Origin of the sequence: Mariniradius saccharolyticus AK6 (assembly GCF_000330725.2) — a bacterium.
GTDB classification, from domain to species: Bacteria; Bacteroidota; Bacteroidia; order Cytophagales; family Cyclobacteriaceae; genus Mariniradius; species Mariniradius saccharolyticus.
In genome coordinates this window covers 1-57671 of the sequence record NZ_AMZY02000004.1, presented here as the reverse complement: position 1 = coordinate 57671, position 57671 = coordinate 1, and the positions used below count along the sequence as shown (strand labels likewise).

Below are 57671 nucleotides of genomic sequence, written 5' to 3'. Positions count from 1 at the left end.
AATGAAGCAAATTTCAGCTACAATTTACTTTGTATTGATTTCCTTTTTTTCCTTCGCCCAATCCGTAACGTTCCTTAATCAATATCAACACCAGATATGGGACACGCAGAAATATCCTCCCACCTATTTTAGGATCGACAAAGTGGATAGTGCTAACCTCATCCAAAAGGTCTTTACTCTAGACAGTTTGTTGGTCCAAGAATCAGTCTCTCGGAAAAACGATGTTGGTAATTGGATTTTGGCGTCGGAGTCAAAATTTTTCGAGAACGGAGAAAAGGAATACGAATACACATTCGAACAAACTAATGGCGAAAAAAAGACGCTGTATTACCACGAAAATGGAGTCTTGTATTCATCAATCCTTAAAAATGGCGAAACCATAATTTCAGAAAGTTACTTTGACGAAGAAGGGACGCCGAGGGAAAAGCCGGTTGATGAGGATCCTTCGCCGCACGGCGGCCTAGAGGGGTGGTTTGGATATTTGTCTGACAACCTGAAGTACCCAAGGGAAGCACGCAGGAATGGTTTTGAAGGTGTCCTGATAATAGCTTTTGTTGTCAATGAGGAGGGAAAATTAGAAGAACTGAACGCAGTTAATCCTGAAGAGATACACCCATTGCTGTTGGAAGAGGGACTCCGTGTGGTGCAAGACTATCCATTTTTGTGGACACCCGGCAAACGGGATGGTAAGAATGTAAGGGTATTGATGAAGCTTCCATTGAAGTTCAGTCTTAGTGGAAGATAAACCTCTTACCCCTTTTTCTTAAACAAAGAATCCACAAACTCTTTCCGGTTAAAGAGCTGCAAGTCGGTCATTTTTTCACCAACACCAATATACTTGACGGGGATTTTGAATTGATCGGAAATACCGATGACTACGCCGCCCTTGGCCGTGCCGTCGAGTTTGGTGATGGCAAGTGCACTGACTTCAGTGGCGCGTGTGAATTCCTTGGCTTGGATAAAGGCATTTTGGCCCGTAGAGCCATCAAGCACAAGCAAAATCTCGTGTGGGGCATCGGGGATGAATTTCTGCATCACCTTTTTGATTTTGGTCAGCTCGTTCATCAGGTTGACCTTGGTGTGTAGTCTGCCTGCTGTATCCACGATCACGACATCAGCCTTGCTGTCCACGCCTTGTTTGACCGCATCAAAGGCAACCGAGGCCGGGTCTGTATTCATGCCGTGGGAGACCACGGGTACACCGACGCGTTGGCCCCAAAGGATCAATTGATCCACGGCTGCGGCCCTGAAAGTATCCGCTGCACCCAAGACGACGGATTTGCCTGCGAGCTTGAATTGGTGCGCCAACTTGCCGATGGTGGTGGTTTTTCCCACACCGTTGACACCGACGACCATGATCACATACGGTTTTTTATCCGCAGGCAGGTCAAAATCGGATGTATCGGAACTTCTATTTTCTTCCAACAAGAAGGCGATCTCTTCCCTCAAAATCACATCCAATTCGGCGGCGTTGAGGTATTTGTCACGGGCGACACGTTCTTCTATCCTGCGAATGACCTTGATGGTGGTATCTACTCCTACGTCCGCGGTGATGAGAATTTCTTCCAATTCGTCCAAGACCTCCTCGTCGACCTTGGATTTGCCCATGACGGCTTTGCTGAGTTTTGAAAAAATATTCTCAGAGGTTTTTTGAAGACCTTGGTCGAGACTTTCTTTTTTGTCTTTCGAAAAGAAACCGAAGATTCCCATGTGTTTCAAGGATTGTTTAAAAGTCCAATATAACAAAAAAGCCCCTTCAAAGACATTGTCTGAAGGGACTCTTGACCGTAGCCAATGGCTTTGGGTTTTTATTTTTTCAATGTTTCCTGAACCATTGTGGAAGGAACCATCTCTTCTCTGAAGGTGTAAGCACCGGTTTTTTCAGACTTTACAGCCTTGATCACTTTGGCGTATGTGACACCACCTTCTTTTTTCAGGGTCGCAACAACTTTCTTTGCCATTTTTTGAAGGGTTTATGTACGGATGCCGTACCGTAGGATATTACTTGATTTCTTTGTGAACCGTCACTTTCTTCATGATCGGATTGAATTTCTTCAATTCCAACCTTGTAGTGGTGTTTTTACGGTTTTTGGTAGTGATGTACCTGGAAGTTCCAGGAAGACCGGAAGCTTTGTGCTCGGTGCATTCCATGATCACTTGAACTCTGTTACCTTTCTTAGCCATCGCTGTATGTATTTAAATGGTAAACTTCCTGTTGATTACTTGATGACAAACATTCCCTTGGCCTGAGCTTCCTTCAACACAGCGCTGATGCCTTTTTTGTTGATGGTTTTCAAAGCCGAAGTACAAACCTTCAACGTGATCCAAGCATCTTCTTCAGGGATGTAGAATTTCTTCTTGTGCAAGTTTGGATAAAACTTACGCTTGGTCTTGTTGTTTGCGTGAGATACGTTGTTACCCGTTCTTGGCGTTTTCCCGGTGATGTCACAAACTTTTGCCATGATATATGAGCGTGTTTTGAGAGACGATTTTTGAATTGAGTTTGCAAATATCGGAGTTTTGTGGGAATTACCAACAAGCGACTCTGAAAAAATTTGGCAAATTCCTGCATTTCATCCGATTCCGTTTCAGGATTGCCTAGTGAAATGTAGCCACGAAGTCCTTTCGGGATTTTTTGTATTGGCCACGGCAAAAAACGACAGATAAAGACGCGCCTGCTATTTTTCCCGATAGGGACAATGTCTGCAGCCGCTGCCGCAGCAATATCCCCGCCTGAGATGGTACTTTTCGGTAAAAACCATCAATCCTTTTTCGTTGAAGTAGTAGTCTCCCGGGCGGAGGGTTTGTGGCTTTTCGGGCTTCTTTTTGGGATGCATAATGAGACTCAATCGGGCATTCACTATATTTGCCTGCGAAAATGCGAGGTCGGTGGCGCTCGGTAACGGACCCAAAAATACCAAATTTATGATGGAAACAATCAATTCTAGCAAGCAGGCCATAGCCTTGGAAGACAAATATGGCGCACACAACTACCATCCACTTCCAGTAGTGCTTAGCCGTGGGGAAGGGGTATACCTGTGGGATGTCGAGGGCAAGCGCTACTTCGATTTTCTATCTGCCTACTCTGCCGTCAACCAAGGACACTGCCATCCCCGCATCAAAGATGCACTCATTGAGCAGGCCGGCACACTGACGCTGACTTCGAGGGCCTTTTATAACGACGTCTTGGGCCCATTTGAAAAATACATCACGGAGTACTTTGGCTTTGACAAGGTGCTCCCCATGAATACCGGCGCAGAAGGCGTGGAGACCGCCATCAAAATAGCCCGCAAATGGGGCTATGAAAAGAAAGGCGTGGCCGAGGGCCAAGCCAAAATCATCGTGGCCGAGCAAAACTTTCATGGCAGGACGTCGACGATCATTTCCTTTTCTTCCGATACCAACGCACGGAAAAATTTCGGTCCCTACATGCAGGGATTTGTGCGCATACCATATGATAACGTAGAAGCGCTGCAAGCTGCTTTGGAAGATGAAAATGTAGTCGCTTTTCTCGTAGAGCCAATTCAGGGAGAAGCAGGAGTATATACCCCTGCAGAAGACTACCTGCGTCGGGTAGCCGAATCATGTCGCTCCAAAAATGTCCTGTTCATCGCCGATGAGATCCAAACAGGCATCGCCAGGACCGGGTCTCTTTTGGCCGTCTGTGGCAACTGTACTTGCTCGGGCCATTGCGAGCGCCAAAGCACCTACACCAAACCGGACATCTTGATCCTTGGCAAAGCCATTTCCGGCGGCTTCTATCCCGTATCAGCAGTCTTGGCAGACAACCACATCATGGAAGTCATCAAGCCCGGTACGCATGGGTCCACCTTTGGAGGCAACCCGCTCGGTGCCAAAGTCGCCATGACGGCACTCGAAGTGGTAAGGGACGAAAAACTCGCCCAAAACGCCCGCAAGCTCGGCAAAATCTTCCGTCAGCGCATGCAGGTATTGGTGGACAAATACAGCATCCTCAAGCTGGTGCGTGGCAAGGGACTCCTCAACGCAGTCGTGGTCAATGACTCACCTGACAGCAGCACCGCATGGGATATGTGTATGGGCCTTGCCGAAAACGGCCTTTTGGCCAAACCAACCCACGGCAATATCATCCGCTTTGCCCCGCCCTTGGTGATGACCGAAGAGCAGCTCCACGAATGCTGTGATATCATCGAGAAAGTGGTCAGGGAGTTTGAAGGGAAAAAATGATCCAATCAAACTCTTCTATTTCATTCAATGACCCTCTTGGCACAACATAGCCGGGAGGGATTTTTATTTCTATTTTTGCGAGCGATTTCAAACCTATTGTCCTCATGAACAAAGCCGTGATTTTCGATATGGATGGGGTGATTTGCCATACCAATCCGTACCATTCGATTGCCTTCAAGGAGTTTTTTGCCAAGCGTGAGCTGTTTCCGACGGAGGCGGAATTTGCGCTGCATATGTACGGGAAGAGCAATTCCTACATCTTAAGCCATTTCTTGGGCAGAAAGATCGAAGGGCAGGAACTGCTCGAGCTTGAAGATGAGAAGGAAAGTCTTTTTCGGGAGATTTATCGGGAAAAGGTCGATCCAATCGCAGGATTCATGCAGTTTTTCCAGTCGCTCAAGCAGCAAGGATTGCCCACCGGTGTGGCAACATCGGCACCTTTTGCCAATTTGGAGTTGATCGCGGGGACTTTGGGCATTATGCACCAAATGCAATCCATCCTGCCTCTGAACATGTCAGCCATCACAAGCCACACCCAGAGGTATACCTCAAGTCTGCCGCAAAGCTCCAAGTGGAGCCCGAGTTTTGCGTGGTGTTTGAGGATTCCTTTTCAGGGGTCACGGCAGCCAAAAACGCGGGGATGAAGGTAGTCGGCGTCCTCTCTTCGCATACCAAGGAACAGTTGCCACCCTGTGAAGCCTACATCGTGGACTTTTTTGAGATTAATCCAAAATTTCTTACTGAATTAATGTTGCAAAATTGAAATTAATCAGATTCGTTCCTACAGCGTATTTGTTTGGAATTACATTTTTAAAAATAATCTAACTGAAATTTGGTATTTAGTTCTGGGGGGGTATCTTGGTCAAAAATAATCTATTCAAAAGGAGATGGCTATGAAAAAAAACTTTGTTAAAACCTCTATTGCTGTATTGGTATTGACAGCAATGACTTGTTTAGCGCCTTTCGCTACAAAGACTCATGCTACCGTTGGGTGCACGTTTTTATGTATAAATAGTAGATTTCAAGACTGTGTGCTTGTTTATCAAGATGCGGTCGTCGTTTGCATCAACGGACGGGAAAGACCCCCGATTAATCCATGAGAAAATCCAAGATTTGTTTTTTCAAGATGGGTCTCAAGGCCCTATGCCTCTTTACGAGCATTCTTTCTGTGATGTCTTGCGACCCAAAGCCAAGAGGTGGGAACGGAGAGTCTGGCGAAGGTGCTGTTGAAGAACGATACCTGACATCTAAACGGCTCTACGTGCCGGATATGCTTTTTCCGATGGATATTTCCGTTTCAGACAAGCATGGGTGGATATTGATCACCGAAAGGCAATCTCCAAAATGGGTTTCAGTTTTTGATTTTGAGGGGAATCTGATTCATAAGTTCGCGGATGATGGCGAAGGTGCAGCGGAGCAGCTTTCAAGTAAAAAGCTTCAGTGGAAGGAGGAAAACAGGGAAGTCATTCTCTTTGATTTTCACAAGAATTCATTCTTCACCTATAGTGTTGAAAATGAAAAAATGCCGCCAATAGAGCTTGTAGGTTCCACAAAGGTTAATGTGAGTAGGCTAAAGAGTCCCGTCTTTCTTCCGTCTGGAGGGATAATTGACTTCAATACTGATGGCGCTGCCGGTAAACTAATCAATAAATTCGATTCGAATGGAAAACTGATCGCATCTGCCATTGACTATCCAAAGTCGGATTATCCCATGGAGGATTTTCTCTACCCGGAAGCATTTTCGGGTTATATCAATTATTTTCCCTCTAATGGAAATGTATTGGTTAATCTCTTTTTTTCTGATAGGTTGTATCGTTTGGATACTAATCTGACTTTATTGGCCAGTTATACCGGTCCTGATAATTTCCTGCCCGCATTTAAGGGCAAAGATGTAGCAGGCGGGGGGAAGTTGGTTTCACATGATTTTGAGCGCTCCCGTTTCGGGTTCCTTTCTTTGTCGACTATTTATAAGAATACTTTTTTGATAGGTTACCATGGAGGGATGGCGACAGAGGGTGAGCTGATACAAAGGATTATCCAGTTCGATAGTGCCTTGAGACCAATCAAGATATTCAACTTAGATGCACCGGTCAGTAAATTCGCGATTTCTGAAACCGGGTCACGTATTTATGCAATTTTGGATGAATCAGAGGGTTATTTGGTGTATTTTGACATCGAATAAGGGAATTTTCTACGCTGCAGTATAAAATGTGTTTTTGAATGTTTATGATGGCTTCAAAATAGGTTTTTTCCGTTTTTCAATTTATCCATTATCCGCAAGTATCGACACACTTACACCTAAAGCTTTTAAGATTTATGTTCTGAAATCGTCCACGCTTGAATTTTTTTGATATTCGTGGTATTAGTTCTCATCCGGCTTCAGTTAACAATTCCTTAAGTATTTTTTAACATTGGAAATGTTGTTAACACTGGCTTAACATACTGAAATCACCTGTTTTGCCGCAAATTGCTCTCATTTTGAGATTCAGTATTCCTAAATATCACGGAGAAAGACTCGTTTTCATTTTTGTGTTAACAGAAACATAACATCTGCGTCATCATAAAGACATATGAGGGTGCCACTTTTGCAACGCTGTACAATACATTTCTCATTTCTTAACTTATTTTCCCTATGCGAATATTCTTCGCGGGAGCCATCGTTCTATGGACTTTGGCCTTGGGGGACGTTTTTGCAAGGGGCGTCCTGCAAGATTCCGTGACAGAGGTTTCCAAGGAAGCCGTGCCTGTCAAAAAGCAGTGGTTTGAGGCGATTCAATTGCGGGGTTATGCCCAATTGCGGTACAATGGCCTTTTCGAGACCAACCCAAACCTTCAATGTGCGCAGTGCGACCGCTCCTGGGGCGGCGATGGGGGAGGATTCTTCTTCCGTCGGATCCGGATGATCTTTTTTGGGCAAATCCACGAGCGCGTGTACATGTACATCCAGCCGGATTTTGCGTCGGGGGGCAATAATTTCGCCCAAATACGTGACGCATACTTTGACATTGGGCTCGATGAAAAGCAGGAGTTCAGGATTAGGATTGGGCAATCAAAGGTCCCTTTTGGTTTTGAAAACCTGCAATCTTCCCAAAACAGGATTCCCCTTGACCGTGCCGACGGTCTCAATTCGGCGGTATTCAATGAGCGTGACATTGGGGCCTTCCTTTACTATGCGCCAACTGAAATCCGAAAGAGGTTCAGCTCCTTGGTCTCCTCGGGATTGAAGGGTTCCGGAGATTATGGTGTGTTTGGCTTTGGCCTGTACAATGGGCAAACTGCAAATTTGCCGGAAAGGAACAAGAACCTTCACATGGTGGCGCGGGTTTCCTATCCTTGGGAATTGCCGTCCGGACAATTTATTGAGGCTTCATTCCAGGGCTACACGGGCCGATATGTCATCACACGTAATCCGCAAACGGACTTTGACCAGACTGAATTCGATGATTTCCGCTATGGCCCAAGTTTCATCTTGTACCCGCAGCCGTTTGGTATACAGGCCGAGTATAACTGGGGTCGTGGTCCGGAGTTTGACCCATCAACCAACGACGTGGTCGATGCGCCGACGGAAGGTGGATATATCCTCGCTTCTTATATGTACCGTAGGGGTGAACAGGTAATGACACCATTTATGAGGTACCACTATTTCAAGGGCGGGAAGAAGTTTGAGATGGACGCCATGCGGCATCGGGTCAACGAGTTTGAGGTTGGTGTAGAGTGGCAAATCATCAGAGCTTTGGAAATCACAGCTATGTACACGATATCAGATCGAACTTTCGAAAACAGTCTTAAACCTGAAAATCGCCAGAAAGGGAGTCTGCTCCGATTGCAGGCGCAGGTGAATTTCTAATGTTAAGTTTAGTCTATAATAATTGAAAGCAGGCCTCTTTCGGGGCCTGTTTTTTTTGATCTTTTTACTTGGAGAATATTAAAGTAGATATTGTCTCTGCCAGCAGGAGACTTTCAATGTGAATTTTGACAGGGGTGGTTTTTTGGGGTATAGTGGTGTTGTGGTACCTTTGTCCAAGTCAAATCCAAATTCCCATGAACAGAAGACCGAGAAGAAACCGCAAATCCCAAGTTATCCGCGAAATGGTGGAGGAAACCAGGTTGTCGACCAAGGATTTTATTTTTCCCTTGTTTTTGATCGAAGGTTCCCGCCAAAGATCGGAAGTCGCTTCCATGCCGGGGATTTATAGGAATTCTTTGGACTTGATGTTGAAAGAAATCGAGGAATGCCTCCATCTCGGGATCAAGGCATTTGACATTTTTCCTGCTTATCCAGACAGCAAAAAGGACAAATTCGCCACAGAGAGCTACAATCCGGATACATTTTACCTGAAAGCGATTCGTGAGGTAAAGGCTCGGTTTCCGGAGGCGGTGGTGATGACAGATGTGGCGATGGATCCCTATAGTTCCGACGGACACGATGGTCTCGTCGAAAATGGAAAAATCCTCAACGACGAGACATTGGAGATTTTGGGCAAAATGGCACTCGCCCAAGCCCAAGCCGGGGCCGATATCCTCGGTCCCTCCGATATGATGGACGGTAGGGTCGGGCACATCAGGCAGATTTTGGACCGGAATGGATTCAAAGATGTGTCCATCATGTCCTATACGGCCAAATATGCCTCAGCATTTTACGGACCTTTCCGGGATGCATTGGACTCGGCCCCCAAGATGGGGGACAAGAAAACATACCAAATGGATCCCGCCAACTACAAGGAAGCGCTGATAGAGGCAGAGTTGGACACCCTAGAAGGTGCGGATTTCCTGATGGTCAAGCCTGCCTTGGCGTATTTGGATGTGATTAGACTGCTAAAGGATCACAGTAACCTCCCAATTGCAGCTTATAATGTCAGTGGAGAGTATGCGATGATCAAAGCAGCGGGTGAAAAAGGATGGATCGATCCACAAAGAGCCATGCTGGAGTCGCTTTTGAGTATCAAAAGAGCAGGTGCAAGCGTGATTTTGAGCTATTTTGCGAAGGAATACGCCGAGATCGTAAAGAAATAGATGTCTTGAGTGTCATTTTAAACCAAGAAATTCACTTATGGCATACATTGAATGAAAAATGGTTATTGAATAGATCAAAAAATTTAAAGTGGTAGTAAAAATGTGATTTTATGGTTTCATCGATACCCATCCATAAAAAAAATTTAACTTTTTGATAAAAATTTTTTGGTATTTTTTCCCGAAGCCTACTATAAGAAATATTCAATTTCCGATTTTTAGTCTGAGTTCGACTTTGGATTAAAATTCGTTTTTGTTTGCGTCACAAAAATCCACTCCCAATTGGCGGAATCGATTGAGAAGGTTTTGCTTTTCTTTTTATCAGAATAAAATTCCGTTTTTAACACAGAATCGAGAATTTATTAAATATTAAAAAAATCAAATTTTTTTGGCAAAAATTATACATAAAATTTAATAATCAGGCTTTTTGATAAGTATGTTGGCAATAGATGATTTTAAATTTTGATAAAAATGTATTTAGATTAGCATCAAGCTATCGATCAAACCTATATAAAATTTTATAAAAATGTGTTTTACTAAATTTCAAACCTATGAAGTGGATCAATGTAACCCTAGCTCATGTGAGTGAGGACCCCGGAGTCGTCGATTTGACGGCGGAGATTACGCAAAACCTCCTGACGACCAACAATGTCTGGATGATGCTGTGTACCGCAATGGTATTTATAATGCACCTTGGTTTTGCGGGAGTTGAGACTGGCTTTGGTCAGGCCAAGAATACCGTGAACATCTTATTCAAAAACACGGTGACCCCTATAATTGGAATTGCTACCTATGCGCTGATTGGCTTTTTTCTGATGTATCCCGGATTTGAGAGTCCAGGATGGCTTGCTTTCAACCTTTCAGGATGGAGCATGTTCTGGTTCAGTCCAGGGGATGCTGATGTATCTGCGGCCTATGCGAGTGGTGGGTACACATATTGGACAGACTTTTTGTTCCAAGCGATGTTTGCGGCGACATGTGCGACTATAGTTTCTGGCGCGATTGCCGAGCGGGTCAAATTGTCGGCCTATTTGGTATTTACAGTGTTTTTTGTTGGTCTGGTTTATCCCCTTATTGGAAGTTGGCAATGGGGGGGTGGAGCGTTGAAAGCCATGGGCTTTTATGATTTCGCAGGCTCCACGCTGGTCCATTCTGTAGGTGGATGGGGCGCTCTGGCTGGCGTCATCCTCGTCGGGCCAAGGATCGGAAAGTATATCGATGGCAAGGCTGTCTCAAAACCTGGAGCAAGTATTCCGCTGGCCGTGATCGGAACGTTTCTGCTTTGGTTTGGCTGGTTTGGATTCAATGGCGGATCGGTTCTATCAGCAAATCCAGCTTTAGTATCCTCAGTTTTGGTGATTACGAGCCTAGGTGCTACAGCAGGAGGACTTGGCGGATTCCTGGCGGCATATTTCGCTTTCAAACGTCTGGATTTGGGCATGTTACTCAATGGTATCCTTGCAGGACTTGTTGGGATCACTGCAGGTGCAGATGTATTCACTCCGGCCGCGGCACTTCTTATTGGATTTATTGCCGGTATATTGGTGGTAATTTCCGCTGTGATGCTTGACAAATTCAAGCTGGATGACGTTGTCGGCGCTGTTTCTGTTCACCTTACCTGCGGGATTTGGGGGACATTGGCCGTCGGTATTTTCTCAACCAATCCAGACCACAGCTTCCTGACTCAATTGATAGGCGTTGCGATTTGCGGCGCGGTGGCATTCGGGGCTGCGTTCCTGATTTTTTATATCCTGAAAGTTACAGTCGGTATCAGGGTTTCCGAAGCGCACGAGCGCTCCGGATTGGATTCCCATGAGCACGGTATCAGGGGCTATACCATCGTATTTGACGAATAAAAAATCAAGCTACCAACAACTACAACTACTTACAAAGCAAGAACCCTGCCCAAGGAAAAAAACGCGACTCTCTTTCGATTGGGTCAGGGTTCTCTTCAGTCAAACTATGTTTAACCGATAATCAAAACTAAAATGAAAAATTTTCACCTGCTAATAATATGTCTATTATTACTATTTACAATGCCAGTGATCGCCCAGGAAGAGGGTGAAGAAGAAGAGAAAGAGAAAGAGTCAAAATTGACCTTTGCCGGTTCTGCGGATGTCTATTTTAGACGCAACTTCAATGGTCCCACAAAAGGTGAATTTGCACAGGCTCCAGCAACTTCCTTTGGTAATCTCCCCGGAATTGCACTTGGGATGTTCAATTTGATTACCACCTATGAAGGAAAAAACGTTGGCGTAGTCGCTGACTTGGTCTATGGTCCTCGCGGTGAGGATGCCGTTTTTCGTTCCCCGATGAATACCGGGGGCATGGCGGGAAGCTCACAGATAGTCAACCAATTGTATGTGTATTGGAATGTTTCGAAAGCAGTCACCCTGACGTTTGGTAATTTCAATACCTACCTTGGCTACGAGGTGATTTCACCCGTTGGTAATTTCAATTATTCTACATCCTACATGTTTTCCTATGGGCCATTCTCCCACACGGGCCTAAAGGCTGATTTTGCTTTGAGTGAAAAATTTTCTTTCATGGCCGCAGTCATGAACCCTACCGATATGACTGAATTCAACCAATTTGATAGCTATACTTTTGGAGCACAATTGGGGTACACAGGAGACAATGGTAGCACCTATTTGAACTTTTTGTATGGAGACCAAGATGGAAAATTTGATACCGATATTCCTGCCAACACCGGTGCGACATCTGCCGGAACCACATTCCAGGTCGATTTGACAACCGGATATGACTTGACCGAATCACTTTACCTCGGCTTGAACGCTACCTACAATACCGTTGCGCCGGGAGAAGTCTATAACGGGTCCACAATTATCGATGCTACGGGTGACAACTCTGGATTTTATGGAGTTGCGGGTTATCTGCAGGCGGCACTTTCCGAGAAACTCAAATTGGGCGCTAGGGGCGAGTATTTCTCAGTATTCAATACCGGTATAGACGGGGCAATCGGCTTGGACTCCAACGGAGATGGCAACGTTTTCGCATTGACAGTTTCAGTCAATTGGAAAGTGAGCGATAACCTTATGTTGATTCCGGAAATCAGGACAGATAACATGAAGGAGAACTTCTTTCTAAACAACCAGTTGGCGGCATCAAAGAACCTTTCCTCATTCCTTTTGGCTGCGGTATTCTCTTTTTAAGCTGAAATTCAAAAAATTTTTCGAAAAACCTGCTTCCTTTCATTGGAAAGCAGGTTTTTTGATTTTTGGCGAGGCACCTGAATTTTCGGTCTAAAAAGAAGCTGATTTCTCTTTTTTCCATGATTTTTTGGCAAATATTGGGATTGAAAACACCCGTTTTTTCTATAACAAATTTTTATAATCAATATTAAATTTTATTTGAGTATCATTTCAGCAAATAAAAGTCTGTTTTTGGGTAAACTTTTTTCTAGTTTCGCGTGTATATTACTGAAACTGAAAAATCCCAAATCGATCTGAATATGAAAAAGTTATGGATGATAGGTACGGCAATATTGCTCTCGGTAGGTGCAGCAAATGCCCAGGAATGGAATGAGTTGAAAGGTCCAGCGGCTAAGAATTACAAGCCTTGGAAATCACAAGCAAAAAATGTAACTGCCGATGTTCGGTCAGAAAGATCAGAGGCTCAAGGTCCCGAATTCAAAAACCAAAAGCCTTGGAATCAAACTGACGCAACAACGCCAATAGACACCACTTTGGACACGTCAAAAAAGGTGACAGGTCCAAAGGCTAAGAATAAGAAGCCTTGGAAGAATAATTAAGGCTTTGAAACCTTAAGTAAAGCACGCCAAAATGGCGTCTTTTTTTTTGCCGTTTCGCTTGAGGATACTTTTTCGCATTCTTCAACAATTCTCGGCGCTGATGATAAACATAAAGTTTTGCCGCTCGGCATTTGCGTCTTTTGCTTTGGCAATCAATTCATGAAATCTATTCCCAAACCAACTATTCTACTTCCATGAAAACCAACCGGATTTTGTTGCTCCTTTTTGTATTCATTGCTTCCTGTACGGAGATTCCTGAAAACCCCACCGATGGTAGCCTGAGACTGGAATTGGTCTCATCCTTCAGGTACTTGGAGTATCGTATCGCTGCAGAAGCCACCTTTCAGGTGAGGGGCGGTTTTATTCCCGTGGGTTCTGAGTTGCTGAAAGGTCCCCTTGTCAATAACAAGGTGATCGATAACCTGCTGCCAGGCACCTATGTAATCGAGTATTTTGTGGGGGAAAACACCACCCCGACATTCAAGGTTTTTCAGATCATAGCCGGGAAGGAGACTGTGATCTCGCTGTAGGTGGGTACGGCATTGGAATAGACAGTTCAGGGGAGCTCTAGACCGTATCGTCATTATGATAAGTATCCATAATGGAATCCCAGATGGGAATGGGGTCAATCGCTAGGTATTCACAATTTAAAATATTAGTGATAATTTGCCTAAAAAATGCGTAATATGAAACCTAGAATTGTCAGTTTGTTCTTCATTATTGCTCTGATGTCGTCCTGTGTGGATTGGGATGATCAGCCTTTGACGGGGTCGGTATTTTTTACTGTAACAAATACTTCCCAGAATTTCGATTGGGCTATCGCGCCGGTTGACGCGGTATCTATTCCGGAACCTTGGATAAGAGAAGGGAACGTTGGTACTTCATTTACTGTCTCTGAGCTTTTGGGAGGAAATTATGTGATTGTGACTTCAAGAGGCAACCGAAAAGTTTTTCAGGTGATTCCCGGTAGGCAGGTGGAGGTTTTGCTCGATTAGATTCCATGCTGGTGGATGGGCACTATAGTTCTTCCTCCCGCTCCAGCATCAAGATCGAGTGTTGGGGGACGATGTAGTATTTCTCGCCTTCATAGATTACCTCATAGGATCCATTTAGCAGGAAAATTGCAAGATCTCCCTCTTTGGCCTGAAGGGGTATGTATTTAATGTTGTCATCCCGGTCCTTCCAGGGCTCATCATCTTCGACAGGGGTAGGAATCGGATATCCAGGGCCTGTCTTGATGATATAGCCTTGTTGTACCCGTTCCTTTTCTTGGACTCCAGGCGGCAGGTATAGTCCGGAAGAGGTCTTCTCGTCGGCTTTCCTCAATTTGATCAAAACACGGTCGCCAACGATGATCAGCTTTTTGAGTTTGTTGTCTGGGGTCAGTTGCATAAATCTAGAGCATTAAAACCAAGATTCAAGAACAGAGACTGTCTTGACTCTTGAATCTTGGTTCTAAAAAAAGAGACATCCATATCATATATAGATGTCTTCTTTTTCTTGGTTTAGTAATGATTATTTTTTGTCCTCGGAGACTTCTTCGTAGTCCACATCGGATACACCGTCACCGGCATTGCTAGGGCCTTGCTGTGGTCCTGACTGTGCACCGCCTGCCGCGCCTGCACCTTGGCTGGCGTTATACATTTCCTGGGAAGCGGATTCCCAAGCTTTGTTTAGGTTGGCCATTGCTCCGTCAATACCTGCGATGTCCTTGGACGCATGTGCGTTTTTCAAAGATTCCAAGGCTGCGCTGATGTTGGCCTTGTTGCCATCGGAAAGCTTATCGCCAAATTCCTTCAACTGTTTTTCGGTTTGGAAAATCAAGCTATCGGCTTGGTTGAGCTTTTCGATTTTTTCTTTTTCGGCTTTGTCTGATGCTGCATTGGCTTCAGCTTCGCGCTTCATCCTCTCGATATCCTCTTGTGACAAGCCGGAGGAAGCTTCGATCTTGATCTTTTGCTCCTTTCCAGTGCCTTTGTCTTTGGCAGATACGTTGAGGATACCGTTAGCGTCGATGTCGAACGTAACCTCGATTTGTGGTACACCCCTTGGCGCAGGTGGAATGTCGCTCAGTTGGAACCTGCCGATCGAACGGTTGTCTTTCGCCAATGGCCTTTCTCCTTGCAATACGTGGATATCTACCGCAGGCTGATTGTCTGATGCCGTGGAGAACACTTCAGATTTCCTGGAAGGAATGGTCGTGTTGGCCTCGATCAGTTTGGTGAAAACACCACCCATGGTTTCGATACCCAGGGAGAGCGGCGTCACGTCTAGCAACAACACGTCCTTCACTTCACCAGTCAAGACACCACCTTGGATTGCGGCGCCGATCGCCACCACCTCATCAGGGTTGACTCCCTTGGAAGGTTTTTTTCCGAAGAATTTCTCAACTTCCTCCTGAATCCTTGGAATCCTTGTAGAACCACCGACCAAGATTACCTCATCGATGTCTGCTGCTGTCATACCAGCATCAGAAAGGGCCTTTTTGCAGGGCTCCATTGATCTTCTGATAAGCGATTCGGCCAACTGCTCAAATTTCGCCCTGCTCAAGGTTCTCACCAAGTGCTTTGGCCCTGTTTGGGTCGCTGTAATGTAAGGAAGGTTGATTTCTGTAGAGGCAGAGCTTGACAATTCAATTTTTGCTTTTTCAGCTGCCTCTTTCAGTCTTTGAAGTGCCATTGGGTCTTTTCTCAAGTCCATTTGTTCTTCGGCCTGGAACTCCTGGGCAAGCCAGTTGATGATTACCTGGTCAAAGTCGTCTCCGCCCAAGTGTACGTCACCGTTGGTGGATTTCACTTCAAATACCCCGTCACCTAATTCGAGAATGGAAATATCGAAAGTACCGCCACCAAGGTCATACACAGCGATCTTCATGTCCTTGTTTTTCTTATCCATGCCGTAGGCAAGGGCAGCGGCTGTAGGTTCGTTGATGATCCTTTTCACATCCAAACCTGCAATTTGTCCAGCTTCTTTGGTCGCCTGACGCTCCGCATCGTTGAAATAGGCGGGCACGGTGATGACGGCTTCGGTTACGGTTTGTCCCAAGAAATCCTCTGCAGTGCTTTTCATTTTCTGAAGGATCATTGCCGAAATCTCCTGTGGAGTGTAGGACCTGTCGCCGATTTTGATCGCAACGGTGTCGTTTGGTCCCGGTTCAACTTTGTAAGAGGCATGTTTTTTCTCTTCAGAGACTTCGGAGAATTTTTTGCCCATAAATCTTTTCACGGAGGAAATGGTGTTGGATGGGTTGGTGATAGCCTGACGCTTGGCTGGGTCACCTACTTTTCGTTCTCCATTTCCATTGTCAAGAAAAGCCACGATGGATGGCGTGGTCCTTCTTCCTTCTGAGTTTTGGATCACCACCGGTTCGTTACCTTCCATAACAGCAACGCAGGAGTTGGTAGTACCCAAGTCAATGCCTATGATTTTTCCCATGATATTATATTTTTCTAGTTATTGATTACGTGATTGACACAATCCCCATGAGTCAACTCACGTGCCAATGGGCATTACCAGGACTTTTGTGTCAGAATGACAGGATTTGTGACACTTTATTGGGTGTATTTGGAGGCAAAATGGGAAACTTTTGTCTCGAAATGGCAGAGTAGGCGAAACACGAAAGTTACCGAGGGCTGATGGCAAATTCTAAAAAATGAGGTTCCAGAGATTCAGTTTAGGTTTGATTCGAATTTTCATTTTGCGGGACAAAAAAAAATGACAGACTACTATTCAAAAAAAAAAGGCCGGTAGATCACCGGCCTTTATTGGTGTATTAGAAGTTAAAGCCTGTCGTGAGCTTGAAGAAGGAGTCGTTTCCTTCCACCAAGTCAGTACCGAAGGAGAACCTTGCAAATGGGCCACCGCCTGGTTTGGCGAATTGAACGTAAGGACCAAGCCATTGATACACGTCAGAGGATTCTGAGACATTGGAACCTCCCGAATTGATCAAATGCTCATAGTGTGCGCCCAGTGAGAAGAACTGACTGGCACGAAAACCAAAGTTGACCCAATAGTGAATGTAAGCCAAAGTTGTTCCGGGAGGGGTAGTATTGACGGGCGCTTCGTCGCGAAGCGGCGCATAGTAGCCGAAGTAGAACTGACCTTCTGTCTTTTCCCTCAGCAAATTCACTGTAAGGTTTGGAACGATACCGTCACCGAATATGGCTGGGCCGCGTGTTCCTGAACTGAGCAGGTTACCGCCGAGGATACCGATCTGTGGATTGATGGAAAGTCCCTCAGCGGCCTGAAAGTTGGCACCAATACCAAATTCTGTCCAGTTGCCCCAGTTTCCCCCGGTACCCCCTGACCACAAGATGCCGTAGAAGGTGAGCGCGGTTTTGTCCGAAACACCATAAGACCCTTGGAACGTGGGGTAAAATCCGAAGAACTGATCGGAATTGAGTGTCGCAGAGAAGTTAAACTGCTTTTCTTCCTGTGCCAATGCGGGTGCGGCACAGAGTGCTGTGAATACAATGGCTGAAATCGCCATTGCTTTGGTCAAATTTGTAACTGATTTTCTCATAGGTTTTATAGATTTAATAATAATAGGTTTGATTTTTTACTTACTTTTTACAAAAACATGAAAAATGTAAATAATCTGGTTGCTAAAGTAACCACAAAATGAAAAAATCAAAAAAATCGATTGTTTTTATTGATCAATCAAAATATTAAATGATTTTTTGAATATTATTAAAAAAAATTATGATTTAGGTAAGAATTCCGTTTTTGGACTCCCGTTGGGGAAAAGGTCTTGGACCTACATAAAAATCAGCCCTTGCCTAGGATTCAATTTGAACCTTGCCTGTAGTGCGCCTAAATTCCCATTAGATGGTTATTTTCTCGGCGGACGATAAAAATTCATTTTTATGGGTATACTGGATTTCGAATAATCTCTAGTCCTTAAACCACCATTCTGGGGCAGTCGTTGTCCAAGCCCTGCCTTTGGCCCTGACTTCGCATTGGACGCACTCCGCGGCATAGTCTTCGGCCGGTTTGCCTACCACGATGTCACAGGGACGTGTCAGGAAGAATGGTACGTCTGCTGGATTGACATATTTTCGGGTGTATCTCACCCTTGCAACCTCAAAAAAACCAAGTACGATCTCATCAGGGTTGTTTTTGTTGGTGATATTTCCGTACACAGGCGCAGGAGGAATATCGAACAAAGAGCCTCTGTTGTTGACGATGAGATCGATTTTTCGCCAATATTCAAACGCGTCCCGCGTGATGCTGTGCTGCTTCAGACTCACATAAAAAATCCCGATGAACGAATTGTCTACGGCCCGTTTGGCTATTTCCTGACGGGTTTGTCGTGTCCTCGTGGAATTTGCATCGAATAGGTTGATACGGTTGGGATCCATCAAATCTGAGATATAGCATGGATTTGGGGGAGGGGGGCAAAGGCCGACACAAGGTAGCCAAGTGCGTTGCCATTGGTAGGTCTCTTCGGCGGTCCATCGGAAAAAACCTGAATTATCCCCCTCCTGAAAGTTTGTTGTTGCGCTGACAACGAACACCCCTTCTTCAGCCTCCGAACTCAACATTTCCCTGCCAAACCTGAATTCCAGACTATCGACGGCCAATATGGTTGGCATGGTCTGTACGGTACTTTCATAAAGGTCTTTGCCGATGATCACTTCGATGGAATAGCTTTGGCCAGGTGTGCCCTTAAACCCCGCCAGTTGGTATTCGCCGTTTCCGGTGTTGGTATAGCGCAGCCTCCTGCCATCCTGGGTCAGCAGGGTCACCGATGCACCATCTTCCCCTTTCGGGTTGAATCCCTGTAGGTTTGTCCTCGAAATCTCCAGTCGTTGGACTTCATCCGTGTCGTTAACCATGCCATAAATCACCAACTGCCCTCCTTGGGTATCTCCAAAAAAATCCAAGCGATCGATACAACCTCCAAGTACACCGGCCGCCAATAGGAGCAAAAATGTCAATATGCTAGACTTGTTTGTCATTTGGAGGAAAAGTTGACTGTGTACGTAATAGACGGAAATGCGGCACCGAGTATCGCCAATTGATAAGGAACCAATCGCTGCAGCTGACCGTCGCGTTGGAAAAATACCGAATAGGCATTTCTTCTCCCCAACAGGTTATAGACGCTGATATTGATCTTGTCGTCCCAAGCCCTAACGGGGCCATTTGCCAGATACGAAAGATCGATCCTGAAATAGTTGGGAATTCGAAATTGATTTCTGTCTCCAAAATTTGGCACAAAAACACCACCCACTACATAGTTTGAGTACAGGCCCGTTACAGGTCTCCCAGTAGAATAATTGACGTTGATGTTGAAATCACGCTGATTGCCTAGATGGAAGCTGGTCACGAGCGAAAGAACATGTGGGCGATCAAAGTTGGTGGGGAACCAGTCTCCGCCATTGACTTGGATTTCGCGGAAAGGACTGACAGTCCTAATCAGAGATCGGCTAAAGGTGTATGCCAGCCACCCGGTGACACTTCCGATGTTTTTTTGGATCATCAACTCGGCCCCGAAAGCCATTCCCTGTCCCTGAATCAGCTCTGTTTCCAGCTGCCGGTTCAAGAATAAATCCGCAAAATCCCGGTATTCAAGTTGATTTTTGGTTGTTCGGAAAAATCCTTCCAAGGATGCGGTCCACTTGTTTTCCTTCAGGCTGCGGAAGTACCCGACAGAATAGTTTTGGGACCTTTGGGGCAGGATATAGGTCGTGCTGAGTTGCCAAAGGTCAATCGGGGTAGGGCCGGTGGCGTTGGAGATGGTTTGCAGATATTGATTCAGGACCGCAAATCCAGCTTTGAAGGTATTGACTTTATCCCATGTGTACCTCAGGGAAAATCTAGGTTCCAACCCTTTGTAGCCCACTATTTTCCCATTTTCAAAAAACTCATATCCAGTTTGGGTGCTGGTTGATATTGGTAGTCCTTCCTCGTACAAAAACACCGTATCCGGGGCCATCTGCTGGTACATCGAATACCGCAAGCCTGCCATCAGGGTGAAGTTTTCATTCGGGGTCCATTCTGTGGAAACGAAAGGTGCCCATTCCAACCCCTTTTGTTTTTGGATGGATTGAGGTTGGATGCCGGATTGGGGTGTGAATGGTTCGAGTTTTTCGGGCCGCATTTGGTATAGCACTCCCTCGATCCCGCCTTGGAGTACAGCCTTATCCAAAGTCCACAATCCTGAAATTTTTCCTTGATAGTAATACAAGCCATTCTTCACGATGGACGGGTCAATATCCGATGGTTCAAAAAAACCATTGTTGAAACTCCCATAGGCCGCCATTCCTACCAAGGAAAAATCATCCGTGATCAGGTTTCGGCTGGTAATCGAGCTGACAAAATTGTTCCATTCGAATCCGAAATTATTGGAGAATTTGAAGTAGTCACCGGTGTTCAGGATATTCAGATCCAGGTTATTCTTTTGGGAAAATTGGTGGCTGACACCCAGGTACAAGTCATGGAACCGGATGTCGCTAGCCCTGACATCCGTGTTATCAACCTGTCGGAGCAGCCAATTGGCATTGGACCTTCGCGCAGCAGCGATCAATCCTGTTTTTTCCTTGACCAGCGGACCTTCCAGCATCAGCTTGCTCACGCCGGTCCCCAAACTCACGGAGCCCTTCCATGTTTCCTTGTCCCCTTTTCGCATCTCGATGTTCAAAGCTGAAGCACTTCTTCCGCCAAAATTGCTTGGAACTGCGCCTTTATAAAGGGTGAAATTTTGGACGACATCACCGTTGAATGACGACAGGAACCCCAAAGCATGGCTATTACTGAGGACGATGGCCTCATTCATCAAGATCAAATTTTGGTCTGCCTGACCGCCACGGATATTGAGACCTGCCGAGCCTTCGCCTACCGAAGTAACGCCCGGCATGGCCTGCAGTACGTTGAACACATCCGGCTCTCCGAGAAGCGTAGGGACGAGTTTGATCTCGTCGATATTCATCTTGGTCACTCCCGTGATGGGGCTTTTCACGATCATTTCCCTTTCCTCCGATCGAAGCGTAAACATATCGAGTTCAAACTGGAGCCCGGTGAGTTCGGTGTCCAAGACCCCGTCTCCATACAAATCGACCTGGTAGATTTTACCTTGTTTTCCAAAGTGGCGGAAGGCAATTCTGTGTCGCCCCGAATCCAGGGATACGAAATATTGGCCATTCGCATCGGTATTGATTCCGGTGAAAAAGCCATCGATATGCACGGACACGCCAGGTAGCGGTTCGCCTGTTTCGAAGAAAATGACTTTGCCCGTAAGGAAGTATTTCGACTTTTTGGCATTTTCAGGAGCTTTGAAAACTACCTGAGCTTCATCGCTTTGGGCCAAAGTGGTATTTGCAAAAGCGAGCCAGCAAATGAAAAAAAGGGTCCATGTCAATGCTGAATACATAGAATTAATGGCCCTTACCTTTAGAATAATTGTCCGGACGGCCGCTCGAAAAAAAGTTGTCCCTTTCACTAACGATTCTTACTTTGAAACTTTCAAGTTTGGAATTTAAGAAAGACTTACGAGACTGAAACAGTTTTTAAGTATTATTTTGGAAGCGTGTGTTCTTGCTTGGAAATCGAAGAATCCAAAAATAGAGTCTCGAGGAAACTTAAAAAGGGAAGCATGTCTAGATCGGCTTTTGCGTGTTGTTGTTTTTTACTTGTCCTTTTTTCAGGTAGCCCCAATCTGTATGCGCAGGTAATTACAGGCAACGTCAAAGACGAAAAAACGGGACTTCCGCTTCCTTTCGCCAACGTTTTCGTCAACAATACAACCATCGGCGCAGTCACGGACACCAAGGGAAATTACCGTATCAGTGGCGACCTTCCTCCCAATCCGGAGCTTGCAGTCTCATTTGTCGGCTATCATACCAAGTTTAGGAAGATTTCTCTGCAAGGCCGTTCCCAGATCAGTGTCAATTTTGAGCTTTCGCCGAAGGAAGAAGGCCTGTCTGAAGTCATGCTCAAGTCTAAGCGGGACAAACGCTGGGAAAGATACATGCGGCGTTTTGAGCGGGTCTTTTTGGCGGTGCCGGACGATCCTTTTTTTAGCAAAATAGAAATTAAAAATCCTTGGGTGGTGGATTTTGAAGAGGGGCGCATCCCGGGCCGAGGGAAATTTCTGGCGGCCAGCGCATCCCAGCCGATATTGATCGAAAACCGCGCTTTGGGCTACCAAATCGAGTACCATTTGCAGGAATTCGTGGAAATGAGCGGAGGCTTTCACTACTTTGGTCTGGCGAATTTTAAGACCATGGAGCAGTCTATTGATTCGGCCCAATGGGAAATTGCGCGCAACTCCGCCTATTTCGGATCGGTCAAACATTTTTTATCATCCTTGCTTCGAAGGAGAGCCGAGGAGGATGGGTTTAAGCTTTATGAGGTCACGCTCCCTCCCATGGGGCAATTGCGAACCAATCGCTTTGAGGAAGAACTTGGCAGGACTATTCATCCGATGAGAGAGGATTCCACCCTGATCGAGGAGATTCCGGGGGGTATTTATCGCATAAATTGGCCTTCAAAAGTGGAAGTCCACTTTACCAAGAAGTTTTGGATCAATGATTATTATTCCCGGATTTACCATGCAATCAGTTGGCTGGAGGCTCCTGACGGCTATTTTGATGTCGACGCAGCAGGCGTGCTGTTGGATCCAAAGCAGTTGGTTAGATCCGGAAACATGGGCCGTGAGCGAGTGGCGCGGTTTGTTCCCTTTGATTATATGCCTGAGGAGATGGAAAATCCCCTTATGGCCGAGGTGACGCTCCAAAGAGTGGAGGAAGTCAAATGGACCAACTTGATGGAGCGACCCCATCTCAGTCTCAACAAATCGGTATACCATCCGGGTGAAATGATGTGGCTGCAGGCACAGATGCTTTATCAGAACAGTCTTTTTGCGGATACGCTCAGCAGAACGCTCTATGTGGATTTGGTAAATGATCGATTGGAGACAGTCAAGTCTGGGGTCTTTTTTTTGGAGAATGGAACTACTAATGGACAATTCCTGCTGGAAGAGGATTTTCCCGAAGGGAAATATGCCCTACTCGCATACACCAACTGGATGGGAAATTATGAAGGCGGGCGGTATACAGTCAAATACGTTTCCATAGTTCCCAAAGGGAGTAAACCGGCAGTTGCAAATTCGACGGAAGAAGAGGATGACCTGGACTTTGCTTGGACGATTGAGCCGAGTGGAGCGATTTACAGGGACGACTCAAGCGCGACCTGGGGAAAATTTGCTGTTTCAATCAAAGATGCCAACGATCAACCTGTAGAGGCAAAGTTCACTTTATCGCTTGTGGACGCCGAGCTCACATCTTTTGTTCCTAACAAGGACCTCGAGGAGGCGACCGAGTGGCTGTACAAGGCCCCTGATCCCAAAATGATCGAGCCCCAGCCATACAAGATTGAATATGGACTTTCCCTAGCGGGCAATTATTCTGATGGAAGGTCTAGGAATCGGCAACTGGCCGTACCACTAACGGTCGTTGTGGGTGACATGGAGGATTTTGGGATTATTCCCTCGGACAGTTTGGGTTATTTCTTCACGACGGGGATGTTTTTTTATGACAGTACCGAGGTGGCGATCGCTGCATTGGACGAGAGGAGGAAGCGAAAAGGCTCCGTGGAATTGGTCCAGACGGCTCGGCCAGTTCACAAGTTCGAATTTGACACCATGCCGATGCTTTTGGAGGAAATGGGTAACGATGTTTGGACGGATTTTTGGCCGGACAAGGATATCATTGACTTGGAAGAAATCGAAGTGGCTGACCAACGGATACTCACCCCGACTGAAAACAATTATGGGTATGGAAAAGGGGATAAGACCATTGGTCAGGATTTTTTGGAAAGATTTCCCCAAATGAAGGTTGCTGACATAGTCGAAATGAATTTTTCGGGCGGCATCATGATGAGGCAGAACTGGGGATTGGAAACAGGGGGGCCTTTGGTGATGGTAGACGGCCTGCTACTGTCGGGAGAACAGGGACGGGAACAGTTGGAGATATTGATAGCCAGTGAGGTTGAATCGATCGAAGTTTACACCTATGCAGCCGCTGTTTTTGGTACACGGGCAGCAGGGGGCGTGATTTCGATCACGACCAAGAAAGGAAAAACGACAACTCCGAAATCACCCTATGAATTTGACAAAACAGAGTTTCAGGTTTTCAAGCTTCCAGGTTTCACGAAGCCACTAGAATTTCCAAAGATCAGCAACAATGGCGTTCCAATCCCGCCGAGGCCAACCTTGTATTGGAATCCCTCAGCGGGCACGCGGGCGGATGATGGCAAATTTGAGTTCGAAATACCACTTTCGGACTTGACAAAGCGCGTATTCATGAAAATCGAGGGCGTAAATGAAGAGGGATTCCCCTTTAGAAGGATTTTCGAAATCAATGTTGCAACAAAGTGAGATTGGTATAGTATTGTTTTTTGTCGGAAAATTTAAATAAATTTAAAATCCTGCTTCCATCGTTAATTTTTGTCAATAACCCCAAAGCAACCTTATCGTTCAATTTTGAATCTTGTATTTTCGAGGATAATTGTTGTTTTATGGTCCGATTGAAAGAAATCTTTTGGCTGGGTGTGTTTTTTTTGGGCATTGTTCAGGGGGGCTTCGCACAAGGCATCAGGGGAAAAGTCACTACCGAAAAGGGTGAACCCTTGCCTTTTGCCTCCATCTACATCCGAAATACAGGTGAAGGAGTAGCCACCAACCAAAATGGAGAGTATGAGTTGAAGCTCAAGAAGGGCGTGTATGACGTATTGGCCCAATACCTCGGCTATGCTTCCGACCTTCAGACGGTCGTGGTATTGGAGGAGTGGGTCACGCTGGATTTCAAAATGAGCGAACAGGTCTATTCCCTTCAGGAGGTGACGGTCAATACAAAGGCCGAAGACCCCGCTCTCACGATCATGCGGAAAGCCATTTCCAAAGCAAAATACCACCGAATGCAGGTGCAGGAATACAGCATGATGGTGTACCTCAAGGGTACGGGGAGTTTGACCGATGCGCCGTTTTTCATGAAAAAGGAGTTGGAAAAAGAAGGAGTAAAACTCAACGAAGCCTATACAACGGAGTCGGTTTCCAAGATCACCTTCAAACAGCCCAATGCAGTCGAGGAAGAAGTCATCAGCATCCGCACCAACGGCGATAACAATCAGACTTCACCCGCACCCTATATCGCGACGAGTTTTTACAATCCAAAAATCAACAACGCGATTTCGCCGCTTTCACCTTCGGCGTTTGCCTATTACAAGTTCAGGTACGAAGGTTCATTTACCGAAGACGGCGTCATGGTCAACCGCATCCGGGTGCAGCCACGGTCGCCGGGCGAGTTGGTCTTTGACGGATATATCTACATCATTGAAGGACTTTGGGCCATTCATAGCCTTGATCTAAAAACATCGCTTTTGGGCTTTCAGATTGGTGTGCGTCAGCTTTACCAGCCGGTGGCCGAAAATGTCTGGATGCCTTCGACCCACACTTACACTTTTGGCGGCAAGTTTTTTGGATTTGCAGGCGAGTACAAATACCTCGCCTCGACGCGGGATTACAAGGTCACACTCAATCCAGACCTAATCGTCGAGACCAAAATCATCGATGAAAAAGTCGACGAGGTACCGACGGACGTGAGTAGCTTCAACAAAAACCTCTCGAGTTTGGAACAGCTGGCCAATGCGGACAAGATGACCAAGAAGGATTTTCGGAAGCTGATCAATGAATATGAGAAAGAAGCCCTTAAAGAGCGGGAGGATGAAGAGATCATATCCGAACGGTCCTACAAGGTCGATTCATTGGCTAGAAAGCGCAGCCTCGCCTATTGGGATAGCATCCGTCCTGTCAAACTTACCGAGGCCGAAATCCGGGGTTACGTGCGGGACGACAGCTTGGCAACCATCGAGGCTGCCAAGGTTAGCGATGTCGACTCCATTGCGAAAAAGGCAAGAAGAGGCTTCAAACCTTTGGAAATCATCGGCGGCGGCACCTACAGTTTCGGAAAGGGAAGATCAGCTGGATTCCGTACCAACTGGACCAAGTTTTCCTTCAATACGGTCGAGGGTTTCAAAGTTGGGCTGGCGGGCTTTTACAGGTTAGAAAAAACGGAAAAAATGGCCGATTCGGTTACCAACTTCAGAAGGGTTTGGTATTTTGAGCCGGAGTTTAGGTATGGTTTTTCGAGCCAGCGCCTTTACAGCACTTTTGAAATCCGAAGGTCCGTCAATCGGGGAAGGCCGGGAAACACCGCAACGCTGACGGGTGGGAGGTTTATTTACCAATTCAATCCCGAGAACCCGATTTCAGAGCTGGTCAACGCTGCGTATTCATTGCTTTTGCGGCAGAATTATATGAGGCTCTATGAGCAGGATTTTGTGAAACTGGCCTATTCCCAGCGGGTGACCGATGCATTTACATTCCGCACCAACCTCCTTTATGCCTACCGACGAGAGTTGGAAAACAATTCGGATTTCAGCTTTTACAATAGACCTGAGAGATCGTACATGCCCAATAGACCCGACAACATCGAGGCCCCAGACCGTGCCTTTGATGACCATCATGCCTTGATTTGGCACGGGAACATAGAATGGCGTCCTGGAATGAAGTATTACATCCGCGATGGGCGAAAAAATCCAATTTACGAGTCGGCCCCTATGCTGGTCCTGAACTATACCAGAGCGATCTCGTCGGTTTTCAACAATCAAAATGCGGCAAGATTTGATAGGCTCGAAGGTGGGATAGAGCATTTTTTCAATTTCGGAGTCAGTGGCAAGCTCGACTTCAATATCAAGGCGGGAACCTTTCTCAACCAGGATCGGGTGTATTTCCAGGACTTCAAGCATTTCGGCGGTAACAGGACCATTTTTGCCAATATGGGTGTGGCGTCCAACTATCGCTTCTTGGATTATTACCAATACAGCACGCAGGGCGCTTACATCAGCAGCATCATGCATTACCAATTCAGGAAGTTCTTGCTGACACAATTGCCGATGCTCAGATTCTCCGGCGTCCGTGAAAATATTTTCCTGAACTATCTCAAGACTGAGAACTCAGCGCACTATTGGGAGGTGGGCTATTCCTTGGACAATCTTTTCAGGATTTTCCGAGTAGAAATGGGTGCCGGCTTCGAAAATGGCAATTACCAACGGGGAGGATTCCGGTTTGGGATCGCGAGCTTCATCAATGTGAGTTTTTCGGATTGATTTTTTTGAAAACCAAAAAATCCGCTCTAAATTGGTGCTGTAAGGTTTAATATCAATCGAGATGCGCTGCCCGTGGCGGTGGATTCTCTCAAGGGGCTTCTTTGAAGCCTTTTTTATTTTGAGTCATTTTTGAAGTGGAATTTTCTGACGCCGAGGCTGCATTTATCTTGATTTTGAAGATTCCGTTACGTATTCGGTTTTTCAAAATTCTTTCGCTGAAATTGGGCCATTTTGATGGTATCGAGGCGGACTTTGGTTAAATTCAGTGTCTAAACCCCCAGCATTATGAAACGTCCTCTTTGCTTGTTTTTATTGATGGTTATGGCGACCATCCCAGCTTGGTGCCAGGTTGATTCTTTGGCAAAAGAGCGAAAGAATATCGCCAGAATTAATGTCTCTAGTCCGATGATTTGGGGTACCAAATTCGTCGCGATCGGTTATGAACGGGTGTTGTCGGAAAAGCGGTCCTTCTCTGTCAATCTGGGACGGTTTTCACTTCCGAAGCTGATGCGGTTGGACGAGAACGGGGAAGCCATCAATGGCGATCGCGCAGTTTCGGAGCGTGGCTATCATTTCGCCGCAGATTACCGTTTTTACCTTGCCAAAGAAAACCGTCACAAGGCGCCACGTGGAGTTTACATCGGGCCGCATTTTCAGTACAACTACCTCACGCGCAACAACGATTTGGCGCTCAATACTGAAAATTTCCAAGGCAATGTCAATTTTGATTTCAACTTCAACACGGTAATCGCCGGTTTTCAATTGGGGTATCAATTTGTTTTTTGGGAACGGCTTGCGCTCGATATGGTGTTGGCAGGACCTGGGATAGGTTTTTATGATTTGAAAACAAGCCTGAATACTGACCTTCCAGCCGAAGAACAGGAGGAGTTTTTCCGAGAACTCAATGAGGCGATCAAGGGCAGATTTCCCATGTTTGAAGGAGTCATCAAGCCGGGCGAGATTGCCAACTCAGGCGGATTCAGGAGTCTGAGTTATGGGTTCAGGTACGTGGTCAATGTTGGATTCAGGTTTTAGGCAAACTGCTGAGATTTTACAGCTTTAATTCCTTGGTTTCAAATCCCCGGCATTCAAAGATTCAGGGATTTTTTGTGGCCTGTGCGAAAAAATATTTTGCCAACCGCGGGAGTTGCGGTTAATTTAGCCACCTAATTGAAAATCCATGTCTCTGTCGGTCAATCACCTCACCAAAAAATATGGCACGCAGTTAGCTCTGGACGATGTATCGTTCGAGGCTGAGAAAGGGCAAGTCTTGGGTTTTTTGGGTCCAAATGGGGCTGGGAAGTCCACCACCATGAAGATTGCCACCGGGTATATTGCAGCCGACGGCGGTGATGTCTTGGTCAACGGAATTTCGGTCAAGGCGAATTTTGAACAGACGAGTCGGCTGATTGGCTACCTTCCCGAGCACAATCCACTGTACATGGACATGTATGTGCGTGAGTTTTTGGAATTTGTGGGTGGTTTGTATGGCATGGCTGGCAAAAGCCTGAAATCTCGGGTGGAGGAATTGGTTGGATTGTGTGGACTCGAGATTGAAGTGCACAAAAGGATCCAAGCACTTTCAAAAGGATACCGGCAGCGTGTCGGCTTGGCAAAGGCGCTTATCCATGACCCGGAAGTGATCATTTTGGATGAGCCTACTACGGGACTCGACCCCAACCAACTGGTCGAAATCCGGAAATTGATCAAGACTATAAGCAAGGACAAGACCTTGATACTTTCCACCCATATCATGCAGGAAGTAGAGGCCATCTGTGATAAGGTAGTCATCATCAACAAGGGAAAAATCGTCGCCTCAGACTTGCTTTCCAACCTTAAATCAGGGAGAAGGAATGCCGTGCTTCAGCTTGAGACCGAGGAAGAACTCCAATTGGAATGGTTTCATCATATAGGAAAAGGCGAGTTCTTGTCCAGTCGTTCGCAAATTGTGATTTCTGTGGAAGATGCAGCCTCGGGACGAAGAGAGCTTTTGTCCATTATCCAGGAAAGAAACCTGACCTTGGTCTCAATCAGTCTGAAGGAGAACAACCTGGAAGCGATATTTCAACAAATCACCCAATCCTAAATCGATGTTTGCACTGTACCGAAAGGAAATCAATGCCTTCTTCAGCAACCTGAGCGGATACCTCATTTTGGCGGTGTTTTTGGTTTCTTTGGGGTTGATTGTGTGGGTTTTTCCCGACACTTCCGTATTGGAATACGGGTTTGCGGATTTGGAGCCGTTGTTCGTATATACCCCCTTTGTATTCATTTTCTTGATTCCGGCGATCACGATGAAAATGATCGCAGAGGAAAGAAGGTCAGGCACTTGGGAAATCCTGTTGACCTCGCCATTGGGCATCCTGAGGATAATTATTGGGAAGTATTTGGCAAGCCTGACGCTCATTTTTTTGGCCTTGATTCCGACCTTGCTGTTTTATTACTCGGTCGTGCAGTTGGGAGACCCCGTCGGCAATATTGACCATGCGGGATTTTTCGGTTCATGGATCGGGCTTTGCCTGATGGGGGCGGTTTTTGCGTCGATCGGCATCTTTTCCTCTGCCTTGACCTCGCACCAAATCGTGGCATTTATCTGGGGGGTGTTCCTATCATTTCTTTTGTACTTCGGCCTGACTGCCTTGGTACAAATGCAGATCATGAGTCCGATTGCGCTTTTTCTGGAATCCCTCAGCCTCAGCCATCATTATCAAAGTATGGGCAGAGGCGTCATCGTATCCGAAAATCTTGCCTATTTCATGACGGTTGTTGTATTGATGTTGGGACTGACGACTATTATCCTGAAGAGAAAATGAGAAACTTAGAAGGATCGATCAAGCAAATGGGTGTTTTGGCTGTGATGCTCGCGGCTATTTGGGCGTTGGTTTCCCTTCTGCCCTTTAGGTTGGACTTGACCGAGGAAAAGCGGTATTCCCTGCATCCTGCAAGTATTGCGGTTTTGGAAGGATTGGAGGAACCGATCGAGATAGATATCCTGCTTGCCGGCGAGCTCCCGGGCGGCATGCGCAGACTACAGCGGTCCGTGGAGGAGAATATCCGCACATTCAATTCCTATAGTAACAAGCGGATCACGTACCGGTACTTCAATCCCTTGGATCTGCCAAAGAAAGAGCAAGAGGATTTTATCGTGGGCCTTTCTGACTTTGGCATCAACCCAACCAACCTCTACACCAGTGAGGCTGGGGGAAAACAAACCAAAATGATTTTCCCGGGAATCTTGGCGCGCAACGCTGAGTTTGAGGTCGGGGCCTTGATCTTGAAAGGAGAGGCAAACATGGGCCCGGATGAGATTTTGAACCAATCTGTCGAAAACCTCGAATTTGAGCTGATCAATGCGATCAAGAGGCTGGTTTCCAAACAGGAAAAGGAAATAGGCTTGATCGTGGGGCATGGGGAAATGTCCGAGGATGACGGATTTGGGATCGTGGAGGCCTTGGCAGATGACTACCAGGTGTACAAGGTGCCGCTTGAGCAGGCAAAGTCGGTTGACGACCTGATGACTTTTGATATTCTGATGGTGATCGGTCCAAAATCAGCCTATCAAGAAAGGGAAATCTATTTACTCGACCAGTTTTTGATGCGTGGCGGAAATCTTGTTTTCCTGATTGACCCGCTCGCCTTCAACTTTGAGGAGGCCGGCGGCGAGGGTACAGTCGCTATGCCCTTTGACAATGGATTGGATCAGATGCTGTTTCGATATGGCGTTCGCGTCAATAAGGACTTCGTGCAGGACATCAATTTTGGCTACCACGTGGTTATGGGAGGAAACTTTGGAAATCAGCAACAGATGGTACCTCTACCTTGGCCGTTTTATGTGGCGGCTGGAAGAATGGCCAAGCATCCAATTACCAAAGGACTCGATCAAATTGTATTCAGATTCACCGGCTCTTTGGACACTGTCAAGGCCGATGGAGTGGTCAAGACACCATTGGTTTTTGGTTCGGATTTTGGGAAAAAATTGCCTGCACCCGTCAGGTTAGCCTTTGCCGATATGGAGGAAAAGCCTGATCTCAACGAGTTCAACCAACCAAACCTTCCCTTGATTTACCTGCTTGAAGGTAATTTCACCTCGCTGTTTAAAAATCGGTTTTTACCCGAAGGCGTCGATAAGGCAGGATTTGTTCCTGAAAGCAATGAAGGCCGGGTACTTGTAGCGGGCACGGGACAGCTTTTTCAAAGCAGCAAAAGCCCCTTGGGTGAAAATCCCTTGCTATTGGGTCAAGATCCCTTCAGCGATACCCAATATGCGAATCGTCAACTGCTTCAAAATGCCGTGAACTACCTCGTCGATCCGGACGGAATCATAGCGGCAAGGACCAAACAGTTCCAAATCCGACCGCTCAACAAGGTCAAGGTGGAGGCAGAGAAAACCAAATGGCAAACCATCAACACGGTCCTTCCGGCGGTTGTTTTTGCGCTTTTTGGATTTGTGTGGGTGGCTTTGCGAAAGAGAAAATTTGCGGGAAAATAAGGCAATTCGCTGCTGAAATTTGATTGTTCCTAATTCAAAACGGGCCCATTTTGATTTTTTTTCAGGAAAGTTTCTGTCAAAAGCCGCTTTAAGGATTTTATTTATAAATTTACCCTCTTCAATTTCAAACTGAAAAAATAAGCCTGCGCAATATGAAATTTATTGTTTCTTCATCTGCACTTCTCAAGCAACTTTCAGCCATCAACGGTGTCGTAACCACCAATCCGGTGGTGCCTATTTTGGAAAATTTCCTTTTTGAGATCAAAAGTGGAAAATTGACCGTTACCGCTTCTGACTTGCAGACTTCGATGATTACCGAATTGGACGTTGAAGCCCGGGAGGATGGCAATATTGCGGTTCCTGCCAAAATCCTGATCGAGACGCTCAAAAACCTTCCCGAGCAGCCTGTGACTTTCAGCATCGACCAGGACACCTACAGCATCGAAATCAGTTCCGACAATGGTCGATACAAATTGGCGGGCGAGAATGCGACGGATTTCCCAAAAATCCCTTCAGTCACCAACGCCACCGCAGTGGATATGTCCACAGAGATTCTCAGCAGCGCGATCAGCAACACCATTTTTGCTACCAGCAATGACGAACTGAGACCTGCAATGACGGGTGTGTACATCAATCTGAGCAAGACGAATACTACCTTCGTGGCGACTGATGGCCACAGGCTCGTCCGCTACAGAAGAGTTGATGTGGCTTCCAAAGACGACTCGAGTATCATCATTCCAAGAAAGGCGCTCAATTTGCTGAAGTCTACTTTGCCTTCAGAAAACGTGCCCGTGACTGTGGAATTCAACAGTTCCAATGCCTATTTCAAGTTCAACAATACGAAAATGATCTGCCGCTTGATTGATGAGCGTTTTCCCGATTATGAGAACGTCATCCCGGTAGACAACCCCAACCACATGACCATCGATCGATTGGAGTTTTTGGGTTCATTGAGGAGGATCGCGATCTATGCCAACAAAACCACCCATCAGGTGCGCTTGAAATTGACGGGAAGCGAGCTTCAAATCTCCGCAGAAGACTTGGATTTCTCCAACGAAGCCAACGAGCGCCTGTCTTGTGACCATGATGGGGAGGATATCGAAATCGGCTTCAATGCCCGATTCTTGGTCGAAATGCTCAACAACCTTTCTTCCAAAGAGGTCACGCTCAAGTTCTCTGCGCCAAACCGTGCAGGTCTGATCGTGCCTTCCGACAAAGGTGACAACGAAGACATCCTCATGCTCGTGATGCCGGTAATGTTGAATAACTATGTATAAAATTGGTTTTTGAATAAAATGAGAAAGGAACTCCAATTGGGGTTCCTTTTTTCTTTGTTTGTAAGTCAAAGAATCTCCTACTTTTTGATCCTTCGCTTGAGCTTCTTTTTCTCCTTTTCTAGGATTTTGTGAAAATCGGGAGGCAGGCTTTTCAGCACCAAATCAACGGCTTCCTCGGGCGTATCGACGATTTTGGAAAAACCGATTTCTTCGGGGGCAAATACCCCCTGCCCAGCCATATAGCCTACAAAATCCCGCAAGCCTTTCCAAAACTCCTTCCCGACAAGAATCAATGGAAAAGGGCCGATTTTCTTGCATTGGATCAAGGTCGCAGCTTCGAAGAGTTCATCCAAAGTCCCCAATCCTCCCGGCATGACGATAAAGGCGCAGGAGTACTTGACCAGCATGACTTTGCGGATGAAGAAGTAATTGAACTCGATGCTCTTGTGGACATAGGGGTTGGGGAACTGTTCTTTGGGCAAGATGATGTTGAGTCCATAGCTTCTTCCGCCTGCCTCAAAAGCGCCTTTGTTACCGGCTTCCATTGCTCCCGGACCTCCGCCCGTGAGGACCGAAAACCCGGCTTTGGCAAAAACCTCCCCGGTTTTTCGGGAAAGCTCATAGTTGTCATCGCCGGGTTTAAAACGTGCTGAACCAAATATGGTCACAGCCGGGCCGACCTTGCTCAATTTCTTGACTGCCGATTCAAACTCCTTGGAGATCCTTTGTATCCTTTGTTTTTCCTTTTCCGGAGTACGTGTTTGGGTCAGGAAGTCCCGTTCGTCCCTGACTTTTATTGATAATTTGGGAAGCTCATAGTCCATTTCTGCTTCCTGCCAATGGTCTTGCCAGGCCTTTTCCCATTCCTCGGGGCTTACAGGCTTAAAATCAGAATGCTGTTTCATGGTTGTCTTTGATAAAAATTCTCTTGAAGTTACCAGCATTTGTGGGCCTAAGAAACTTGTCTCTTTATTTTTTGGGGGCCTAATGATAAAAATCAGTTTTTTACTGAACCGAATTAGACAAAAGCCTTAAAAAAAAGAATTTGTGCGGGAAATTGGTCAAGCAATAATTTCCAAAACCAGGGATTCCACCTGACACCTCATTGGCGTGTACCCGACAAATTCCCCGTCCATATCGATTGGGAGCGGAACATCTGAGGAAATGTTGCATTCGGTTCCCCGATGATAAGAAACTTCCGGATGCCGGATTTTTTTTGCCCGCTTGAGTCTCGGAATGTTTTTCAGATAATCCCAGATTGAAATTTCACCCAAGATCACCCAATCGAGTTTGCCATCGTCCAGTTTGGCTTCCGGTGCTATGCCAAGACCACTGGCAAAATACCTTCCATTGGCCATACAGATGCTCATGACTTTTCCTTCATGGTAAAATCCATGGGAGCTGAATCTGACGTTGGCAAGACGATATTTCATGAATGACTTGATGATAACCAAAAAATAGGTGAGGTTGGAACTCCACAATGGCTTTCCGGCGCGCAACATTTGGGTGGCCAGCCCGCCCAAGCCGACATCGGCGATATTGACAAAGTAGCGCTGTGATGTTTCTCCTTCTTTGCCTACAAATTCCAATTTTCCGGCATCGATGGTTTTTGATTTGCCCAGTTTGATGTTATCGCAAAGCATTGTCAAATCCCGTCGGATACCCAGACTCCTGACAAAATCATTCCCCTTGCCAAAAGGCAGGATGCCCATCTTTAACTTGCTTCGGTTGGGGTGAAAAAGAATGGCATTAGCAACTTCATTGACAGTACCGTCTCCGCCCACGGCAATCAAGACACTGGCTCCGCTTTCGATTGCTTCGATAGCACAAAGCGTCGCATTTTTTTCTGATTGTGTGACGACAAATATGAGGGGGCCAAGCCCTTGGAAAAGTGTTTGGGCTTTTTCGGCTAACTTCTCTTTGGCCGCTATTTTGCCATGAATGATAAAGGCAATGAGCTTTTTTCCTTGCATTTTCCCCGTTTGATCCAAATGTAGCGGGATTTATCGGACATCAAAAAGTGCGCTTAGACCGCGGCGTGGGTTGGTCAGTACGAGCGTGCCAAAATCGATCCGATAGTATACGGTGTCGTTGGGTTTGAGCAAAAGATTGAGGCTGTCGAATTTGTGCTTCATCTCCCAAGTGACCCCTTCGAAGGAATTGATAGGAATAACTGGCCCGGGAGATTTTGGTGGGTGGAATAAGGCTGAATCGATCCTAAGGCGGGAGTTATCAATTGGGATGTAAACGTCTGCCCACAGCCCATTGCTTTGCCATACTTTGGACGTCATCCTTGTTCTTTTCGCCTCGGGATGGGGGATAAAGGCGAATTCGGAGGCCGAAAGTAATTCGTCCTCAAAGGTCAGCCTGACCTCTTGGTCTTCGCATGCGGGTCGGGAGTAAATACGCCCCCCATCCGAAACAAAGCCCACCCATCTCCAGATTGTGGATGCAAGGGGAGGGGTTCCATTAAAGGGCTGCCATTGATTCGTGCAGAAATTCCCCTTTCGGATCGAACTAGGCGCAAATGCCTTCCAATCAATCGGGTCATCGGGATGCCGTTCTTTGATTTCCCCGTCGATCTCAACGTGCATGCGATAACTACCGCCAATATTTCCAAAAGCCAAAAATTTGTCATGGTAGCCCAGCACACAGGGTGAATCAGTCCAGCTTGGATTGACAATCAGGGTCGAAAGCAACTCGCAGATCAGGACGTCGTCTGCGGGCATGAGAGTTTCCGTAGCATTTCCCAGAAGCAATTCCAGGTAAAAGCGATGTCTCAAGTTGCCATAGGTGTCGACATAGGACCATACGCCAATGTATGCGGGTCCGGATTTGATTTCTTGGATCGTTTTCCTTTTGTAGACATTGGCGGGTACGCGATCTCCATCAAAAAGTCCCTCGCATGAGCAAAGAAAAATGCACATCAATATCCATCCGCGTTTCATCACATGGGTTGTTTGAACATAAAATTAGGGCAAGGATCGGGAAGAGAGAAAAAATAAGAAACCTAAAATCCTCAGATTCAACAAAATCGAAGATCAATTTTGGGATTTTTTGCAAATCGGCTACTGGTACAATTTCTTGTCCCGGATATAATCTTCAACCGCCTCGGGCAGCAGGTATCTGACAGAATGGCCTTGCCTGATCGAATCGCGGATGTAAGTCGCGGAAATTTCCATCAATGGCGCTTCCACATAGCGGATGTTGGGATGCCCCGGTAGCTTTTTTTCCCCTGGTCTTGGATAGACATACAGTCCGTATTGTTCCAGGATCACTTCATGGTTTTTCCACTTTTGAAAATGGGTCAGGTTGTCTGCACCCACGATCAACTTAAACTGATGCTGTGGATATTTGTCAGATAAAAATGCCAGTGTGTCCACGGTGTAGCTGGGCCTTGGCATCCGGAATTCGACGTCTGTGGCCCTAAAATAAAAATGATCGGCAATGGCGAGCTCTACCATTTTAAGCCGATCAAATTCGTGCAAAAGTGCACTTTGTTTCTTGAACGGGTTTTGTGGACTGACCACAAACCACACTTCATCCAAATCCGTCCGGTCCTGCATCACATTGGCAATGACCAAATGTCCGATATGAATGGGATTAAAAGATCCAAAAAACAAACCGATTTTCAAAGGAAGTGTTTGATTATTTGGTGAGAAAATCGCCGACAAGTCGCTCTGCTTCGGCAAAGGATTTTGCCATATCGTCGTTGAGGATGGTGACATCAAACTTGTCCTGGAAGCCCATTTCGAATTTGGCTTTGTACAACCTCCTAGACAAGCTTTCGTCCGATTCTGTGCCACGGTCCTTTAGCCTTTCTTGAAGAACCTCGAGGGAAGGGACTTTGACAAAGATCGCCAAGGCCTTGTCCCCAAAATATTTCTTGAGGTTGATGCCACCTTTGACATCCACGTCAAATATCACGTGTTTGCCACTCGCCCACAAACGCTCGATTTCTTCTTTGAGAGTGCCATAGAAGTTGCCTTCGTAGACTTCTTCCCACTCGATAAATGCGTCTTCGTCGATTTTTTGCTTGAATTCCTCAGGACTCAAAAAGTAGTAGTCTTTGCCATGTGTTTCTGTCCGACCGCGCTTGTCACGGGTCGAGGCCGAAATGGAAAAACCCAGATTGGGGAATTTTTGGAGAAGATGCCGGACTATGGTCGTTTTGCCAGAGCCTGATGGAGCCGAAAAAATGATTGCTTTTCCTGCTGACATGTCCGCCTATTTAATTTCCTGGATTTTCTCCCGGATGTTGGCGATCAATTCATTGGGGACACAATGCTTGGTGCATTTGTTTTTGAGCACTTCCCTGATAGCTTGCTCGAGGTGGAAATGCTTGAAGCAGGGTTCGCATTTGGCCAGTTTTTCCTGGAGCATGGCTTGGGAGTTGGGAACGTTTTCTCCGTCCAAAATGCTCTCCAGCAACTGGAAACACTTGCTGACGTCAGCGCAAGAAAGCTTTTTTTCTCCCATCGGTAAATTTTCTTCCATCGTAATCAGTAATCTAAGCGGTGATTAATCCTTTCTTTTATGTGGCTTACTCTTCTTCATCTTCTGTGTTGTATCCCATGGTTTTGGCATAAGAACGAAGCTGGTCCTTCAATAAGTTCCTCGCTCTGTGCAATCTGGACCGGACGGTACCGATCGGGATATCCAAGATCTTTGCCATTTCCTCATAGGTGAATCCCTCCAAGTCCGCCAAGATGATCACAGTCCTGAAGTCCACGGCCAGGCTGTTGAGGGCGTTGGAGATTTCATCTCCAAGCATATCCTTTACGGCATCCACCCGGAGGTCAGTCGTACTGGTGTAGTCAACATCATCCGAGTTGTAATAAGTTTCAACTTCCTGATAATCAACTTTCGCAGGCTGCTTGCTCTTACGCCTGTAGTCATTGATAAAGGAGTTTTTCAGGATGCGGAAAAGCCAAGCCTTGGCATTGGTTCCCTGCTCAAACGAATTGATGAACCGATAGGCTTTGAGGTAGGTATCTTGGACAAGGTCTTTGGCATCGTCCTCGTCAAATGTCAGCCGGAAGGCAAAATTGTACATGGAATCTATGTGTGGCATAAATTCCTTGTCGAAAACATGGTTCTTTTCCTGCTCGGAGTATTTTTTGCGCTGGACCTCGGACATAGCCTTCAAAAGTAATCAAGAGCCGAATTTATCCCTAATTTTTCTGATTAATTCAGGTCTTTTGCCTTATTTTGCCGCCTTTCCAAACTCCCTGCTGTCGCTCAATCATTTATGGGTTTCTTTCGCTTGATATCATTGCTGCCGTTGTGGGCCTTGTATTTGGTGACGGATTTCGTGTTTCTTGTGGGATATTATGTGATCAGGTACAGGAGGAAAATCGTTGGCGAAAATTTGGCCTTCGCTTTTCCCGAAAAATCGGCGAAGGAACGAAGACGGATCGAAAGGAAATTTTACCGAAACCTGACCGATTCGTTTGCGGAGACCATCAAGCTCTATACCATGTCAAGTGAGGAGATCAACAGGCGTTTTGTGATCCGAAACCCACACATCATCAAAGACCGGCTGGACAAAGGGGAAATTGTACTGGGATTGGCTGCCCATTTTTTTCATTGGGAAGGGCAAACTTTGGCATTCAAGGCAGCAGTCGACACACGATTGGAAACGGTCTATCATCGGGTAACCAATCAATTTTTCGACAACTTGATGAAGGAAATCCGCGGTCGCTTCGGGGGCACGCTGGTGGATAAAGATGACTTCACCCGAAATTATTTGAAAAACAGAAACGTGCCGAGGTTGATTGGGTTGGCGGCTGACCAACGGCCCCATCAGGCGGAGACCAAATACGTAACCACGTTTATGAACCGGGAGACGTATTTCTATGAAGGTCCGGAAAAGATGGCCAAGCGCTATGGACTTGCCGCCGTCTACGCCGATGTCCAAAAGCCAAAGCGGGGACATTATATCTATACCTATCAATTGGTAGAAAATCCACCCTACACGGATAGTCCGGCACAAAGCATCACCCACAAGTTTATTGAGTTGACGGAAAAAAATATCCGTGCCTATCCGGAACTCTACCTCTGGAGTCACAATCGGTGGAGATGACCGATTCTGTTTTGCTGAATCTGTTTGGGATCGCTATTGAAGCGGCGTCAAAACCACCTTTCTGAACTCCACTTCGGCACCCTCGGCTTGCAATGCAATTTTTCCTCTTCGAGCCGTAGCACCGAAGCCGTCGTTGACCAGGTCACCGTTGACCCAAACCGTAATGCGGTCGGCTTTGCATTCGATCACCATGCGGTTCCACTCCCCGAGGGGCTTTTCGGAGCCGTCGGTCAGGTTGATGATGCGCCTTTCCTTGCCTTCGGTGATGCCCCAGTTTTCCTTTGGTCCGCGCCTTTTTTCCATATGCTCGACTTGGATATCCTCGACAATACACCAAAAATCCCCGGCGTTTTCATGCATCATTTGCACTTCTATGGATTGGGGAAACATGCCGTACAAAGCGCGCGGCCGGGAAGCGTGGACGAGCACGCCGCAGTTTCCGGGTTTGCCGGCAAAGCGGTATTCCACTTCCAGGCGATAGTTCTCAAATTCCTTTTCCGTCAGCAGGTGTCCGTTGGGCGTGCCCAAACTGACGAGCTTGCCGTCGCGAACCAGAAAAGGTTTTCTCAGCTTCGAGTCCCTATCTAGGTCGGGAACGTCCATGTACCAGCCGTCCAGGTTTTTGCCATTGAACAAATCGATTTCTTGGGCAGCAAGGCTGAGCCAGAAATGGGTAAAAATGGCTATTAGTACAGGCTTTTTCATCGGATTGATTTTACTCCAATTTCGCAAAGAATCCAAGAAAAACAATCAGTCAGGAACACCGGAGTATAGATACGATTTAGCTATTCCGCTATCTAGCCAAAAAAAAACATGACATTAATCATATTTGAACCTTTTTAATGTCACCGCCAAAGTTTGCCTGCCTCGATAGCTTTGTAACTGTTGAATGTGGAATTATGCAGGCGAAAGTTGACCAATTAGTAAAGTTTGCGGTACCGGAGGAGATAGTATCCCCCCATTTTTGCGAACGACTCCCAAAGAGTTTCCCTGTTCATCTGAATAAAGGGGGTAAAGGATTGATGTGCAGTCCTGAACAAGGTCCAACGCTTTTTACCGCGCATTTGCCAGAGGTACTCGATTGGCTACATAAGCAAGAAAAGCCAAAAGCCCTTGAAGAGGAACCCTGCGAAGTTCCGGTTTTGCTTTTTGACAAGGAAATGTCGACAGAAAGCCTACTTTTTCACTATGACGGGACCCCCGCATCTGCAAGGTTAATTCATCATTTTGTAGAACTATTTCAAGACAATATCAAAGACAGCCGCGCCACAATCATTTCTCCAAGTTTTATCCCTAAGTCGAAGCAAAGGGAAGAACAGGAAATCATCCAATTGATTACGAACTCGACTTCTGAGACATCATTCATAAAATTCAACTTTACGAGGATAGGGGACTTTTGGTCCTATGCGGTCAAACATCGCTGCACCCTGCTGGTCACCACCAAAAATTATCAATCAGATTTAGCCAAAGTACTTTTTCATTTCTACAAAGGGGGAATGTGGTACGACAGGCTTTCGTTTTACCTGTCTTTCTAAATCATTCCTAAATATGATTTTCGTCATGTTTTTCACCCCCGAAGCTCAGTAAATTGTACCATGCCAAACCAAATCCATCACGCTGCTTCCAAGTCCACCGCCACATGTTACCATTGTGGGGAAGAGTGCCGCGAGGAGGTTTTGCATTTTGACGAAAAGGAATTTTGCTGTACAGGCTGCAAGCTCGTCTATGAGGTTTTGAGTGAAAATGAGCTTTGCAATTACTACCAAATCGCCGAAAAGCCCGGAATCAGCCAAAAGGAAGTGTCCCGCAAAGACAACCGTTTTGATTACTTGGATGATGCCGATATCGTCCACCGCTTGGTCGATTTCCAAAATGGCGATGAGACCCACATTACTTTTTCGATTCCACTGATACATTGCGCGTCGTGCATTTGGTTGTTGGAAAACTTGCACAAACTCCATCCAGGCGTGGTTTCCGGACGGGTGGATTTTATCAAGAAGAAAGTTCAGGTAAAATACCACCAGGATGCTATCAGTCTCAAAGAACTGGTACAGCTGCTCTCCAGAATCGGCTACGAGCCCAGCATCAATCTTTCCGATGCCGACAAAAAGCAACCTGTATTTACCGACAAGAAGCAAATCCAAAAACTTGCCGTGGCAGGTTTCTGCTTTGGCAATATGATGCTCTTCAGCCTTCCCGAGTACTTCGCGGAGGCCGAGCTACTTGGCGATGGTTTCAAAAAGACCTTCAATTACCTCAATGTGTTGTTGGCACTTCCGGTTTTCTTCTACGCCGCCACGGACTACTACCGCTCGGCTTGGCTTTCTGTCAAAAACAGAGCCGTGAACATGGATGTGCCGATTGCCCTAGGAATTGTGACGCTTTTCACCTACAGCTTGTACGACATTTTCGCATTGGGCAATGAAGGCTATATGGACACGCTCGGAGGCTTGTTGTTTTTCCTTTTGATCGGGAAATATTATCAGCAAAAGACCTACGACACGCTCTCTTTTGATCGGGACTACAAATCCTATTTCCCGATTGCCGTGACGCGCTTGGTCCGCAATGAAGAGGAAGTGATCCCATTGATCAAACTCCATGTCGGAGATATCATCAAGGTGAGAAATGAGGAGCTGATCCCCGCGGACAGCATTTTGCTCGAGGGAGAAGCATACATCGACTACAGCTTTGTAACTGGGGAGCAAATCCCCGTGGCCAAGAAAAAAGGCGAACTTGTATATGCCGGAGGAAGGCAAAGGGGCCAATCAATCTCTCTTGCGGTACAGAAATCGCCATCACAGGGATATCTTACCGACCTTTGGAACAACGAGTCCTTCGAAAAAGAAAAAACGCATAGCCTTGAGTCCCTCGCAAATCGCATTTCGGGCAAGTTCACATTCACGGTCTTGGCGATCGCGCTCGGTGCTTTGGTGTTTTGGGCTGCAAGGGGAGAGGTTTCCTTGGGCGTCCTGGCCTTTACGTCTGTTTTAATTATCACTTGTCCATGTGCTTTGGCCATGTCGACACCTTTTACTTTGGGCAATACGCTCAGGGTGTTTGGACAAGGCAAGTTTTATTTAAAAAATGCCCAAGTCATCGAGCGTATGGCACAGGTGGATACGGTGGTTTTTGACAAAACAGGAACCTTGACCGCACCTTCCGAGGCAAAGGTGAGCTACCATGGAGACCGGCTTTCAGCAGAATCCAAATCGATCATCAAGACCTTGGTCAGCCACTCTACCCATGCGCTGAGCAACCGCATCAATTCTTGGTTGGATGGAATATCGACGCTGAGTGTCGAGGAGGTACATGAGATTCAGGGAAGAGGAATCCAAGGTTTTTACAAGGGTCAGGCTATCCGATTGGGTTCGGCGGAGTTTGTAGGCTATCAGGGAGGAGACCTCAAAGAAGGCGGCAACTTGGTATTTTTCTCCATTGAAGGGAATGTGATCGGTTACTTTTTGATCCAAAGCGGCTTGCGTAAAGGAATCGAGCAGGTAGTAGCCCAAATAGGCAGCAACAAGGAAGTGCATCTACTATCGGGCGACCAAGACCATGAGCGAAACCATCTCAAGCAGGTTTTTGGGAAAGATGTGCTGATGAACTTCCATCAAAGCCCAAAAGACAAATTGGAATACATCCAAACCCTCAACCAAGCGGGGGCAAGTACCTTGATGGTGGGTGATGGGCTCAATGATGCCGGTGCGCTGAGGGCCGCTCAGGTGGGCATCGCGGTTACGGATCGGATCACCAATTTTTCGCCTGCCTCCGATGCGATCATGGATGCAGCGGTCATGGATAGGCTTCCGGCGTTTTTGGATTTTGCCAAGACAAGTAGAAAAATCATTAAAGCCAGCTTCGGGCTGAGCTTCACTTACAATACGATCGGGGTCATTTTCGCGGTACAGGGATTGGTGAGTCCGGTTTTCTGTGCCGTTTTGATGCCAATTTCCAGCATTTCAGTCGTGGTGTTTACCACGCTTGCGACCAATTACTTGGCGGTCAAAAAAGGTTTGAAACAAAAAATCTGGTAACCATGGAAGTCATCTTCGTCCTCATCGCAGTCAGTTTGGTTTTGGCAGGTTCATTTTTGTTCCTGTTTTTCCGGGCTGTCAAATCAGGTCAGTTTGAAGACGACCAGACGCCTGCGATCCGAATGCTATTTGAAAATGAAATAAAAACAAATGAAAAAAAAGTACCATCAACTAAATCGAAGTAAGTATGTCAGGACCATCACTTGAACAGTTCAGTTACGACAACAAGATCGTAAAGTACTTCGGGGTCGCCACGATAGCCTGGGGCCTCGTAGGAATGTTGGTCGGGCTTATAGTAGCGATACAGCTATTTCTGCCCGAAGCCAATTTAGGCAATCCCTACACCACGTTTGGTAGAATCAGGCCGTTGCATACCAACGCGGTGATTTTTGCTTTTGTGGGCAATGCGATTTTCGCGGGGATTTATTACTCCATGCCGCGCCTGCTCAAAGCGCCCATGTGGAACAAGAACCTCAGCTGGTTCCATTTTTGGGGCTGGCAGTTGATCATTCTTTTGGCAGCGATCACGCTTCCTTTGGGAATTACGACCTCCAAAGAATATGCGGAGCTCGAATGGCCGATCGATATCCTGATCGCTGTGGTTTGGGTTGCCTTCGGTGCCAACATGATCGGAACCTTGCTTACCAGAAGGGAAAAGCACATGTATGTGGCCATATGGTTTTACTTGGCTTCATTCGTCACAGTCGCCGTACTGCACATCTTCAATTCCCTGGCGCTCCCGGTGAGCTTCCTGAAAAGCTACTCTGCCTATGCCGGTGTACAGGATGCCCTTGTACAGTGGTGGTATGGACACAATGCGGTCGCTTTCTTCCTGACGACGCCGTTTTTGGGTTTGATGTATTACTATTTGCCAAAAGCTGCCAATAGACCTGTATATTCCTACAAACTGTCGATCGTCCACTTTTGGTCCTTGATTTTCCTCTATATCTGGGCGGGTCCACACCATTTGTTGTATACAGCGTTACCCGAGTGGGCACAAGTATTAGGCGTCATTTTCTCCGTCATGCTGATCGCTCCGTCTTGGGGTGGTATGGTCAACGGGCTTTTGACGCTCAGGGGCGCTTGGGACAAAGTACGCGTTGACCCTGTGCTGAAATTCATGGTGGTGGCCGTGACTGCCTATGGTATGGCGACCTTTGAAGGGCCAATGCTTTCCTTGAAGAATGTCAACGCCATCGCGCACTACACTGACTGGATCGTAGGTCACGTACATATCGGCGGTTTAGGTTGGAACGGTTTCTTCACATTCGCCATGCTATACTGGTTGTGGCCAAAAATGTGGAGGACCAACCTGTATTCCACCAAATTGGCGACTACCCACTTTTGGCTGGGCACGATAGGTATCATCTTCTATGCCCTTCCGCTATACGTATCGGCATTGACACAATCTTTGATGCTGAAGGAATTCACTGAAGCTGGCCGCTTGGCGTATCCCAACTTCATCGAGACAGTCATCCAAATCGTTCCGATGTACATCCTCAGGGCTTTGGGTGGATTGTTGTATTTGACCGGTGCTTTCTTATTGGTTTACAATATGATTATGACAGCCAAGCAAGGAAAATTCGTCGCCGAAGAAGCTGACGAGGCGCCCGCTTTGGCACCACATGTCGAGGAAAAAGGAGAATTCTGGCACAGGGCATGGGAAAGAAAACCTGTTTTCTTCACCCTATTGGCCACAGTTGCGATATTGATCGGTGGTATCATTGAGATCATCCCAACCATCCTCGTCAAGTCAAATGTTCCGACCATTACCAGCGTCCAGCCTTACACCCCATTGGAACTCCAAGGTCGGGATCTTTACATATCGCATGGCTGTGTAGGCTGCCATTCGCAGATGATACGGCCATTCCGGTCCGAGACTGAGCGCTATGGGGAATACTCCAAGGCAGGCGAATACGTTTATGACCGGCCATTCCTATGGGGATCCAAGCGGTCCGGTCCAGACCTTCACCGTGTCGGTGGAAAGTATCCGGATTCTTGGCATTATCACCATATGATGGATCCTACTAGTATGTCACCCGGATCCTTGATGCCTGCATATGATTGGATGTCCACCAATATCATGGACCACAGCAGCCTGCCAGACAAGATTTCCACGCTCAGAAGCTTGGGAGTTCCCTACCCTGAGGGATATGAAGCGCAAGCACAGGCTGACCTTTACGTACAGGCTGACGGTATCGTCAAAAACCTGAAATCAGCAGGAATTGAAGTGGTACCTGATTCAGAAATTGTGGCATTGATTGCCTACCTGCAACGCTTGGGTACCGACATCAAGAAAACCACAGCATCTAATCCCTAAATCCCCAAAAAATGAAAAAGGACATATTGAGTGCTATCGAAAACGTCGAGATATATCCCATCATCTCCTTGTTGATCTTTGTGATCTTCTTCGTGGGAATGTTCATTTGGGTGATTACGGCGGACAAAAACTATATCAACCACATGAAAGAGATGCCTTTCAGTGATGACCATCAAAAGAACTCAGGCTATGAAAAAGTTTAAATATCTAATGCTACTGTTGCTGGGCGTCTTTGGAAGCAGTCCGGCATGGGCCCAAGCGGCAGAGGCGGAGTCCTCCTGGATGGGCACCCTTCAGCAAATGGACAGTTCCCAACTCACGCTGCTCATTATCCTAGGTGTGGTGTTGTTGGTGATTGTGTTGCTGCTTTTCCTTATGATTTATTTGATGTCGTTCATGTCGGCGGTTTTGAAAAAGGAAAACCCTGAATTGGCGGCACAGCCTTCCTGGTGGGATGAATTCAAACTGAAGTATGTGACAGGCAAAATGCAGCCTGTGGGTAGCCCAGAAGAGAAGAGGTTGATGAAGGAACACACCTTCGACGGTATCGTGGAGTTGGATAACCACATGCCGCCTTGGCTGGCCAATGTCTTTTACATCACGATCGCGTTTGGGGTGATTTATTTCACCTACTACACGGTGCTCGGTTTGGGGGTGTCCCAATACGAAGAATATGCCGAAGAACAGCGTGTAGCAGCCTTGCAGATCGAAGCCTACAAAGCCAATTTGACCAGCCTGATCGATGAGACAAATGTCGTATTCGACGAATCGGCAGCTGCCATTTCGGCCGGCCAATCCATTTTCCAAGCCAACTGCGTAGCCTGCCATGCCCAGGATGGCGGTGGCGGCGTGGGTTCTAACCTGACGGATGAATATTGGAAGCATGGTGGCTCGATCAATGATATCTTCAAAGTCATCAAATATGGTGTCCCTGAAAAAGGCATGATTCCTTGGCAGGACCAACTCAGTCCGGAGCAAATCCAACAAGTAGCGAGCTTTATCTTGACGCTGCAGGGAACCACTCCTGCAAATCCGAAAGAGGCTGAAGGCGAAAGGTATGTACCCAACGCACCGGCAAGTGCAGACTCAGCCTTGGTAGCCCCGGTAGATACTACCAAGGTGGTGGCTGTGGCTGGAACCGAGGAATAATCAAGATACCGGGAGTGACAGCGGTCACTTCCGGTATTATTTCTTTTGAAGAGATTTAGAGTAGCGTAAAAAAAATCCGCCATGAGCAAAGTAAACCCCAACTTGGACCCAGAGAATTTCAGAGACTCACTTGGGACGGTCCGGTCAGACGGTAAGCGTAATTGGATTTATCCAAAAAAAGTATCGGGTAAGTTCTACAAGTGGAGAACTTACCTTTCTTGGGTTCTTTTGGCGATTTTGTTTGCCGGACCATTTATCCGGGTGGATGGAAGGCCGTACATGCTTTTTAACATCTTCGAGCGGAAATTCATCATCTTTGGGGCGGCATTTTGGCCGCAGGATACCCATATCCTGATTTTCTTGCTGCTCATTTTCTTCGTGTTTGTGATTCTGTTCACGGCCGTCTTCGGTCGGGTATTTTGTGGTTGGGCCTGTCCGCAGACTTTGTTCATGGAAATGGTCTTCCGCAAAATCGAATACCTCATAGAAGGCGATGCAAATCAGCAGCGAAAGCTCGATGAAATGCCATGGAACGCCGAGAAAATCTGGAAAAAGGGATTGAAAATGACCATTTTCGTCCTCATTTCCCTTGTCATTTCCCATACCGTGATGGCATATTTGATCGGTATCGATCAAGTAAAAACCATTGTCAGTCAGCCACCCAGTGAGCATATGGCAGGATTTATTGGGCTGATGGCGTTTACGGGCATATTTCTCTTTGTATTCTCTTGGTTTCGTGAGCAGGCTTGCATTGTGGTCTGTCCTTACGGAAGGCTTCAGGGCGTACTGCTTGACGCAAACTCGATCAACGTCACCTATGACCATGTCCGTGGGGAACCTCGGGGTCCTATCCGCAAAAACAAGATCGAGGAAAAGCCCAAGGGTGACTGTGTGGATTGCGGCCTTTGCGTACAAGTATGTCCGACAGGGATCGATATTCGAAATGGCGTACAGATGGAATGCGTCAATTGCACCGCCTGTATCGATGTATGCGATGAAGTAATGGTCAAAGTAGACCGACCAAAGGGACTAATTAGGTACGCTTCCGACAACAGTATCCTCAAGGGTACCCAAAAGCTCCTTACCCCTAGGGTCAAGTTGTACAGCTTTCTTTTGGTGTTACTAGTCGTGGCGTTCGTGTCACTGCTTTTGACCAGGCATGATTTGGCGGCCACAGTTACCCGGTTTAGGGGGATGACCTATCAGACGCGAGACACAGGTGCCATCAGTAACCTGTACGAGGTGACTTTCATCAACAAAACCTTTGATCCGCAGCAAGTCAACCTGGTGACGGAGGACGGTAGCTACAAAGTGGAAATCGTAGGTGACCAGAACTGGACCTTGGAAGGTCAGGCAAAGTTTGAAGGCAGGTTTTTCCTGGTCAAACAACCGGATCAAATCCGTAAAAATCAGGAGGACGTGACCTTGCTACTGACCCAAAACGGGGAAGTCATCGACAAGATCAAGACGAGTTTTGTAGGACCAGTGAGGTGAGAAGCGAGAAATGAGACACAAGACCCAAGACACAAGAAGCAAGACACGGAGCAATCTATGGTCTATCGACTATTAACAAATAACTCAATAACTCAGTAACTCAATTACCATTAACCAATCAACTAATCACAAAAACATGGACTGGGGAAAAGGAATCACATTGACTTTGGTGGCGTTTGCCGCGATCATGATCAGCATGGTCGTTATCTGCGTGAAGCAGGACGATATCCACTTGGTATCGCAAAACTACTACGAAGAAGAAATCAAATATCAGGAGCAAATAGACAAGGTCGCTAATACGGTTGCCTTGGGAAGGGAAGTCCTGGCTTTCGACGGTCAACTTAAGAAAGTAGACTTGAATTTGCCCGTCGGTGCGAAAGGGGTATTGCACTTATTTAGGCCATCTGACGCGCGCTTGGATCAGAAGATCGATTTTGAGATTACCGATCCAGCAGCCCAATCGGTCAACGTTGCCGATCTCAAGCCGGGCTATTGGCGCCTCAAACTCTCCTGGTCCGAAAACGGCGTGGACTATTACGAAGAAAAGAAGATCACCATCTAGCCGTTTTCTTATGTCTTATGTCTTGTGTCTTGAATCTTAAGTCTCATTTATGATCTGGACCGCTGTCGTTCTTGGTTTTCTGGGCTCCTTTCACTGCCTCGGCATGTGTGGCCCGATTGCCATGGCCATTTCGGCCAAGGATGCGGCGCCTTTTCTCCAAAACAAGATCATCTACAATCTCGGCCGTACCATCACCTATTCTCTCTTGGGGGCTGTCGTCGGTATGTTGGGATACTCACTTTCACTCGTAGGCTTCCAACAGGGGATTTCTATTGGGATGGGGATTTTTATACTGTTGATGGCATTTTTCTACAAAAAGTCAGAAAGCATCATCACAGGATCAGGATTTTTTGGGGCGGTGTACAGGTTGAAGAGTTCCCTTTCCCATTTTCTCAAAAGGGGAGGTTCCTTTGCTTTTTTTATGTCAGGTATTCTGAATGGCTTTCTGCCTTGCGGCATGGTCTATATCGCGCTGATCGCTTCCCTTGCCTTGCAAAGTCCGCTGGATGGAGCGATTTACATGTTTTCTTTTGGTTTGGGCACTATTCCGATGTTGATTGGAGTGATGATTTCAGGCAAGTTGCTGCCGCTGACGATGCGCCAAAAATTCACCAAAGCCCTTCCTTACATGGCCATGCTGATCGGGATATTGTTTATTGTGCGGGGTATGGGTCTCGGCGGACATATCCTGAGTCCCGACCTTCAGGCCTTTGGTCAAGAGGGACCGAAGGAGGGGATTGAGGTGTGTGAGTGAATTTTTAGATTTGAGATGGGAGATTTGAGATATGAGATCATCAAATCCGAAATCTCAAATAGCTTTGCTAAAGCTGAACTGTTTTTCCTCTTTTTCCTGAAGCCTTTTGTCAAAGACCATACAGATATTCCGCACGAAGGGAAGTCCGGCTGCGCCAATGCGGATACCCATCGTGTCACAGGTGATGAGGCCTTCTTCCTGAAACTCCCGTAGTTTTTCCCAGTTCTTTTTCCCAAGGTTGGAATAGAAGCAGAGGTTCCAAGCGGCTTCCTGCTGACAAATCAGTTTCAAAATCAGATTGCGGGTATCAATATCGGCCTGCGACATCACATGCCCCTTCACGATGGCAAAGTGGCCTGACTGGATTTGCGCTTTGTAAGGATCGATTTCTTTTGCGTTTTGGGCATAGCCGTAGTACACATCCGAAATCGCGCTATTGCCCAAGCCGAGGAGGATTTTGGAAGGCGAAGTCGTATAGCCCATGAAGTTGCGGTGCAGGGTCTTGTTCTCCTTTGCCAAGTAAAGCGGATCATCAGGCAGGGAAAAATGGTCCATACCGATTTCGAGGTAGCCCATTTCGGTCAGGATTTCCTTTCCCCTTTCATAGAGTTCCCTTTTTTTGGATTCCTTGGGGAGAAATGCCTCGAAGCTCTTTTGTGCCGGGAAGGCCGAAGGCAAATGTGCATAGCTGTAGAAGGCGATCCGGTCGGGTTTGAGCCCCGCTACTTCCATAAACGTTTGCTCGATCGTCGCCAATGTCTGAAAGGGAAGTCCATAAATCAGGTCAAAATTGACCGAGGTATAGCCAATCTCGCGGGCGATATCGGTGGCTTCCTTCACCTTGGAAAATGGCTGGATACGGTGGATGGCTTTTTGCACCTGTGGGTCAAAATCCTGTATGCCGTAGCTGACCCTTCGGAAACCAAGATCGAAGAGTGTCTGCAAGTGCATCCGCGTGGTGTTGTTGGGATGGCCCTCGAAGCTGAACTCGGCATCGGGCATGATGGTGGCCGAATCCTGGATTTCGGAAATCAGCTCATGGAGCGATTCCGGGGAAAAAAAAGTCGGTGTACCGCCGCCAAGGTGGATTCCAGCCAAATTGGGTTTCGTTCCGAGTACCGCCAAATAATGCCTCCATTCTGCCAAAACAGCCTGAATATAGGGTAACTCTACCGTATGGTTTTTGGTAATGCGCTTGTTGCAGCCGCAGTAGGTACACAGGCTTTCGCAATAGGGCAGGTGGATGTACAGCGTGATGCCTTCCTGACCCCCAAAGTCGGAGTAGGCTTTTTTGACAAGGAGTCTCCAATGATTTTCTTCCAAGTCGTTGGCCCAAAGCGGCACCGTGGGATACGAAGTGTAGCGCGGCGCGGGGACATTATATTTTTGGATCAGTTGGGCGGGGGAGATTGACATAGGACGCGAATTTCCCTCAAAGTTGGGGCATTGGAATCCGGATTTTTATGATGACCAAAAGTGACCTAACTGATAAAAGTCATGTTTTCTCAGATCGCTATATATCTAGTTCAAATTGAACCAAAAACTGAACAAAAGGGATCAATAGAGTTTGACAATGATTCCTTTGTTTTCTTTTGATCTCTTTTGTGGTTAAAAAAAATCAAGGAAAAAGGCTGGACCGGGAACCCGATATAAATCTAGCTTCCAATAATTTGATGTTTAAGTACATGAGGTATCGTTGTTGAATTTCGATTTCATGCTGAGTGCGGGTCGAATTCACCATTCAAGGTGCGGCACATTTGGCCTTTTTTTCTATTTTTAGGAAAGTCAAAAAACGATAACCGTATGAATACCCAATCCCAAAAAGGCAAATCAAGACGAGAGTTTATCCAAAAAGCTTCCGCCCTCACGGCAGGCACGGTTTTTCTGAGTGGAATCGCGGAGGCCATACAGCTGCACGGGAATCCCGCCGCAAAGATGAAAATCGCCTTGGTCGGCTTGGGCGTAAGGGGAGTATCCATGTTTGGCAGAGACGTGCAGCGGGCCTATGGCGAGCAGATCGAATTTGTAGGTCTCTGCGATATCAACCCTGGGCGTCTGGAGGTTGGGAAGAAATATATCGGTGTGGAATGCCCGACCTTCACGGATTTCGATGCCATGCTGCGGTCCCAAAAGCCGGATGTCGTCATCGTCACGACGGTGGATGCGACACACCATCTGTTCATTATCAAGGCGCTGGAGTTTGGTGCCAACGTGATCACCGAAAAACCCATGACCACCGATGAGGTCAAGTGTCAGGCTATCCTAGATGCAGAAAGGAAGTCTGGGAAAAAGGTAATTGTAACTTTTAACTACCGCTATTCCCCGCACCGTCAGCGCATCTATGAAATCCTCCATTCGGGAGAAATCGGTACCGTGACTTCGGTGGATTTTCATTGGTATTTGGATACTTCTCACGGTGCTGACTATTTCCGACGCTGGCACGGGCTACGGGAAAAGGGAGGTACGCTCCTTGTCCACAAATCCACCCACCACTTCGACTTGCTCAATTGGTGGCTGGATTCTGATCCTGAGGAAGTGTTCGCCTATGGCAAATTGGAATTCTATGGAAAAAACGGACCCTTCCGCCATACCCACTGCAGGCCTTGTCCCCACAAATCCAATTGTGATTTTCACTGGGACATTACCAAAAATAGCCACCTGATGGCACTTTATGTCCAAAATGAACAGCACGACGGCTATTTGCGGGACGGCTGTGTGTTTCGGGAGGAGATCGATATTTTTGACAAAATGGCGGTACAAATCCGCTACATGAATGGAGTGCAAGTATCCTATTCCCTGACGACCTATTCCCCCTACGAGGGCTACCGCATCGCATTCAACGGTACCAAAGGCCGACTGGAAGCATGGATCAAGGAAAGCCAACCCTGGGACGAGCCGCCACAAGATGACCTGAGGCTCACGAAGAATTTTGGTGATTCCGAAATCATTGTCATCCCCCACGGCGGTGGAGGGCACGGTGGTGGTGACACACGCTTGAAGGACAAACTCTTCAAAGATCCCACCATGGCCGATCCTTACCGCCAATCAGCGGGGACGAGGGATGGGGCCATGTCGATCCTCGTGGGTATTGCTGCGCGAAAAAGCGTTGACACTGGACAGCCCATCAAGATCAAGGATTTGACGGATATCGAGCTAAAAGCTCGGGGACGAGGGGCCTGAACGGGTCAGAGGGTCGCTTGTTGGAAAATCGGATCACCAATTTGTAAAAATAGTTTTCTTTGTCTTCCCGCCTGATTCAATCCTATTCTCATTATCCAACTATTGGGAAACTCACAGGCCCATTTCTTTCCTTACTCCTGTAAATCGCCGTGAATAGCTCCACGACTTTCCTCCCGTCGAGGCCGGTCACCAAGGGCTCTCTTCCGGCGTCTAAGGATTCCAAAAACTCTTCAATTTGTCTCTGGATGTAGAAATAAGTGGCATCGATTTTTTCAAAATGCCTTGTGTCAGCCGCCATCCATTCTTGGGGGAGGTTTTCTTCGCCAGGTATAGTCCAAAGGTCGTTGAAGGGTGGCTTGGAAATGCCTGATATTCCAGCAATGAACATGGCCCCGCTTTCGGGTTCGACTCCGACAGAGGCGCCATTGCTTCCATGGATATGCACCTTGCCGTGGATCCCTGGTTTTTGGGAATTGCTGAGAACGATATTTCCCAAGGCACCGCTCTTGAATTTGACGATCGCAAGGGCCGTATCCTCCACCTCGATGTAGGGATGGTTGAGGTTGGCCCAGGTGCCATATACCTCCGCGATGTCGCCCATCAGCCAGCACAGCAGGTCCAATTGGTGCGGGGCTTGGTTGACCAAAACGCCACCGCCTTCGTGCTGCCAAGTCCCCCGCCATGGATCCGAAGCATAGTACTTTTCATCCCGCCAGCTCAGCATGGCCGCCGTTCCAAGGATTGGTTTACCGATTTTGCCGGCATCTATGGCTTCCCGTACTCTTTGTACCGGCTCGTAAAACCGGCGTTGGCTGATGACGCCGAGTTTTTTGCTATATTTTTTGGCAGCTGCGATCATCGCGTCACAGTCAGCGAGGCTGGATGCCAAAGGTTTTTCTACAATTACATTTGCCCCGGCGGCGAGTGCTTCCAAGGTTGGATCTTTGTGGTTGGGATGCGGTGTACAGACCATGACCAAGTCCAGTTTTTCTTTTTGGACCATTTCTGTGATCGAGTCATAACCTTTGGCTCCGTAAGCCTCGCCAAAACCCTTTGCCTTTGCTAGGCTTCTGCTGTATACGGCCGTAAAATCAGACCGGTGCGCACCAAGTAGGGCTTTGGCGTGGAGTTGGGCTACTTTGCCGCATCCGATGATTCCTGTCCTGTACTTTTCCATTTTTACTTTCCAATTCAATAAAGAAATCGAAAAAAATAAAGGCTGGCAAGAATTTCCTGACAGCCTCCTGATATTTTATTTTTTGGATTCTCAACCGTAGAAATCCGACAACCTTGCCAAAGCTTTTTTGTCCTGCACTATAATTTTTTTCCCTTGGAAATCGATAAGATCATCTTTTTTGAATTCTGACAGTAAGCGAATCACAGTCTCAGTTGCTGTACCCACGAGCCCGGCGATTTCCTCTCGGGTCAACACGATGTCAATCTTTTCTCCTGCTTCACCATCAATACCATAAGTTTCACTCAGTTTTAAAAGCGTAAATGCCAAACGCTCGCGAATTGACTTTTGGGTTGCATCAGTGAGCTTGTCCTCCATGATACCCAAATCGTGGCAAAGGGCCTTTGTCACCCTTCTGTGAAACTCCGTGTCTTCAGCCAAAACCTTCAAGAATGATTCTTTGGGTACAAAGCAAATTTTGGCGTCCTCTATGATTGTTGCTGAATTGCTGTAAGCCTCTTCCCCAAGCAGCGAGGTGTAGCCCAGAAAATCGCCTTTCTTAGCCAAACGGATGATTTGTTCTTTGCCATTGGATGCAGTTTTGAATACTTTCACCACACCGTCATTGATACAAAAAACACCAAGTGGTTTGGTGCCTTCGTAATATAATATCTGACCCTTCTTGTGGGTAATGAAATTCTTATGATCCGAAAGATGGCAGAGGTGAGGTTCGGAAAGATTGGCAAAAAGTGAGAATTTTCGACTCATGCATAGCTCGCAAGGAGTGCTTTTTTCAAGAACTTTCATGATCAGTTTGGCAAATTTTCTTGGATAAACCTATGGCTTAAAGATAATACATTGTATGACAATTGTCACATTTTTAGGTATGAATTTGGGGAACAGTACTCAGTTGGGTATAATTTGCAGATTCCTTGTCCAAGCCAAAAAACAGGTGTTGTCGACCATTTGTGATCCCGAGATAAGGTGCTCCGATTTTTGTATTATAAGTGGCAATTTGTTCCAGGGTTTTATGGCTGAGTTGGACTTCAGGAGCTTTGCATTCCAACAGCAGAAAAGGCCGGCCATTGCGGTCCAATACCAGGATGTCGAAGCGTTTTTGGAGATGATTGTAGCGAAGTCCTTTTTCAAGTGCAAAAAGGCTTTTCGGAAACCCTTGATATTTTGTCAGATAGGCAATCATATGCTGCCTCACCCATTCCTCCGGCGTCAGTATCAAAAACCGTTTTCGTAGTGCGTCGAAAATAGTTAATTTCCCTTCGTCTTCCTGAATGCTGAAATCAAATTTTGGAAAGTCCAAAGGAATCTCCAAAAAGGAGTAATTGCGTGAAGTCATCCCGCAAATATGTTCGCTTTTCGCCACCTACCCCAAATTTTATTTTCATTAGGTCAATTATTTTGGACTGTTTCTGGTGGCAAGTCGAATGAATGAATTCTATTTTGCTGCAAGCTTCCAACACAAGAATGATCTAGGCTTTCGAGCTGATGGACAAACATGAATAGGGTCGAAAACCTCAGAACTCCAGGTATGGGCTCAACCGGTCCACCCATTCTTTGGTAAAAATCTTTATGCCGAGCAGGTCTTCGGGTATTTCATATTTGCCGTGTTGGGTCCGGTAGGCGACAATGACCTTGGCTTCTCCGTAGTTGATGTATGGATGATTGGCAAGTGTGTTTGCGTCCCATTCGTTGATCTTCACTTTTTTGAAAATACCAGGTTCAAATTCGAATTGGTCAAAAAGCTTTTCCATCATTTCGGGCGTCATGCCATAGACTTCGAGGATTTGCTCTTTTTGATGCAGACCACCAATATTTTCCCTGAACTTCACGATCCTGCCAGCCATCGTTGGACCGATTCCGGGGACAATTTGAAGTACAATTGAATCTGCCTCAGCAAATGACAACTTATTTAAACCCGGTTTTTTTGGAGCCTGATAGGCAGGTCTTTTTTTTGTGCTGTCTGTTCTGGTAGCAGAATTGTGATCTGAAGAATATGCCGCTTGGTAGGGCTTCCAACCCGCTTTTACGAGGCTGTCGGCTTTCAAAAGATAGGCTTGGTATCCTTCTTCGTTATTCCGATCCAGTATTTTCTGATACCCGACTGGAATCAGGTAGAGCAAAAGTAAGGCGGGCAGCACCAACATGAATCCGCGGGATTCCCGGTTGGAAAACCCAAAAGTCGATCTGAGAAAAAATTGGATTCTCTTGAACATATATTCTGATCGGATTAAATCAAATTTAGAAATATTGTCGATATCTATCGGTGATAAATTAATACAATTGGTATTATTATCCAATTTGACCTTGCTTTGTGACTCACCTTTGTTTGAATCAAAAATCACAGCTATTTAGATCGAATATAAATTACCGCCACCTTGATGGAAGGTTTCATTCGAAGCTTTATCTGCGTTAAATTTGTTCCCGAATAATGCCCGACATGCAAAACAAGTTTAGAGCCATCAGTTTGTCTTACAAGAATGCACCCGTCCAAATCAGGGAGGTGATTTCTTTGGATGAAGGGTCTATCCATGCGCTTTTGGTCAAGATGAAGGATTTTTTCAGCATGACGGACGTGCTTATTCTTTCGACCTGTAACCGTACAGAAGTTTATTACTCCCACGAGCTTGATCTCAGTACCGAAATCATCAAGTTGATTGGTCTGGAAAAGGGATTGACTAGTGTGGTCGATTACATCGAATACTTTGAGATTTTCAATCAAGATATTGAAGCCATCCAACATTTGTTCCGGGTTTCAATAGGTTTGGAGGCTCAGGTAGTCGGGGATTTACAGATTGCCAACCAGGTGAAAAGGGCCTATCAGGCTTCCGCGGACTTGGATTTGGCGGGTCCGTTTTTACACCGCCTGATGCATACGATTTTCTTTACCAACAAGCGTGTGGTGCAGGAGACGGCTTTCAGGGACGGTGCGGCTTCGGTTTCTTATGCGGCAGTTGAACTCATTGAGGGCATCACATCCAATACCTACCAGCCACGCGTGCTTTTGATTGGCGTCGGCGAGATCGGAGAAGATGTGGCCAAAAACATGGTGCATATCCCGGATGCCAAAGTGACCATTACAAATAGGACTTTCGAAAAGGCAAAAGAATTGGCGGATGAGCTTGGTTTTGAGGTGATACCGTTCGAAAGGTGTGTCGAGGCGATGAAGGATGCAGATGTGGTCGTTTCGTCGATCATGAAGTCAGAGCCTTTCATTACCAAGGAATTGGTAAAATCTTGGGACATCCCTTCCTACAAACTGTTTGTAGACCTTTCCGTGCCAAGAAGTATAGAGACAACCATCGAAGAAGTACCGGGCGTGCTGCTTTACAACGTGGACAATATCCGCAGCAAAGCAACTGCAACGTTGGAAAAAAGGCTGGCGGCGATCCCTGCGGTGGAGAGAATCATCGAGGAAAGCATACAGGACTTTTTCAATTGGAAAAAGGAAATGATGGTTTCGCCGACGATCAACAAACTCAAAAATGCACTGGAGCAAATCCGCCTCGAAGAGATGGAGCGTTTTCTGAAAAACGCCGACGAGCAACAGGTCGCAATGATCGATAAGATCACCAAAAGCATGATGCAAAAAATCCTCAAAGTTCCTGTGGTACAGTTGAAAGCTGCCTGCCAACGGGATGATGCGGATAAGATGATAGATATCCTTTCGGATTTGTTTGATTTGGAAAAGGATCCAGTCAAAAAAGACGCTTGATTATTTTTTCGGTCTTGAAGAGACCGTTAAGTAGGCTTAGTTTACCCCGTCTGGGTGAAATATGGGGTAGGCGCTAGGCGTAATTTGCCAGCCCAGCTTTCCGGCTCAATGCTAATTCCGATAGCTATCGGAACCACAGGATGATTTCTAGACGCATTGCCCTGCCTTTCTATCAAAACGAATTTGTAATTCGATTTTTTGATGTTAATTTTAGTTATGGGTGAAGCATATCAGATAAGCGACCAAGAAATGCCTTATTTTCTTACTTT

Annotated in this window: 52 protein-coding genes and 1 pseudogene; 30 read left to right on the top strand and 23 right to left on the bottom strand. The window is 46.6% G+C overall.

Features of this window, described 5'->3' with window-relative positions; all coding sequences use genetic code 11:
* The first annotated feature begins 1 nt into the window (after position 1).
* A complete protein-coding gene (locus C943_RS21240; RefSeq protein ID WP_008623882.1) occupies positions 2–745 on the top strand; it encodes an energy transducer TonB in 744 nt (247 codons plus the stop codon).
* A 5-nt stretch (positions 746–750) separates the two neighbouring features.
* On the opposite strand, the gene ftsY is transcribed toward C943_RS21240, so the two are convergent.
* The 5 genes from ftsY to C943_RS22175 form a co-directional block, all read right to left on the bottom strand.
* Positions 751–1710, bottom strand: a complete 960-nt coding sequence (gene ftsY / locus C943_RS02590) for a signal recognition particle-docking protein FtsY (RefSeq protein WP_008623880.1) — start codon at positions 1708–1710, stop codon at positions 751–753.
* Positions 1711–1808: 98 nt separating this feature from the next.
* Positions 1809–1961, bottom strand: coding sequence for a DUF4295 domain-containing protein (locus C943_RS21660; protein ID WP_008623875.1), 153 nt, complete (start codon positions 1959–1961; stop codon positions 1809–1811).
* A 40-nt stretch (positions 1962–2001) separates the two neighbouring features.
* On the bottom strand, positions 2002–2184 hold the full coding sequence (rpmG, locus tag C943_RS02585) for a 50S ribosomal protein L33 (RefSeq protein ID WP_040478783.1): 183 nt from the start codon (positions 2182–2184) through the stop codon (positions 2002–2004).
* Positions 2185–2219: 35 nt separating this feature from the next.
* On the bottom strand, positions 2220–2462 hold the full coding sequence (rpmB, locus tag C943_RS02580) for a 50S ribosomal protein L28 (RefSeq protein WP_008623873.1): 243 nt from the start codon (positions 2460–2462) through the stop codon (positions 2220–2222).
* Positions 2463–2678: 216 nt separating this feature from the next.
* Complete coding sequence (locus C943_RS22175) at positions 2679–2837, bottom strand: C1orf53 family protein (protein ID WP_008623872.1); 159 nt, start codon at positions 2835–2837, stop codon at positions 2679–2681.
* 88 nt (positions 2838–2925) lie between these two features.
* Here C943_RS22175 and rocD point away from each other — a divergent pair, with 88 nt between their 5' ends.
* The 10 genes and pseudogenes from rocD to C943_RS02530 all read left to right on the top strand — a co-directional run bounded on the left by rocD (position 2926) and on the right by C943_RS02530 (position 13983).
* Complete coding sequence (rocD, locus tag C943_RS02575; RefSeq protein ID WP_008623871.1) at positions 2926–4206, top strand: ornithine--oxo-acid transaminase; 1281 nt, start codon at positions 2926–2928, stop codon at positions 4204–4206.
* Positions 4207–4310: 104 nt separating this feature from the next.
* Positions 4311–4969, top strand: a pseudogene (locus C943_RS02570) (HAD family hydrolase).
* A 333-nt stretch (positions 4970–5302) separates the two neighbouring features.
* Positions 5303–6388, top strand: coding sequence for a 6-bladed beta-propeller (locus C943_RS02565; protein WP_008623867.1), 1086 nt, complete (start codon positions 5303–5305; stop codon positions 6386–6388).
* 450 nt (positions 6389–6838) lie between these two features.
* Positions 6839–8053: a porin gene (locus C943_RS02560; protein ID WP_008623866.1), complete on the top strand. Its 1215-nt coding sequence runs from the start codon at positions 6839–6841 to the stop codon at positions 8051–8053.
* Positions 8054–8247: 194 nt separating this feature from the next.
* Positions 8248–9219 carry a porphobilinogen synthase gene (gene hemB / locus C943_RS02555; protein WP_008623865.1) on the top strand — a complete coding sequence of 324 codons (972 nt, stop codon included), beginning with the start codon at positions 8248–8250 and terminating at the stop codon, positions 9217–9219.
* A gap of 548 nt (positions 9220–9767) precedes the next feature.
* On the top strand, positions 9768–11072 hold the full coding sequence (locus C943_RS02550; RefSeq protein ID WP_008623862.1) for an ammonium transporter: 1305 nt from the start codon (positions 9768–9770) through the stop codon (positions 11070–11072).
* Positions 11073–11204: 132 nt separating this feature from the next.
* Positions 11205–12389: a porin gene (locus C943_RS02545; RefSeq protein ID WP_008623861.1), complete on the top strand. Its 1185-nt coding sequence runs from the start codon at positions 11205–11207 to the stop codon at positions 12387–12389.
* Positions 12390–12688: 299 nt separating this feature from the next.
* Positions 12689–12988 carry a hypothetical protein gene (locus C943_RS02540; RefSeq protein ID WP_169334599.1) on the top strand — a complete coding sequence of 100 codons (300 nt, stop codon included), beginning with the start codon at positions 12689–12691 and terminating at the stop codon, positions 12986–12988.
* Positions 12989–13182: 194 nt separating this feature from the next.
* Positions 13183–13518, top strand: a complete 336-nt coding sequence (locus C943_RS02535) for a hypothetical protein (protein WP_157198408.1) — start codon at positions 13183–13185, stop codon at positions 13516–13518.
* A gap of 156 nt (positions 13519–13674) precedes the next feature.
* Positions 13675–13983 (top strand): hypothetical protein, encoded by a 309-nt coding sequence (locus C943_RS02530; RefSeq protein ID WP_008623858.1) that lies wholly within the window; start codon positions 13675–13677, stop codon positions 13981–13983.
* A gap of 22 nt (positions 13984–14005) precedes the next feature.
* On the opposite strand, the gene C943_RS02525 is transcribed toward C943_RS02530, so the two are convergent.
* The 5 genes from C943_RS02525 to C943_RS02505 all read right to left on the bottom strand — a co-directional run bounded on the left by C943_RS02525 (position 14006) and on the right by C943_RS02505 (position 21296).
* Positions 14006–14380: a co-chaperone GroES gene (locus C943_RS02525; RefSeq protein ID WP_008623857.1), complete on the bottom strand. Its 375-nt coding sequence runs from the start codon at positions 14378–14380 to the stop codon at positions 14006–14008.
* Positions 14381–14503: 123 nt separating this feature from the next.
* The gene (dnaK, locus tag C943_RS02520; RefSeq protein ID WP_008623856.1) at positions 14504–16423 is read right to left on the bottom strand and encodes a molecular chaperone DnaK; all 1920 of its coding nucleotides are present in this window, start codon (positions 16421–16423) and stop codon (positions 14504–14506) included.
* Positions 16424–16760: 337 nt separating this feature from the next.
* Entirely contained in the window at positions 16761–17510 is a 750-nt protein-coding gene (locus tag C943_RS02515; RefSeq protein ID WP_040478781.1) for a DUF6733 family protein, read from the bottom strand.
* A gap of 370 nt (positions 17511–17880) precedes the next feature.
* Positions 17881–18948 (bottom strand): DUF4249 domain-containing protein, encoded by a 1068-nt coding sequence (locus C943_RS02510; protein WP_040478779.1) that lies wholly within the window; start codon positions 18946–18948, stop codon positions 17881–17883.
* On the bottom strand, positions 18945–21296 hold the full coding sequence (locus C943_RS02505) for a TonB-dependent receptor (protein WP_211208857.1): 2352 nt from the start codon (positions 21294–21296) through the stop codon (positions 18945–18947). The genes C943_RS02510 and C943_RS02505 overlap by 4 nt, the downstream gene beginning before the upstream one ends.
* Positions 21297–21581: 285 nt before the next feature.
* On the opposite strand from C943_RS02505, the gene C943_RS02500 reads away from it, so the two are divergent.
* The 7 genes from C943_RS02500 (at position 21582) to dnaN (ending at position 32920) form a co-directional block, all read left to right on the top strand.
* Positions 21582–24365: a TonB-dependent receptor gene (locus tag C943_RS02500; protein WP_008623850.1), complete on the top strand. Its 2784-nt coding sequence runs from the start codon at positions 21582–21584 to the stop codon at positions 24363–24365.
* Positions 24366–24505: 140 nt separating this feature from the next.
* On the top strand, positions 24506–27154 hold the full coding sequence (locus C943_RS02495) for a DUF5686 and carboxypeptidase regulatory-like domain-containing protein (protein WP_008623849.1): 2649 nt from the start codon (positions 24506–24508) through the stop codon (positions 27152–27154).
* A 285-nt stretch (positions 27155–27439) separates the two neighbouring features.
* On the top strand, positions 27440–28189 hold the full coding sequence (locus C943_RS02490) for a DUF3575 domain-containing protein (protein ID WP_157198407.1): 750 nt from the start codon (positions 27440–27442) through the stop codon (positions 28187–28189).
* A 145-nt stretch (positions 28190–28334) separates the two neighbouring features.
* On the top strand, positions 28335–29240 hold the full coding sequence (gene gldA / locus C943_RS02485; RefSeq protein WP_008623836.1) for a gliding motility-associated ABC transporter ATP-binding subunit GldA: 906 nt from the start codon (positions 28335–28337) through the stop codon (positions 29238–29240).
* A gap of 4 nt (positions 29241–29244) precedes the next feature.
* Positions 29245–29967 (top strand): gliding motility-associated ABC transporter permease subunit GldF, encoded by a 723-nt coding sequence (gene gldF, locus C943_RS02480; RefSeq protein WP_008623835.1) that lies wholly within the window; start codon positions 29245–29247, stop codon positions 29965–29967.
* Complete coding sequence (gene gldG / locus C943_RS02475; protein ID WP_008623834.1) at positions 29964–31643, top strand: gliding motility-associated ABC transporter substrate-binding protein GldG; 1680 nt, start codon at positions 29964–29966, stop codon at positions 31641–31643. The genes gldF and gldG overlap by 4 nt, the downstream gene beginning before the upstream one ends.
* Positions 31644–31795: 152 nt before the next feature.
* The gene (gene dnaN, locus C943_RS02470; RefSeq protein WP_008623833.1) at positions 31796–32920 is read left to right on the top strand and encodes a DNA polymerase III subunit beta; all 1125 of its coding nucleotides are present in this window, start codon (positions 31796–31798) and stop codon (positions 32918–32920) included.
* A 77-nt stretch (positions 32921–32997) separates the two neighbouring features.
* Here the strand turns inward: dnaN and C943_RS02465 are convergent, their stop codons facing one another.
* From C943_RS02465 to C943_RS02435, 7 genes are all read right to left on the bottom strand, one after another.
* Positions 32998–33825, bottom strand: coding sequence for an LOG family protein (locus C943_RS02465; protein WP_008623832.1), 828 nt, complete (start codon positions 33823–33825; stop codon positions 32998–33000).
* 156 nt (positions 33826–33981) lie between these two features.
* Positions 33982–34893 (bottom strand): diacylglycerol/lipid kinase family protein, encoded by a 912-nt coding sequence (locus C943_RS02460; RefSeq protein WP_008623829.1) that lies wholly within the window; start codon positions 34891–34893, stop codon positions 33982–33984.
* A 30-nt stretch (positions 34894–34923) separates the two neighbouring features.
* A complete protein-coding gene (locus tag C943_RS02455; RefSeq protein ID WP_008623827.1) occupies positions 34924–35868 on the bottom strand; it encodes a hypothetical protein in 945 nt (314 codons plus the stop codon).
* A 120-nt stretch (positions 35869–35988) separates the two neighbouring features.
* Positions 35989–36555 (bottom strand): nicotinate (nicotinamide) nucleotide adenylyltransferase, encoded by a 567-nt coding sequence (gene nadD / locus C943_RS02450; protein ID WP_008623822.1) that lies wholly within the window; start codon positions 36553–36555, stop codon positions 35989–35991.
* 13 nt (positions 36556–36568) lie between these two features.
* The gene (gene gmk / locus C943_RS02445; RefSeq protein ID WP_008623818.1) at positions 36569–37141 is read right to left on the bottom strand and encodes a guanylate kinase; all 573 of its coding nucleotides are present in this window, start codon (positions 37139–37141) and stop codon (positions 36569–36571) included.
* A gap of 6 nt (positions 37142–37147) precedes the next feature.
* On the bottom strand, positions 37148–37417 hold the full coding sequence (locus C943_RS02440; RefSeq protein ID WP_040478772.1) for an anti-sigma factor: 270 nt from the start codon (positions 37415–37417) through the stop codon (positions 37148–37150).
* A 46-nt stretch (positions 37418–37463) separates the two neighbouring features.
* Positions 37464–38060: a sigma-70 family RNA polymerase sigma factor gene (locus tag C943_RS02435; RefSeq protein ID WP_008623815.1), complete on the bottom strand. Its 597-nt coding sequence runs from the start codon at positions 38058–38060 to the stop codon at positions 37464–37466.
* 111 nt (positions 38061–38171) lie between these two features.
* Between C943_RS02435 and C943_RS02430 the strand changes: the two genes are divergently transcribed.
* Complete coding sequence (locus C943_RS02430) at positions 38172–39005, top strand: lysophospholipid acyltransferase family protein (RefSeq protein WP_008623814.1); 834 nt, start codon at positions 38172–38174, stop codon at positions 39003–39005.
* A gap of 33 nt (positions 39006–39038) precedes the next feature.
* Here C943_RS02430 and C943_RS02425 read toward each other — a convergent pair whose 3' ends face one another.
* Complete coding sequence (locus C943_RS02425) at positions 39039–39710, bottom strand: 3-keto-disaccharide hydrolase (RefSeq protein WP_008623813.1); 672 nt, start codon at positions 39708–39710, stop codon at positions 39039–39041.
* A 194-nt stretch (positions 39711–39904) separates the two neighbouring features.
* Here C943_RS02425 and C943_RS02420 point away from each other — a divergent pair, with 194 nt between their 5' ends.
* The 9 genes from C943_RS02420 (at position 39905) to C943_RS02380 (ending at position 49318) form a co-directional block, all read left to right on the top strand.
* Entirely contained in the window at positions 39905–40540 is a 636-nt protein-coding gene (locus tag C943_RS02420) for a hypothetical protein (RefSeq protein ID WP_040478770.1), read from the top strand.
* 60 nt (positions 40541–40600) lie between these two features.
* A complete protein-coding gene (locus C943_RS02415; RefSeq protein WP_008623811.1) occupies positions 40601–43039 on the top strand; it encodes a heavy metal translocating P-type ATPase in 2439 nt (812 codons plus the stop codon).
* A 2-nt stretch (positions 43040–43041) separates the two neighbouring features.
* The gene (gene ccoS, locus C943_RS02410) at positions 43042–43224 is read left to right on the top strand and encodes a cbb3-type cytochrome oxidase assembly protein CcoS (protein WP_008623810.1); all 183 of its coding nucleotides are present in this window, start codon (positions 43042–43044) and stop codon (positions 43222–43224) included.
* Between the two features lie 2 nt (positions 43225–43226).
* On the top strand, positions 43227–45359 hold the full coding sequence (gene ccoN / locus C943_RS02405; RefSeq protein WP_008623809.1) for a cytochrome-c oxidase, cbb3-type subunit I: 2133 nt from the start codon (positions 43227–43229) through the stop codon (positions 45357–45359).
* An 11-nt stretch (positions 45360–45370) separates the two neighbouring features.
* Positions 45371–45562, top strand: a complete 192-nt coding sequence (locus tag C943_RS02400) for a hypothetical protein (protein WP_040478768.1) — start codon at positions 45371–45373, stop codon at positions 45560–45562.
* Entirely contained in the window at positions 45549–46508 is a 960-nt protein-coding gene (locus C943_RS02395) for a cbb3-type cytochrome c oxidase N-terminal domain-containing protein (protein WP_040478765.1), read from the top strand. The genes C943_RS02400 and C943_RS02395 overlap by 14 nt, the downstream gene beginning before the upstream one ends.
* Before the next feature lie 81 nt (positions 46509–46589).
* A complete protein-coding gene (gene ccoG, locus C943_RS02390) occupies positions 46590–48002 on the top strand; it encodes a cytochrome c oxidase accessory protein CcoG (RefSeq protein ID WP_008623805.1) in 1413 nt (470 codons plus the stop codon).
* Positions 48003–48138: 136 nt separating this feature from the next.
* Complete coding sequence (locus tag C943_RS02385) at positions 48139–48564, top strand: FixH family protein (protein WP_008623804.1); 426 nt, start codon at positions 48139–48141, stop codon at positions 48562–48564.
* Positions 48565–48613: 49 nt separating this feature from the next.
* Positions 48614–49318: a sulfite exporter TauE/SafE family protein gene (locus C943_RS02380; protein ID WP_008623803.1), complete on the top strand. Its 705-nt coding sequence runs from the start codon at positions 48614–48616 to the stop codon at positions 49316–49318.
* Between the two features lie 54 nt (positions 49319–49372).
* On the opposite strand, the gene hemN is transcribed toward C943_RS02380, so the two are convergent.
* Positions 49373–50734 (bottom strand): oxygen-independent coproporphyrinogen III oxidase, encoded by a 1362-nt coding sequence (gene hemN, locus C943_RS02375; RefSeq protein ID WP_008623802.1) that lies wholly within the window; start codon positions 50732–50734, stop codon positions 49373–49375.
* A 387-nt stretch (positions 50735–51121) separates the two neighbouring features.
* Between hemN and C943_RS02370 the strand changes: the two genes are divergently transcribed.
* A complete protein-coding gene (locus C943_RS02370) occupies positions 51122–52498 on the top strand; it encodes a Gfo/Idh/MocA family protein (protein ID WP_008623800.1) in 1377 nt (458 codons plus the stop codon).
* Positions 52499–52589: 91 nt separating this feature from the next.
* On the opposite strand, the gene C943_RS02365 is transcribed toward C943_RS02370, so the two are convergent.
* The 4 genes from C943_RS02365 to C943_RS02350 form a co-directional block, all read right to left on the bottom strand.
* Positions 52590–53675 carry a Gfo/Idh/MocA family protein gene (locus C943_RS02365; RefSeq protein ID WP_008623799.1) on the bottom strand — a complete coding sequence of 362 codons (1086 nt, stop codon included), beginning with the start codon at positions 53673–53675 and terminating at the stop codon, positions 52590–52592.
* A gap of 90 nt (positions 53676–53765) precedes the next feature.
* Positions 53766–54479, bottom strand: coding sequence for a Crp/Fnr family transcriptional regulator (locus C943_RS02360; RefSeq protein ID WP_008623798.1), 714 nt, complete (start codon positions 54477–54479; stop codon positions 53766–53768).
* 73 nt (positions 54480–54552) lie between these two features.
* Positions 54553–55026 (bottom strand): type I restriction enzyme HsdR N-terminal domain-containing protein, encoded by a 474-nt coding sequence (locus C943_RS02355; protein ID WP_008623797.1) that lies wholly within the window; start codon positions 55024–55026, stop codon positions 54553–54555.
* A gap of 178 nt (positions 55027–55204) precedes the next feature.
* Entirely contained in the window at positions 55205–55903 is a 699-nt protein-coding gene (locus C943_RS02350; protein ID WP_008623796.1) for a ComEA family DNA-binding protein, read from the bottom strand.
* Between the two features lie 224 nt (positions 55904–56127).
* Here C943_RS02350 and hemA point away from each other — a divergent pair, with 224 nt between their 5' ends.
* Positions 56128–57402, top strand: a complete 1275-nt coding sequence (gene hemA / locus C943_RS02345) for a glutamyl-tRNA reductase (RefSeq protein WP_008623794.1) — start codon at positions 56128–56130, stop codon at positions 57400–57402.
* Positions 57403–57671: the final 269 nt, after the last annotated feature.

What these genes read in the sequence shown, in the direction of transcription:
- C943_RS21240 (WP_008623882.1), top strand. Translation starts at nt 2, where the DNA reads ATGAAGCAAATTTCAGCTACAATTTACTTTGTATTGATTTCCTTTTTT.
- ftsY (WP_008623880.1), bottom strand. Translation starts at nt 1,710, where the DNA reads ATGGGAATCTTCGGTTTCTTTTCGAAAGACAAAAAAGAAAGTCTCGAC.
- C943_RS21660 (WP_008623875.1), bottom strand. Translation starts at nt 1,961, where the DNA reads ATGGCAAAGAAAGTTGTTGCGACCCTGAAAAAAGAAGGTGGTGTCACA.
- rpmG (WP_040478783.1), bottom strand. Translation starts at nt 2,184, where the DNA reads ATGGCTAAGAAAGGTAACAGAGTTCAAGTGATCATGGAATGCACCGAG.
- rpmB (WP_008623873.1), bottom strand. Translation starts at nt 2,462, where the DNA reads ATGGCAAAAGTTTGTGACATCACCGGGAAAACGCCAAGAACGGGTAAC.
- C943_RS22175 (WP_008623872.1), bottom strand. Translation starts at nt 2,837, where the DNA reads ATGCATCCCAAAAAGAAGCCCGAAAAGCCACAAACCCTCCGCCCGGGA.
- rocD (WP_008623871.1), top strand. Translation starts at nt 2,926, where the DNA reads ATGATGGAAACAATCAATTCTAGCAAGCAGGCCATAGCCTTGGAAGAC.
- C943_RS02565 (WP_008623867.1), top strand. Translation starts at nt 5,303, where the DNA reads ATGAGAAAATCCAAGATTTGTTTTTTCAAGATGGGTCTCAAGGCCCTA.
- C943_RS02560 (WP_008623866.1), top strand. Translation starts at nt 6,839, where the DNA reads ATGCGAATATTCTTCGCGGGAGCCATCGTTCTATGGACTTTGGCCTTG.
- hemB (WP_008623865.1), top strand. Translation starts at nt 8,248, where the DNA reads ATGAACAGAAGACCGAGAAGAAACCGCAAATCCCAAGTTATCCGCGAA.
- C943_RS02550 (WP_008623862.1), top strand. Translation starts at nt 9,768, where the DNA reads ATGAAGTGGATCAATGTAACCCTAGCTCATGTGAGTGAGGACCCCGGA.
- C943_RS02545 (WP_008623861.1), top strand. Translation starts at nt 11,205, where the DNA reads ATGAAAAATTTTCACCTGCTAATAATATGTCTATTATTACTATTTACA.
- C943_RS02540 (WP_169334599.1), top strand. Translation starts at nt 12,689, where the DNA reads ATGAAAAAGTTATGGATGATAGGTACGGCAATATTGCTCTCGGTAGGT.
- C943_RS02535 (WP_157198408.1), top strand. Translation starts at nt 13,183, where the DNA reads ATGAAAACCAACCGGATTTTGTTGCTCCTTTTTGTATTCATTGCTTCC.
- C943_RS02530 (WP_008623858.1), top strand. Translation starts at nt 13,675, where the DNA reads ATGAAACCTAGAATTGTCAGTTTGTTCTTCATTATTGCTCTGATGTCG.
- C943_RS02525 (WP_008623857.1), bottom strand. Translation starts at nt 14,380, where the DNA reads ATGCAACTGACCCCAGACAACAAACTCAAAAAGCTGATCATCGTTGGC.
- dnaK (WP_008623856.1), bottom strand. Translation starts at nt 16,423, where the DNA reads ATGGGAAAAATCATAGGCATTGACTTGGGTACTACCAACTCCTGCGTT.
- C943_RS02515 (WP_040478781.1), bottom strand. Translation starts at nt 17,510, where the DNA reads ATGAGAAAATCAGTTACAAATTTGACCAAAGCAATGGCGATTTCAGCC.
- C943_RS02510 (WP_040478779.1), bottom strand. Translation starts at nt 18,948, where the DNA reads ATGACAAACAAGTCTAGCATATTGACATTTTTGCTCCTATTGGCGGCC.
- C943_RS02500 (WP_008623850.1), top strand. Translation starts at nt 21,582, where the DNA reads ATGTCTAGATCGGCTTTTGCGTGTTGTTGTTTTTTACTTGTCCTTTTT.
- C943_RS02495 (WP_008623849.1), top strand. Translation starts at nt 24,506, where the DNA reads ATGGTCCGATTGAAAGAAATCTTTTGGCTGGGTGTGTTTTTTTTGGGC.
- C943_RS02490 (WP_157198407.1), top strand. Translation starts at nt 27,440, where the DNA reads ATGAAACGTCCTCTTTGCTTGTTTTTATTGATGGTTATGGCGACCATC.
- gldA (WP_008623836.1), top strand. Translation starts at nt 28,335, where the DNA reads ATGTCTCTGTCGGTCAATCACCTCACCAAAAAATATGGCACGCAGTTA.
- gldF (WP_008623835.1), top strand. Translation starts at nt 29,245, where the DNA reads ATGTTTGCACTGTACCGAAAGGAAATCAATGCCTTCTTCAGCAACCTG.
- gldG (WP_008623834.1), top strand. Translation starts at nt 29,964, where the DNA reads ATGAGAAACTTAGAAGGATCGATCAAGCAAATGGGTGTTTTGGCTGTG.
- dnaN (WP_008623833.1), top strand. Translation starts at nt 31,796, where the DNA reads ATGAAATTTATTGTTTCTTCATCTGCACTTCTCAAGCAACTTTCAGCC.
- C943_RS02465 (WP_008623832.1), bottom strand. Translation starts at nt 33,825, where the DNA reads ATGAAACAGCATTCTGATTTTAAGCCTGTAAGCCCCGAGGAATGGGAA.
- C943_RS02460 (WP_008623829.1), bottom strand. Translation starts at nt 34,893, where the DNA reads ATGCAAGGAAAAAAGCTCATTGCCTTTATCATTCATGGCAAAATAGCG.
- C943_RS02455 (WP_008623827.1), bottom strand. Translation starts at nt 35,868, where the DNA reads ATGAAACGCGGATGGATATTGATGTGCATTTTTCTTTGCTCATGCGAG.
- gmk (WP_008623818.1), bottom strand. Translation starts at nt 37,141, where the DNA reads ATGTCAGCAGGAAAAGCAATCATTTTTTCGGCTCCATCAGGCTCTGGC.
- C943_RS02440 (WP_040478772.1), bottom strand. Translation starts at nt 37,417, where the DNA reads ATGGAAGAAAATTTACCGATGGGAGAAAAAAAGCTTTCTTGCGCTGAC.
- C943_RS02435 (WP_008623815.1), bottom strand. Translation starts at nt 38,060, where the DNA reads ATGTCCGAGGTCCAGCGCAAAAAATACTCCGAGCAGGAAAAGAACCAT.
- C943_RS02430 (WP_008623814.1), top strand. Translation starts at nt 38,172, where the DNA reads ATGGGTTTCTTTCGCTTGATATCATTGCTGCCGTTGTGGGCCTTGTAT.
- C943_RS02425 (WP_008623813.1), bottom strand. Translation starts at nt 39,710, where the DNA reads ATGAAAAAGCCTGTACTAATAGCCATTTTTACCCATTTCTGGCTCAGC.
- C943_RS02420 (WP_040478770.1), top strand. Translation starts at nt 39,905, where the DNA reads ATGCAGGCGAAAGTTGACCAATTAGTAAAGTTTGCGGTACCGGAGGAG.
- C943_RS02415 (WP_008623811.1), top strand. Translation starts at nt 40,601, where the DNA reads ATGCCAAACCAAATCCATCACGCTGCTTCCAAGTCCACCGCCACATGT.
- ccoS (WP_008623810.1), top strand. Translation starts at nt 43,042, where the DNA reads ATGGAAGTCATCTTCGTCCTCATCGCAGTCAGTTTGGTTTTGGCAGGT.
- ccoN (WP_008623809.1), top strand. Translation starts at nt 43,227, where the DNA reads ATGTCAGGACCATCACTTGAACAGTTCAGTTACGACAACAAGATCGTA.
- C943_RS02400 (WP_040478768.1), top strand. Translation starts at nt 45,371, where the DNA reads ATGAAAAAGGACATATTGAGTGCTATCGAAAACGTCGAGATATATCCC.
- C943_RS02395 (WP_040478765.1), top strand. Translation starts at nt 45,549, where the DNA reads ATGAAAAAGTTTAAATATCTAATGCTACTGTTGCTGGGCGTCTTTGGA.
- ccoG (WP_008623805.1), top strand. Translation starts at nt 46,590, where the DNA reads ATGAGCAAAGTAAACCCCAACTTGGACCCAGAGAATTTCAGAGACTCA.
- C943_RS02385 (WP_008623804.1), top strand. Translation starts at nt 48,139, where the DNA reads ATGGACTGGGGAAAAGGAATCACATTGACTTTGGTGGCGTTTGCCGCG.
- C943_RS02380 (WP_008623803.1), top strand. Translation starts at nt 48,614, where the DNA reads ATGATCTGGACCGCTGTCGTTCTTGGTTTTCTGGGCTCCTTTCACTGC.
- hemN (WP_008623802.1), bottom strand. Translation starts at nt 50,734, where the DNA reads ATGTCAATCTCCCCCGCCCAACTGATCCAAAAATATAATGTCCCCGCG.
- C943_RS02370 (WP_008623800.1), top strand. Translation starts at nt 51,122, where the DNA reads ATGAATACCCAATCCCAAAAAGGCAAATCAAGACGAGAGTTTATCCAA.
- C943_RS02365 (WP_008623799.1), bottom strand. Translation starts at nt 53,675, where the DNA reads ATGGAAAAGTACAGGACAGGAATCATCGGATGCGGCAAAGTAGCCCAA.
- C943_RS02360 (WP_008623798.1), bottom strand. Translation starts at nt 54,479, where the DNA reads ATGAAAGTTCTTGAAAAAAGCACTCCTTGCGAGCTATGCATGAGTCGA.
- C943_RS02355 (WP_008623797.1), bottom strand. Translation starts at nt 55,026, where the DNA reads ATGACTTCACGCAATTACTCCTTTTTGGAGATTCCTTTGGACTTTCCA.
- C943_RS02350 (WP_008623796.1), bottom strand. Translation starts at nt 55,903, where the DNA reads ATGTTCAAGAGAATCCAATTTTTTCTCAGATCGACTTTTGGGTTTTCC.
- hemA (WP_008623794.1), top strand. Translation starts at nt 56,128, where the DNA reads ATGCAAAACAAGTTTAGAGCCATCAGTTTGTCTTACAAGAATGCACCC.